The 57516-nt window shown below is 42.3% G+C and carries 58 protein-coding genes and 1 riboswitch (1 of these 59 running past the window's edge); of the genes, 17 read left to right on the top strand and 41 right to left on the bottom strand.

The annotated features are described in order from the left end of the window. The first annotated feature begins 33 nt into the window (after window positions 1-33). Both ACOQON_RS00850 and ACOQON_RS00845 read left to right on the top strand, forming a co-directional pair. Window positions 34-684: a hypothetical protein gene (locus tag ACOQON_RS00850; protein ID WP_420577038.1), complete on the top strand. Its 651-nt coding sequence runs from the start codon at window positions 34-36 to the stop codon at window positions 682-684. A 298-nt stretch (window positions 685-982) separates the two neighbouring features. Next, window positions 983-1459 carry a hypothetical protein gene (locus ACOQON_RS00845; RefSeq protein WP_420577037.1) on the top strand — a complete coding sequence of 159 codons (477 nt, stop codon included), beginning with the start codon at window positions 983-985 and terminating at the stop codon, window positions 1457-1459. Between the two features lie 33 nt (window positions 1460-1492). Here ACOQON_RS00845 and ACOQON_RS00840 read toward each other — a convergent pair whose 3' ends face one another. The 9 genes from ACOQON_RS00840 to ACOQON_RS00800 form a co-directional block, all read right to left on the bottom strand. Beyond that, window positions 1493-1990, bottom strand: a complete 498-nt coding sequence (locus ACOQON_RS00840; protein WP_420577036.1) for a CHAP domain-containing protein — start codon at window positions 1988-1990, stop codon at window positions 1493-1495. A gap of 69 nt (window positions 1991-2059) precedes the next feature. Further along, window positions 2060-3064: a type II toxin-antitoxin system HipA family toxin gene (locus tag ACOQON_RS00835; RefSeq protein WP_420577035.1), complete on the bottom strand. Its 1005-nt coding sequence runs from the start codon at window positions 3062-3064 to the stop codon at window positions 2060-2062. Beyond that, on the bottom strand, window positions 3061-3396 hold the full coding sequence (locus ACOQON_RS00830; protein WP_420577034.1) for a HipA N-terminal domain-containing protein: 336 nt from the start codon (window positions 3394-3396) through the stop codon (window positions 3061-3063). Before ACOQON_RS00830 ends, ACOQON_RS00835 begins: the two co-directional genes overlap by 4 nt. 2 nt (window positions 3397-3398) lie before the next feature. After that, the gene (locus ACOQON_RS00825; protein ID WP_420577033.1) at window positions 3399-3611 is read right to left on the bottom strand and encodes a helix-turn-helix domain-containing protein; all 213 of its coding nucleotides are present in this window, start codon (window positions 3609-3611) and stop codon (window positions 3399-3401) included. Between the two features lie 181 nt (window positions 3612-3792). Then, a complete protein-coding gene (locus ACOQON_RS00820) occupies window positions 3793-5961 on the bottom strand; it encodes a peptidase domain-containing ABC transporter (RefSeq protein WP_420577032.1) in 2169 nt (722 codons plus the stop codon). Window positions 5962-6034: 73 nt separating this feature from the next. Further along, window positions 6035-6523, bottom strand: coding sequence for a hypothetical protein (locus ACOQON_RS00815; protein ID WP_420577031.1), 489 nt, complete (start codon window positions 6521-6523; stop codon window positions 6035-6037). A gap of 5 nt (window positions 6524-6528) precedes the next feature. Beyond that, entirely contained in the window at window positions 6529-7158 is a 630-nt protein-coding gene (locus ACOQON_RS00810; RefSeq protein WP_420577030.1) for a hypothetical protein, read from the bottom strand. Between the two features lie 283 nt (window positions 7159-7441). Continuing rightward, window positions 7442-7642, bottom strand: a complete 201-nt coding sequence (locus tag ACOQON_RS00805; protein ID WP_420577029.1) for a hypothetical protein — start codon at window positions 7640-7642, stop codon at window positions 7442-7444. Between the two features lie 12 nt (window positions 7643-7654). Beyond that, on the bottom strand, window positions 7655-7996 hold the full coding sequence (locus ACOQON_RS00800; protein ID WP_420577028.1) for a hypothetical protein: 342 nt from the start codon (window positions 7994-7996) through the stop codon (window positions 7655-7657). A gap of 232 nt (window positions 7997-8228) precedes the next feature. Here ACOQON_RS00800 and ACOQON_RS00795 point away from each other — a divergent pair, with 232 nt between their 5' ends. Together ACOQON_RS00795 and ACOQON_RS00790 are read left to right on the top strand one after the other, a co-directional pair. Continuing rightward, a complete protein-coding gene (locus tag ACOQON_RS00795) occupies window positions 8229-8882 on the top strand; it encodes a lysoplasmalogenase (protein WP_420577027.1) in 654 nt (217 codons plus the stop codon). A 190-nt stretch (window positions 8883-9072) separates the two neighbouring features. Continuing rightward, a complete protein-coding gene (locus ACOQON_RS00790) occupies window positions 9073-9339 on the top strand; it encodes a GIY-YIG nuclease family protein (protein WP_420577026.1) in 267 nt (88 codons plus the stop codon). 55 nt (window positions 9340-9394) lie between these two features. On the opposite strand, the gene ACOQON_RS00785 is transcribed toward ACOQON_RS00790, so the two are convergent. The 5 genes from ACOQON_RS00785 to ACOQON_RS00765 form a co-directional block, all read right to left on the bottom strand. After that, on the bottom strand, window positions 9395-10285 hold the full coding sequence (locus ACOQON_RS00785; protein WP_420577025.1) for a hypothetical protein: 891 nt from the start codon (window positions 10283-10285) through the stop codon (window positions 9395-9397). A 142-nt stretch (window positions 10286-10427) separates the two neighbouring features. After that, the gene (gene dnaJ / locus ACOQON_RS00780; RefSeq protein ID WP_420577024.1) at window positions 10428-11546 is read right to left on the bottom strand and encodes a molecular chaperone DnaJ; all 1119 of its coding nucleotides are present in this window, start codon (window positions 11544-11546) and stop codon (window positions 10428-10430) included. 1 nt (window position 11547) lies between these two features. Then, entirely contained in the window at window positions 11548-12126 is a 579-nt protein-coding gene (locus ACOQON_RS00775; protein ID WP_420577023.1) for a nucleotide exchange factor GrpE, read from the bottom strand. Between the two features lie 71 nt (window positions 12127-12197). Continuing rightward, the gene (gene obgE, locus ACOQON_RS00770) at window positions 12198-13184 is read right to left on the bottom strand and encodes a GTPase ObgE (protein ID WP_420577022.1); all 987 of its coding nucleotides are present in this window, start codon (window positions 13182-13184) and stop codon (window positions 12198-12200) included. Between the two features lie 6 nt (window positions 13185-13190). Continuing rightward, the gene (locus tag ACOQON_RS00765) at window positions 13191-13766 is read right to left on the bottom strand and encodes an adenylate kinase (RefSeq protein WP_420577021.1); all 576 of its coding nucleotides are present in this window, start codon (window positions 13764-13766) and stop codon (window positions 13191-13193) included. Between the two features lie 92 nt (window positions 13767-13858). Between ACOQON_RS00765 and ACOQON_RS00760 the strand changes: the two genes are divergently transcribed. Then, a complete protein-coding gene (locus tag ACOQON_RS00760) occupies window positions 13859-14308 on the top strand; it encodes a hypothetical protein (protein ID WP_420577020.1) in 450 nt (149 codons plus the stop codon). Here the strand turns inward: ACOQON_RS00760 and sdaAA are convergent. Next, the gene (gene sdaAA, locus ACOQON_RS00755; RefSeq protein ID WP_420578668.1) at window positions 14305-15213 is read right to left on the bottom strand and encodes an L-serine ammonia-lyase, iron-sulfur-dependent, subunit alpha; all 909 of its coding nucleotides are present in this window, start codon (window positions 15211-15213) and stop codon (window positions 14305-14307) included. The genes ACOQON_RS00760 and sdaAA overlap by 4 nt on opposite strands. Before the next feature lie 61 nt (window positions 15214-15274). On the opposite strand from sdaAA, the gene hemE reads away from it, so the two are divergent. Beyond that, the gene (hemE, locus tag ACOQON_RS00750) at window positions 15275-16315 is read left to right on the top strand and encodes a uroporphyrinogen decarboxylase (protein WP_420577019.1); all 1041 of its coding nucleotides are present in this window, start codon (window positions 15275-15277) and stop codon (window positions 16313-16315) included. On the opposite strand, the gene ACOQON_RS00745 is transcribed toward hemE, so the two are convergent. From ACOQON_RS00745 to ACOQON_RS00715, 7 genes are all read right to left on the bottom strand, one after another. Further along, on the bottom strand, window positions 16309-18648 hold the full coding sequence (locus ACOQON_RS00745; protein ID WP_420577018.1) for a response regulator: 2340 nt from the start codon (window positions 18646-18648) through the stop codon (window positions 16309-16311). The genes hemE and ACOQON_RS00745 overlap by 7 nt on opposite strands. A gap of 17 nt (window positions 18649-18665) precedes the next feature. Continuing rightward, window positions 18666-19664 carry a bifunctional heptose 7-phosphate kinase/heptose 1-phosphate adenyltransferase gene (locus ACOQON_RS00740; protein ID WP_420577017.1) on the bottom strand — a complete coding sequence of 333 codons (999 nt, stop codon included), beginning with the start codon at window positions 19662-19664 and terminating at the stop codon, window positions 18666-18668. A 2-nt stretch (window positions 19665-19666) separates the two neighbouring features. Continuing rightward, window positions 19667-20863, bottom strand: a complete 1197-nt coding sequence (locus tag ACOQON_RS00735; protein ID WP_420577016.1) for a pyridoxal phosphate-dependent aminotransferase — start codon at window positions 20861-20863, stop codon at window positions 19667-19669. Window positions 20864-20949: 86 nt separating this feature from the next. Next, complete coding sequence (gene porV, locus ACOQON_RS00730) at window positions 20950-22158, bottom strand: type IX secretion system outer membrane channel protein PorV (RefSeq protein ID WP_420577015.1); 1209 nt, start codon at window positions 22156-22158, stop codon at window positions 20950-20952. A 97-nt stretch (window positions 22159-22255) separates the two neighbouring features. After that, window positions 22256-25594, bottom strand: coding sequence for a type IX secretion system sortase PorU (gene porU / locus ACOQON_RS00725; protein WP_420577014.1), 3339 nt, complete (start codon window positions 25592-25594; stop codon window positions 22256-22258). 34 nt (window positions 25595-25628) lie between these two features. After that, window positions 25629-26285, bottom strand: coding sequence for a CDP-alcohol phosphatidyltransferase family protein (locus ACOQON_RS00720; protein WP_420577013.1), 657 nt, complete (start codon window positions 26283-26285; stop codon window positions 25629-25631). Beyond that, window positions 26282-26920, bottom strand: a complete 639-nt coding sequence (locus ACOQON_RS00715) for an MBL fold metallo-hydrolase (RefSeq protein ID WP_420577012.1) — start codon at window positions 26918-26920, stop codon at window positions 26282-26284. Before ACOQON_RS00715 ends, ACOQON_RS00720 begins: the two co-directional genes overlap by 4 nt. Before the next feature lie 38 nt (window positions 26921-26958). Here ACOQON_RS00715 and ACOQON_RS00710 point away from each other — a divergent pair, with 38 nt between their 5' ends. From ACOQON_RS00710 to ACOQON_RS00700, 3 genes are read left to right on the top strand one after another with little or no spacing between them, the layout of a single operon-like run. Continuing rightward, window positions 26959-28002, top strand: coding sequence for an NAD(P)/FAD-dependent oxidoreductase (locus ACOQON_RS00710; protein ID WP_420577011.1), 1044 nt, complete (start codon window positions 26959-26961; stop codon window positions 28000-28002). Then, a complete protein-coding gene (locus tag ACOQON_RS00705) occupies window positions 27983-31201 on the top strand; it encodes a translocation protein TolB (protein ID WP_420577010.1) in 3219 nt (1072 codons plus the stop codon). The genes ACOQON_RS00710 and ACOQON_RS00705 overlap by 20 nt, the downstream gene beginning before the upstream one ends. Before the next feature lie 22 nt (window positions 31202-31223). After that, complete coding sequence (locus ACOQON_RS00700; protein ID WP_420577009.1) at window positions 31224-32099, top strand: YicC/YloC family endoribonuclease; 876 nt, start codon at window positions 31224-31226, stop codon at window positions 32097-32099. Between the two features lie 44 nt (window positions 32100-32143). On the opposite strand, the gene ACOQON_RS00695 is transcribed toward ACOQON_RS00700, so the two are convergent. Further along, window positions 32144-32662 (bottom strand): DUF2911 domain-containing protein, encoded by a 519-nt coding sequence (locus ACOQON_RS00695; protein WP_420577008.1) that lies wholly within the window; start codon window positions 32660-32662, stop codon window positions 32144-32146. 220 nt (window positions 32663-32882) lie between these two features. On the opposite strand from ACOQON_RS00695, the gene ACOQON_RS00690 reads away from it, so the two are divergent. After that, the gene (locus ACOQON_RS00690; RefSeq protein ID WP_420577007.1) at window positions 32883-33446 is read left to right on the top strand and encodes a hypothetical protein; all 564 of its coding nucleotides are present in this window, start codon (window positions 32883-32885) and stop codon (window positions 33444-33446) included. Next, window positions 33446-33772, top strand: coding sequence for a nucleotide pyrophosphohydrolase (locus tag ACOQON_RS00685; RefSeq protein WP_420577006.1), 327 nt, complete (start codon window positions 33446-33448; stop codon window positions 33770-33772). Before ACOQON_RS00690 ends, ACOQON_RS00685 begins: the two co-directional genes overlap by 1 nt. A gap of 74 nt (window positions 33773-33846) precedes the next feature. Here the strand turns inward: ACOQON_RS00685 and ACOQON_RS00680 are convergent, their stop codons facing one another. The 11 genes from ACOQON_RS00680 to ACOQON_RS00630 form a co-directional block, all read right to left on the bottom strand. Beyond that, window positions 33847-34062, bottom strand: coding sequence for a hypothetical protein (locus ACOQON_RS00680; RefSeq protein ID WP_420577005.1), 216 nt, complete (start codon window positions 34060-34062; stop codon window positions 33847-33849). Window positions 34063-34548: 486 nt separating this feature from the next. Further along, window positions 34549-35250 (bottom strand): 2-phosphosulfolactate phosphatase, encoded by a 702-nt coding sequence (locus ACOQON_RS00675; protein ID WP_420577004.1) that lies wholly within the window; start codon window positions 35248-35250, stop codon window positions 34549-34551. 6 nt (window positions 35251-35256) lie between these two features. After that, window positions 35257-36339 carry a glycine cleavage system aminomethyltransferase GcvT gene (gcvT, locus tag ACOQON_RS00670; RefSeq protein ID WP_420577003.1) on the bottom strand — a complete coding sequence of 361 codons (1083 nt, stop codon included), beginning with the start codon at window positions 36337-36339 and terminating at the stop codon, window positions 35257-35259. A gap of 5 nt (window positions 36340-36344) precedes the next feature. After that, entirely contained in the window at window positions 36345-37121 is a 777-nt protein-coding gene (locus tag ACOQON_RS00665) for an exodeoxyribonuclease III (protein ID WP_420577002.1), read from the bottom strand. A 73-nt stretch (window positions 37122-37194) separates the two neighbouring features. Then, entirely contained in the window at window positions 37195-37527 is a 333-nt protein-coding gene (locus ACOQON_RS00660; RefSeq protein WP_420577001.1) for a tRNA-binding protein, read from the bottom strand. Continuing rightward, on the bottom strand, window positions 37524-38159 hold the full coding sequence (locus ACOQON_RS00655) for a hypothetical protein (protein WP_420577000.1): 636 nt from the start codon (window positions 38157-38159) through the stop codon (window positions 37524-37526). Before ACOQON_RS00655 ends, ACOQON_RS00660 begins: the two co-directional genes overlap by 4 nt. Before the next feature lie 67 nt (window positions 38160-38226). Further along, complete coding sequence (locus tag ACOQON_RS00650) at window positions 38227-39099, bottom strand: sigma-70 family RNA polymerase sigma factor (protein ID WP_420576999.1); 873 nt, start codon at window positions 39097-39099, stop codon at window positions 38227-38229. A gap of 189 nt (window positions 39100-39288) precedes the next feature. Then, on the bottom strand, window positions 39289-39684 hold the full coding sequence (locus ACOQON_RS00645) for a hypothetical protein (protein WP_420576998.1): 396 nt from the start codon (window positions 39682-39684) through the stop codon (window positions 39289-39291). After that, the gene (locus tag ACOQON_RS00640) at window positions 39681-40580 is read right to left on the bottom strand and encodes a M28 family metallopeptidase (RefSeq protein ID WP_420576997.1); all 900 of its coding nucleotides are present in this window, start codon (window positions 40578-40580) and stop codon (window positions 39681-39683) included. Before ACOQON_RS00640 ends, ACOQON_RS00645 begins: the two co-directional genes overlap by 4 nt. Continuing rightward, the gene (locus tag ACOQON_RS00635) at window positions 40573-43275 is read right to left on the bottom strand and encodes an ABC transporter permease (protein WP_420576996.1); all 2703 of its coding nucleotides are present in this window, start codon (window positions 43273-43275) and stop codon (window positions 40573-40575) included. The genes ACOQON_RS00640 and ACOQON_RS00635 overlap by 8 nt, the downstream gene beginning before the upstream one ends. After that, window positions 43208-43537: a PadR family transcriptional regulator gene (locus ACOQON_RS00630; RefSeq protein ID WP_420576995.1), complete on the bottom strand. Its 330-nt coding sequence runs from the start codon at window positions 43535-43537 to the stop codon at window positions 43208-43210. Before ACOQON_RS00630 ends, ACOQON_RS00635 begins: the two co-directional genes overlap by 68 nt. Before the next feature lie 145 nt (window positions 43538-43682). Here ACOQON_RS00630 and ACOQON_RS00625 point away from each other — a divergent pair, with 145 nt between their 5' ends. After that, window positions 43683-44042 carry a hypothetical protein gene (locus tag ACOQON_RS00625; protein WP_420576994.1) on the top strand — a complete coding sequence of 120 codons (360 nt, stop codon included), beginning with the start codon at window positions 43683-43685 and terminating at the stop codon, window positions 44040-44042. On the opposite strand, the gene ACOQON_RS00620 is transcribed toward ACOQON_RS00625, so the two are convergent. Genes ACOQON_RS00620 through ACOQON_RS00610 form a run of 3 tightly spaced genes read right to left on the bottom strand, consistent with a single transcriptional unit; the run spans window position 44023 to window position 47468 of the window. Then, complete coding sequence (locus tag ACOQON_RS00620; RefSeq protein WP_420576993.1) at window positions 44023-45243, bottom strand: TCR/Tet family MFS transporter; 1221 nt, start codon at window positions 45241-45243, stop codon at window positions 44023-44025. The genes ACOQON_RS00625 and ACOQON_RS00620 overlap by 20 nt on opposite strands. A 9-nt stretch (window positions 45244-45252) precedes the next feature. Beyond that, complete coding sequence (locus ACOQON_RS00615) at window positions 45253-46161, bottom strand: hypothetical protein (RefSeq protein WP_420576992.1); 909 nt, start codon at window positions 46159-46161, stop codon at window positions 45253-45255. Continuing rightward, entirely contained in the window at window positions 46158-47468 is a 1311-nt protein-coding gene (locus ACOQON_RS00610; protein WP_420576991.1) for an MATE family efflux transporter, read from the bottom strand. Before ACOQON_RS00610 ends, ACOQON_RS00615 begins: the two co-directional genes overlap by 4 nt. A 275-nt stretch (window positions 47469-47743) precedes the next feature. Between ACOQON_RS00610 and ACOQON_RS00605 the strand changes: the two genes are divergently transcribed. Further along, window positions 47744-48310 (top strand): hypothetical protein, encoded by a 567-nt coding sequence (locus tag ACOQON_RS00605; RefSeq protein WP_420576990.1) that lies wholly within the window; start codon window positions 47744-47746, stop codon window positions 48308-48310. Window positions 48311-48318: 8 nt separating this feature from the next. Further along, window positions 48319-50205 carry a tetratricopeptide repeat-containing sensor histidine kinase gene (locus ACOQON_RS00600; protein WP_420576989.1) on the top strand — a complete coding sequence of 629 codons (1887 nt, stop codon included), beginning with the start codon at window positions 48319-48321 and terminating at the stop codon, window positions 50203-50205. A 1-nt stretch (window position 50206) separates the two neighbouring features. Here the strand turns inward: ACOQON_RS00600 and ACOQON_RS00595 are convergent, their stop codons facing one another. Together ACOQON_RS00595 and ACOQON_RS00590 are read right to left on the bottom strand one after the other, a co-directional pair. Further along, a complete protein-coding gene (locus ACOQON_RS00595; protein ID WP_420576988.1) occupies window positions 50207-50761 on the bottom strand; it encodes an NUDIX domain-containing protein in 555 nt (184 codons plus the stop codon). A 115-nt stretch (window positions 50762-50876) separates the two neighbouring features. Next, a complete protein-coding gene (locus ACOQON_RS00590; protein ID WP_420576987.1) occupies window positions 50877-51812 on the bottom strand; it encodes a hypothetical protein in 936 nt (311 codons plus the stop codon). Window positions 51813-51872: 60 nt separating this feature from the next. Here ACOQON_RS00590 and ACOQON_RS00585 point away from each other — a divergent pair, with 60 nt between their 5' ends. The 3 genes from ACOQON_RS00585 to ACOQON_RS00575 all read left to right on the top strand — a co-directional run bounded on the left by ACOQON_RS00585 (window position 51873) and on the right by ACOQON_RS00575 (window position 56729). Beyond that, entirely contained in the window at window positions 51873-53744 is a 1872-nt protein-coding gene (locus ACOQON_RS00585) for an ABC-F family ATP-binding cassette domain-containing protein (RefSeq protein ID WP_420576986.1), read from the top strand. A gap of 45 nt (window positions 53745-53789) precedes the next feature. Further along, window positions 53790-53899: riboswitch (TPP riboswitch) on the top strand. Window positions 53900-53963: 64 nt separating this feature from the next. Continuing rightward, window positions 53964-56186: a TonB-dependent receptor gene (locus ACOQON_RS00580; RefSeq protein WP_420576985.1), complete on the top strand. Its 2223-nt coding sequence runs from the start codon at window positions 53964-53966 to the stop codon at window positions 56184-56186. Window positions 56187-56450: 264 nt separating this feature from the next. Further along, window positions 56451-56729, top strand: coding sequence for a hypothetical protein (locus ACOQON_RS00575; RefSeq protein ID WP_420576984.1), 279 nt, complete (start codon window positions 56451-56453; stop codon window positions 56727-56729). Here ACOQON_RS00575 and ACOQON_RS00570 read toward each other — a convergent pair. Continuing rightward, a complete protein-coding gene (locus ACOQON_RS00570; RefSeq protein ID WP_420576983.1) occupies window positions 56719-57117 on the bottom strand; it encodes a hypothetical protein in 399 nt (132 codons plus the stop codon). The genes ACOQON_RS00575 and ACOQON_RS00570 overlap by 11 nt on opposite strands. A 3-nt stretch (window positions 57118-57120) precedes the next feature. Continuing rightward, window positions 57121-57516 carry the 3' end of an aldo/keto reductase gene (locus tag ACOQON_RS00565; RefSeq protein ID WP_420576982.1) on the bottom strand. It continues 606 nt past the right edge of the window, so 396 of the gene's 1002 nt are visible here — the last part of the coding sequence; its start codon lies beyond the right edge, outside the window — the gene reads right to left on this strand; the stop codon is at window positions 57121-57123.

The following is a 57516-nucleotide window of genomic DNA, read 5'->3' as shown; positions in this document are numbered from 1 at the left end:
TTAATCATGTTCAATTCTTAAACATTTAAAAAAATGAACCAGGAAACTATTGATGGAAAATTGTTATTCGCGAAAACGGCATTGGAAAATGCCAAAAATGTGACCCCTGTAAACGCCAGCCTGGCGCTGTTTGGCTATGATAGTGCCAAGCTGGATGAGGGCATGGCGCTTTACACTACGGCCAACGACCTGAACGAAAAGCAGAAGAAGGAATATGGGGAACAGTTTCAGGCGACCGACGCACTGCATGTATCCCGTGCCGAACTGAAGGCGCTATACATGCGGCACCTGAAGATCGCCCGCATCGCACTGCGTGGAGATCGGGGTGCAGAAGAAAGCATGCAGATGGGTGGCCGAAGGAAAGAGACGCTTTCCGGATTTTTGAAGCAGGTGAATGCGTTTTACACCAACGCACTCAACACACAATCTGTACAGGATGCATTGGCCCGATTCAACATCACCACCGAAGCACTGACTGAAGGTAAAGCCAAAGCAGAGGAAGTGGCTGCCAACTATCACAAGCAGCTAAAAGAAATGGGCGAAGCGCAGCAAGCCACCGAAGAGCGGGATGAAGCGCTGGATGCACTCGAGGACTGGATGTCGGACTTCATCGCTATCACTCGGATTGCGCTGGAGGGGCAGGAGCAGTACCTGGAAGTAGTGGGTGTAGTGGAGCCTAGCTAAATGAAGTTTTGTATGCACGTTGATCCAATGGATTGGCGTGTATTTTTTCTTTTATCCCCCTCAGACCGGGGAGGCCCTTCTTTCTTCATTGCCAAGAAAGAAGCAAAGAGGCTTTCGTTCTACTACGGGATAAAATCAATCCAGCCGACCCACACCCCAACACGTGATTTTGTCCCTTTCACTGCGATGCAGTGATCTATTGACATTCAAACTGCTAAATTAAATTCATGATGGATTCCAAAATACCTAAGCAGATATATAGCATATTTGAGTTCAAGTATCTTTTTAAAAAATTCATATGAGAGCAACCCGAGTTTTATTAACAATCTCCACACTACTGCTTATTAATTCTAGCGATCTAATAGCTCAGGATGACTTAGAAAACGTAGAGTATTCAATCATTGCCCAAGGTAACAAGTCGCCTCTCAATGATGTAGCAATGGTTTGTTTCAACAAATATTTCAACTTAGAATCTCTATCAGAAGAATTCAGACAAGCTAACAACCTTGATGACAAATCACTTTATAAAAAGAAGATGCTAATTGAAATTTTTCTGGGAGAACGAACTAGAGGAGCTGACTCAATCAAACTGACGAAAATCGCTCAAAATGATAATGAACTTATTGTTGCCTACGAAACCATAGACAGTGATACATCAGACTTTGATAATCGTCCTTACCTAATTATCCAAATCCCAAAGATTAAGAAAAGTATAGTGTTGTTTGAGAATGGTAAGCAGCGAGGAGGCCAGCGCGAACTTTATATTGATAACTAAAAAGTTTTTCCTTTTTGAGGGCCCCAGGGAGACTTACATTTCCTCCTTAGTAGCCACTGGCCGATAGAAGTACATTTTGCCTTTGGTCACTCTGTCCAGGCGGAAATTGTTTACGCCTACTTTCTTTCCAAACTCGGCAGTATTTTGGTGGGCTATTTCATAGTCTCCTTTACCATTCACCTTGTACACGATGGCGGTGTGGTCCGGCATACCCAGCGACGATTCATAGATCTTGTTTCCGTCCTGCCATTTCATCTTCACTTTTTTAAACTGGATCAGGTCACCCGGTAAGATTTCATCTTTTTCAGGGTTCAGCTCTTTTCCGTAGATCGTAGCGGTCTTTATGGAACTTCTATCGAAGTACGCATCGGCATACGCCAAAGCACCGGCCGCCAGGTCCCAGCACTCCCCACGATCCACTTTTTTGCCCATGTTTTTATTCACATAATCAATGACCCTGGCATTGAGCTCAGGCAGCTTGGCAGGGAACATACTGAAGGATAGAAGGAGGGCAATGAGTGAGATTTTCATGGTTCTGGTTGTTTATCGTTTTACTGAATGAAGGTAATTAAAAACGGAGAGAGTTAATACCTGTAGCGCTTAAAGACTCAGTTGATTTCTCTTGTCTTGATAATGCTGCAAATAAACTTTCCTGGTAGGCTCATTCAGGAATGATCGATCAATAAGCTCTTCCACAAATGCCTGTTTTTTTACAAAGGGAGCCAGCAAAGGTTCAATCCGCCTTTTACCAATGCCAATTCGCTTGGCAAACTCAACGAAATCCGCTGAACCCACCATACCATTGACTTTCATATGGTCTGACATGAAGTCATCGATGAATAATCCTTCGCTCAGTGCAAAATCCGTGTCATCCACATGGATACGCGTATTAATCAGGTCGTAAGCAGGACTCAGAATATGATCACCACTGGTCGTTTGTAATAATGAAAAGTTTTTCAAATGTGCATCACCATTCGAGAATAAGTAATTAAACACCACCAGCGAGAAGAATTTTTCCATCTCTATGACTGCTGCCGGCACATATTTTCGAATCAATTGGGCCATTTCTTCATAGCTGTATTCGTATTTGAAATTCGCCCCGAAGTTTTCACTTGTTTTGCCCGCCAGCGAAGCAAAGTCTTCCTTTCCCCATTTGGAATTTTTGTCTTTCACGTCGAATCGCTTAGTGATATAAGCAGGAGATCCATCCTTAAAAAAAATCAACCCATTTTCTGCCGTATTGATGCCATACACCTGCCTCGCGATTTGCATGGTTAAGTGTTCATTGGCCGGGACCTGTCCTACTTTTTTCAAATCCCTCGGTATGGGTTTTAAAATATAGGTTCCTTGCTCCCCCTCTTCTGTCAGGCGTAGTTTGTTCTTTTCCAAAATCAATGAGACTTTTTCCTGCACACCGGAGATGGATATGCGCTTCCGGTTATCCATAAACTTCTCAGCATCTTCTTCACTTAACTCAGGAGGATAGTAGGGCAAAATATGGCTTACTTTTTTACCATTAAAGAGCCTTCTGAGACAGGCTTGACTGTATGCATCAAAGCCTTCAGCTAATGTTCCCGGGCAGTATTTTATCTCCGGCATACTCATTCTCCTTCGCCATTTAGTGGGACCACACTTACTGCGCCGATGCTATCATTTGAGCTGGTGGCTAGTAACAACCCGAAATGGTCTTCTGTATCAATTCGGAGCATTCTGCTTTGCAGCTTTCTATTTACTCCTTCAGAAAGCATATTAAAAAAGAACGGAAACAAATGATCGGCCTGGTATTTCTTCTCACGCTTTGGAAGTGTAAGACTAATGGCGGGCTTGCTACTATCTGCCAGCCAGGCTTGCGAATACTCAAACTCATAATTTGATGGGCCTACCTGAGTAAGTATGCCTGCCGGTTGACCATTCCATAGTACCTGTGCCCGTCTCATGACTACAATTCAGGTTTTTTTACCTCCAGCTTCAGTTCCATGCCCAGCACATCTGCCAGTTTAGCCAGCGTTTCCAGTGTTGGGTTGCTCTTTTTACTTTCCAATGCCTTCAACGTGCGCAGACCTACCCCGGATAGCTCTGCAAGCCGCTCCTGTGTGACTCCAAGTACCTCCCTACGCTTTTTCAATGCGATAACCAGTTCTTCTAAGTGCATTATGATGCTCTTTTGTAGTCAAAAATAAGGGAAAAGAATGAAATTATACAAAAAAGTGCTTCAAAAAGCACTTTTAGTGTCGCATATGAAATGATAGGGGTTGTCGGGAAGCAATAGTGCATTATAAAGCACTATCATACTATAAGGACTATCATGTAACAGAACTCTCCAGAGTAAGAAATTAAGCGACTGGCTTTACTAATTCCTGGTAATACTTACTCAAAAAATTCTCTTTCTCAACCAAATCCAATGGCTCTCCAGAATCGATAATCTTTCCGCCTTCCAACAAGTAAACTTCATCAGACTCCATTGCTGTTTGTACTCGATGGGTTACCATCAGAATGCCCTTATCTTGTTTGAGTGCTTGAAGCAAACTCATAACGAATTTTTCTGTCTCCCGATCCATAGCAGCCGTTCCCTCATCAATCAATAGGATATCAGGGTTTTTATAAAGTGCTCTGGCCAACCCCACCAATTGTTTTTGACCACCGGAAATGTTGGCACCTTCTTCTCCAAGCAGCGTCATGTATCCATTAGGAAGTTTCTCGAAGAATTTATCAAAACCCATTTCCTTGCACCATGGAATTACTTTTTCATAATCGGATTCATTTTCCGATAAACAGATATTGAATAGCAAGTAGTTATTGAAAATCTTAATGTCTTGAGGAACTACCCCTACTTTGGTTCGGTATGAGTCAATATCCACTTCGTTTAATTTCGTCTCATTAACTCTTACTACTCCTTCAACTGGGTCGTAAAACCGCTGCATGATTTGAAGAATGGTGCTCTTACCTGATCCGCTCTCTCCCAATAAAGAGTATAGCTTTCCTTTTTTGATGGTAAGATCAATTTCCTTTAACAGTCCCAATGAACCCGGATAATGAAAGGTCATTCTCTCAAAAGAAATCTTATCGATCGTGTTCAACTTCTCTCCGTTGGTTGATTCCATTTCGAGACCTGTAAACTCTTCCATTCGATTGAAAGCTACTTTAGCCTCTTGCATTTGAATATTGAAGATGGCAATGCGTGCCAGCGACGGACCAATGGAACCGGATAATGACAAGATAGCCATCATCGTTCCAAGGAGCATCGCCTCCTGCAGCACCAGAGCTGAGGAATAAGAAATCACGCTGATCAAAAGGACAATACCCGCTAATTCAGTTAGTACACTGAAGCGGATCTGAATTTTTCCAAGTTTGAAAATTTGATCCTGAAATGCGTCGTATAACAACGTAGTGGTTTTATGAAACAAGCCCATGCTTCCGGTACTCTTTACTTCTGAGATGCCATTAATCACGTCTACATAATTACTTTCATTCATCGCATATGCGCCCATCACGTCCTTTTGCGCATTAATAATCGGCTTATTCAGTCGCCATAAGATCAGTACATAAACCGGAATAAATACTGCCACGATAAGTCCTACCTGCCATGCATAGACAAAAACTCCTACCAGTGAGGTAACGATGACCAGAAATTCAATCAAAAGATTGCCTGCCAGGTTGCTGATGGTCGATTGAATTCTTCGGGTGTCATTCATACGAGCGATCATCTCACCCGTCTTTTTCGAATCAAAAAAAGATTTCGGCAGATTGAGAAGCGACTTAAAAAATGAACTGATCATCCGGTTGTTAAAGTCCTTACTTTGCGTGATCAAAAATGTAGACCGAACGAAACCCAATCCATTCTTGGCCAAAAGGACAAACGCAAATAGCACCAACCCTACAATCAGCTTCGTCATATCCTGTGTTGGCAGGATTACATCTATCAGCTTTTGGGAGAACACCGCAGTGGCGAGCGAAAAAATGGCAATTAGTATTCCCAGAAAAAGAGACGCCAACAAAATATTGGTATCCTCTTTAACCCAATCAATCAGATTTTGATAGCGACTTCTCTTGCTCTTTACTTTTTGAAATTGTTCGTTCGGTTCAAGCTTGAGCAATGATTTGGATTGCCAGACTTCATTCAGTTTCTTCTTAGACCAAAGCTCAACTCCTCTTCCGGGATCACCAATGATTAATTGGTCACCTTCAAATCCATGATACACCACATAGTGTTGCAATCGATTTTCCAGGATCACATGCAAAATGGCTGGACTGTCAAGCTCTTTGAGGTTATCTACTCCATCAGCTTCCAGGCCCGCGGCATCAAAACCTAAGGATTTAGCTCCCTGATAGAGCCCAAGTAATGAAGTTCCGGTTTTTGTGGTCCCACTTAGCTGACGGATTTCGTCAAGGGTTCTTTCTCCACCATGATAATTGATGATAGAAGCAAGGCATGCCACTCCACAATCGGATTGACCATGCTGGTGAACGAATTGAGATTTTAAAGTTTTGAGGTTTGGTTTCATATTAGGGTGTAGACCCTGAAACAAGTTCAGGGTTACTTAAAATAGTAAGGTCATGCTGAACTTGGTTCAGCATCTATTTCAATTTAATAGCCTTTAACAGTACCTCTATCTTCACTTCTCCTTTGAATTTTTTTTTAAGCTTATTCCCCTCATATATGAAAATCTGGGGAACACCTCCACTAAACGTCTTCATGATATTTTCCGGATTGGTTTCTATGAAATACTGTTCAAGCGAATGATTCTTTAAAAACTGATAAGCACTATCTGTCGGCTCTAATGACACCATAGCTAAGTTGACATCAGCAAATTGATCCATATTTTCGCTGAGCTTTTCTACTTCCCACTGACAGTGCTCGCACTCACTATTGAAATACATGAGTAGGGAAACCCCTGTCGGAGCGGCTGCATCTATACCAAGGCTTAAAAACAAAGATGATAGTTCTTCGGCAACCTCCTCCTTTTCCTCCTTCTCTCTTAGGGATGAGACACTGGAATAGCCCATCCATCCCAGTAGACCAAAAACCACGATACCAACGATTACAATAATTCTTTTTTTGTTCATAACACTTATGCAGAAAGGTTAATAGAAAGGAAAGTGATAAATACAATCCAGGTGACCAGGCCTAACCCGTACACCGGCACCACAAACCCAAGGGAAGTATTGTAATCCCGATTAATGACTTTCTTGATGCCTATTGCCAGCACCAACATATAAGCAACCTCAAACAGGTTTAACGCTTTCAACGGGAACACCAGCCAGGACTCCACCAACTCTCCATCAAAGAAATTCATGAGTGACAATGGCTGGAAGTATTGTACATCTACGAGAGTGTAGTCTGTATCTATAAGACCAAACCAGATGATAGTTAGCAGCGATGGAACGATCCAAACAAACTCCGCCACCAATACCACCTGAAATATTTTTTTGAAAGAGGTTTTGTATCCGAACAATATGATGCCGCTAAGTATCCAGAGCGAGATGAACGTGAATTTGAGAAGGTAAATGATGGGCAGAATGGCATAGTTTACCCATGACCATTTATCACGAAACTCCAGGAGTTGCTCAATTCGATTAAAAGAGAGTTGTTGACTAAGATGATCACTTAAAAGTGTATCTGTAACAACAATTTGTTGGAAAACATACACTGAAATAGATGCTAATAGTATTAGCAAAAGGTAGATATACAATTTCTTCATAATTGTCTAAAATGAAGAAGCTGCATCTCGGAACAGCTTCTTCAAAATTCATCTAGATCGTTTCAATTTCAAAAAAGCATCTCTAATGAGAATAAGCATCACAACAATTGTGAGCATGGGAGATACAATAAATGAATAAGATGATAATGATTGTTCATTGCTGGAATTATTAATCGTAATAAGTTCGTTTACTATAAGAAACAAACAAACTCCAACAACAACTGATTCAGCCATCAAAAGCCGCTTTAACCCTTGTTTACTCATAACAATTCCATTTTCTTAATTAACTGGTACATTCTGCTAATGATGCTCCTAAACTAAACCCCGCCGAAAGGCCAGTTGCAAAAATAAGAGCAAAACCAGCAGGTGGAAATGCAATAGCTAGACCTACTCCAACAGCTGAGGCAACAACAGCTGCTCCTTCACCAACGGTGCATCCACCGCCTTCAACATTTTCCATTTTCTCTAAACTTAATTCTTTCATGATTTTTAGAATTTAAAAGTTAAACATGCTACAAACCTGAAGCGGCTTAGTCGCATATTTTGAGACTGGGTAAATTTCTTTCAAAAAACTTCCTCCTACTTTTCGGGCCATTACATTCTTGGAAATTCTTTTGAAGCCTAGTTCCAGACAGACCTCTTCTTCGTAATAATAGGACTGTTTAATTGGATCAAAATAGATGGGAGCATCTAGCTCTCTCAGCTCTGATAGATAACGCATCAAAGTGCTTCTATCCATTCCCATTTTTGTTGCAAACTGTTCAGGAGAACCCGTCGCTCTCCTGCGAATGAGATCATCCATTCGCTTTAGTCGGTCAAAATACTTGATGACTGGCATGATAAGGTGATTTAAGGTGACTAATGACTTGCAATCATATTCCCATGTATTTTCATAAGCAATACCGGTTTATACTTTTTTATAATTACTTATCCACAAATTATCCACATCAAAAGAATATTTCATGCAACTCAAATTAACCAAAACATTATATTTGAATTTTATTATCAATTGATAATGTTTTGACGCTGTGACTACTTCGAGTAATCGGTTTACTGATTATAATTGCACCATGACCAACCTTGTTTTCTGGATCTATATTGCCGTATCTGCAGCGAATGTCATCGCGAAAGCGATCCCCTCGGAAGAACTGGATCAGTTCACCAAGCCGCTGTTGATGCCGCTGCTCATGTTTTATGTCTATCGGTCCAGCATTGGGAAGACGACCTTACGAATTTTGCTGCTTAGCGGAGCGTTGCTGTTTTCCTGGCTGGGAGATGTGGTGCTGATGTATCAGGCAAACGAGACGTATTTCATGGCGGGGATCGGATTGTTTCTCATCGCACAAATCATTTATGTGGTGGTGCTCAGGAAATCAACGTATCAAAAACCTCCGTTGAACCTTTATCGGGTGTTTCCATTCATTCTTTACGGATTGGCTTTGTTCTACTTCCTGCTCCCTGCCGGTGATTTTACCATCCCGATCGTGGTGTACGGCCTGGTGATCATGACCATGGCGATCATGGCACGGTTGCGTGAGGGGAACACTTCACAGGAGAGCTATCAGCTAGCACTATACGGCAGTATCTTGTTCGTGTTGTCAGACTCCATCCTGGCGGTTAATTCGTTTCATACGGCTATTCCGTATGCAGGGGTGTTTATCATGTCTACCTACTGCGCGGCGCAGCTGCTGTTGGTGAAGGGGTTGTTGGGGCATGTGGAGTGAGACCAGGAGTTCCTTTTTTCATGACGTCATGCCGAAGGCATCCATGAGCAATTAGCACAACTTTTTAATTCCATTGACTCTTCCGGAATGACTCAGTAGATTGGGGTCTTTAGGTTTTACATAATAAACACATGTCAAATTACTTCGTCTATATTACCACCAACCCAAGAAAACAGTCTTATATACTGGAATGACAAATGATTTGGAGCGAAGAATAACTGAGCATTATCTGAATCGAGGAACAAGAAAGAGCTTTGCAGGTAAGAATTATTGTTATAAAATCCTCTACTATCAGAAGTTCGATTCCGCTGAAAAAGCGATTGAAGCAGAAAAAGAAATTAAAAATTGGCGAAGGGAATTAAAAGAGAATCTGATAAATGAGTTTAACCCTAAATGGGAATTCTTAAATGCCAGAATAATGCAATGGCCTCCGCCTCCAGAGAATTCTCTTTTCTAAAGTCCATGGACTCCTTCGGAGTGACAGTTAAAAAGTAGTTCTGAAATTAAAAAAATTAGTCAGCGTACTTGAAGCGTACCATGCCGAGAGCGACATCTACGTTGAAGGAGAGTAGGTTTTCAGCGTTTGCATCGTAGCTCATATTGACAAACACATTTTTCTCTACCTCTTCAAATCCATCAGCAAGTTTTACTGCGCAAAGCGGTGAGTCGCGTATTTCAATAATGATCGGGGTTCCATCGCGCGGGAGTAGTATTTCGAGGTTACCCGCACCTACCGACGCATCGATGCTGCATCGTTCCTTCATCTCACTATCAAAGTCAAGCAGCACATTTCCAAAACCGATCTTGGTAATTACATTTTTGGCTCTGGCCAGATCCATTCGTTTCGCTACGATAGATCCGAAATCCGCCTTCACAAAAAAGGTGTCCATCTGGATCGGGTTCATGTTGCCATCATCATAGCCCACCACGATATCTGCACTTCCTGATTTGATCTTCATTCGTTGTACTGAGGATCCGGTCAGGTTTACATCGGCATTGCCAAATCCGTAGATCAGATTCAATCGGTAGATTTCGCTTTTATTCAGATTTACCTTCCAGAAGTCATTGTCTTTGTCACTGCGGGAAACGGCCATGGAGAAGCTGTCACCAAACCCGGACGAATTGTATTCGTCCAGTACCAACTTAGCCTTGCAGGTTCCGTTTTTCACCTTGCTGGCAAACGTAGGATTGATCTTATCCAGATCGGGGTTTCCGTAAATTGTTAGTGGATTGTTGTCTGCATCGGCTTGCTTCAGCAGACAGTTTGTAGCAGTTGCTTTAAGATAAAAGTCAACGGTATCGAACTCGGCTGACTCTTTTATTGTGTAAAATTTCTTTAGCTGTGCAAGCGCACTTTGACTCGTAAGCAGAGCGATCCCTGCCATCAATACCAACCGCAACATGGATTCTTATTACGGATAGGTTATGTAGAGGTTGCGAATCGTGAGTCGATTTAGATAAAAACTTTGGTGTTTAACCAAAGAGAACACTAAGGTTTTCACAAAGAACCCTAAGTTGTTTATGACTTCTATGCAGTTTCTGCGCTTAAAAGAATTCCTTCATTCGCTCGAAGAAGCTTTTATCTGCTTTTCCCGGATCCGGCTGGAAATTGGGTGAATCACGCAATGCTTCAAGGGACTCCTTCTCATCAGCGCTCAGCTTTTTAGGCGTCCAGACATTCACGTGAACCAGCTGGTCTCCCTGACCGTAACCTTCCACGGATTTGATTCCTTTTCCTCTCAGGCGCAAGATCTTTCCGCTCTGAGTTCCAGGGTCGATTTTGATCTTTACTTTCCCGTCTATGGTAGGTACTTCAATGGATGTCCCAAGAGCTGCATCTATAAAATTGATGTACAGATCGTAGATGATATTATTACCGTCTCGTTTCAATATATCATGCTCCTCCTCTTCCACCAGGATCAACAGGTCGCCAGGTATACCACCTGCTACTTCGTTTCCTTTTCCTGACATGGAAAGCTGCATGCCGTCCGTTACCCCTGCCGGTATCTTGATTGGGATCACCTCCTCTTGTCGCTTCAGTCCTGAGCTATCCACTCCTGCTGCCCGACTCTCTACTGTCTGTCCACTGCCACCACAGGCAGGACATGTAGAGGTGCTCATCATCTGTCCCAGCATGGTGTTCATCACCTTGCGTACCTGACCGGTACCGTTACAGCTGGAACATGTTTGAAATTTAGTATCCGGATCTACGATGAGCCGGTTTACCTTGATTTTCTTCTCAACACCGTGAGCGACTTCTTCAAGTGTGAGCTTAAGCTTGATCCGTAGGTTGGTGCCCTTTCTGGTTCTGCGACCCCCACGGCCACCGCCACCAAAGAAGCTATCGAACGGGCTGCCGCCACCACCGAAAATATCTCCGAACTGAGAGAAGATATCTTCCATGTTCATGCCACCGCCACTGAAACCGCCACCGGCTCCACCAACTCCCTGATGACCGAACCGATCGTAGCGCTGACGTTTCTCATCATTGCTAAGAATCTCGTAGGCCTCTGCCGCCTCTTTGAATTTCTCTTCCGCTTCTTTATCGTCGGGGTTTTTGTCCGGGTGGAATTTGATCGCAATCTTCCGATATGCTTTTTTCAACTCATCCTTACTTGCCGAACGGTCTACTCCCAGTATTTCGTAATAATCTCTTTTTGCCATGTTATTGCTTCGCTCCTACAACCACTTTTGCAAATCGTACCACTGATTCTCCCAGGGTATATCCGGGCTCCACTACATCCACAATCTTACCCTCCAATTCCTTTTCAGCAGGAATCTGGGTGATCGCCTCGTGCATCTCATCGTCAAATGCATCGCCCTTTTTCACTTCCATTTTCTTCAACCCTCTGTTCTGAAGGGATTTGTTGAGCTTGTTCTGAATCAGCTCCATTCCTTCTCTCAGCGCCTTGATGTCTTCGCTACCTTCTGAAGCATTCATCGCACGCTCAAAGTCGTCCAATACTGGCAAAAGGTCAGCCATCAGGTCTTTGTTGGCGGTACTTATCAGATCAAGTTTTTCTTTTGATGTTCTTCTTCTGAAGTTTTCAAACTCCGAATAGAGACGCAAGTATTTATCCTTGGCCTCTCCAAGCTGCTCTTCAAGTGTCGGCTCGGTTGATTCTTCAACCTCCTCCTCTTCAGCGTTTACTTCATTCTCCTCCACTTGCTCTTCCTGAGCCTGAGCTTCCTGCTCTTCTGATAGTTCCTGCTCCTTATTCACTTTTTCTTTTGTTTCCTTCATTCTTTCAACTTGCTTAAAGACGTTCTGGGAATGACAATTTCTTTGCCAATGGGGCTTGATGTGCCAATATGTCAGTCATTTAACAGCTGCCAGATTTTATCCTTGAGAGGTTGAATGCCTAGCCCCGTAACACTTGATATAAACAGTGTCTCGACCTCCGGTAGCTCCTCTTTCATTTCGGTCATGAGCTCTTCATCCAGCAGATCTGACTTGGTAATGGCCAGAAGTCGGTCTTTATCCATTAACTCCGGGTTGTGCTTTTTTAATTCACCATTAAGAATTTCATACTCCTTACGGATATCTGCCGCATCTGCCGGTATCATGAATAGCAGAATGGAATTACGTTCAATGTGCCGAAGGAATCTATTTCCAAGTCCCTTTCCTTCGGCAGCCCCTTCGATAATTCCCGGAATGTCTGCCATCACGAATGACTTATAATCACGATAAGGAACCACTCCCAGGTTCGGAACCAGTGTAGTGAATGGATAATCTGCGATCTCGGGCTTAGCCTCAGAAACTACAGAAAGTAAGGTGGATTTTCCGGCATTCGGGAAGCCAACCAGTCCTACATCTGCAAGGATTTTTAACTCGAGGATGATCGTAGCTTCTTTTCCTTCGATCCCCGGTTGGGCATAGCGCGGTGTTTGGTTCGTGGCGGACTTATAATGAACGTTTCCCTGACCCCCTCTTCCACCCGGAAGCAGCACTTTCTCCTCGCCATCTTCCATGATCTCCACCAGCTTTTCATCCGTTTCAGCGTCTTTGGCTATCGTCCCGATCGGCACTTCCAGAATGATGTCTTCCCCATCCTTGCCAAACTTACGATTGCCCTCACCATGACCTCCATTTTCTGCGGTGATGTGTTTTCGATACTTCAGGTGCAACAAGGTCCACAACTGACTGTTGCCACGTAAAATGATATGACCTCCATGGCCGCCATCTCCTCCATCCGGCCCGCCTTTCGGGACATGCTTTTCCCTACGGAAATGCACAGACCCAGCTCCGCCATCACCTGATTTGGCGTAGAATTTTACGTAATCAATGAAGTTGGATTCCATAGGTCTCTAGACCTCCAGTGCTGAGACGGTTTTGTCTATCTCCGAGAAAATATCATCGATATCACCGATACCATTCACGGTAGATAGCCTTCCTTGTTTTTCATAGAAAGGAAGCACGTGAACGGTCTTATTGAAATACTCTCCGATTCTTCTGTCCAGCTTATCGGAAGCATCATCCGCACGGCCTTCGAGCTCTTTTCGTTTCGCAATACGATTTCGCACTTCTTCTTCTGTTACCTTCAGTTCAATTACTGCATGGATAGCAGTGCCCATTGATTCCATTAAGGTATCCAGCGCTTTCGCCTGATCGACAGTTCTTGGAAAACCATCAAACAAAAAACCACTCGCCTGAGGATTTTTTTCTACTTCTTCCTTGAGCATCGCAATGGTAATGTCATCGGAAACCAGGTCACCATTGTTGATGATCTCTTTAACTATTTGCCCAAGCTCAGTATCGTTTTTCGTATGCCATCTAAACAGATCGCCTGTAGATATGTGACACAGACCGTACTTCTTAATTAGTCGCTCACTTTGAGTTCCTTTTCCAGCTCCCGGAGGACCAAATATTATCAGATTTAGCATACCTTCAGTTTGTAAAAAGCGACAAAGATAAGGGCTAAAAATGTTTCGAGCCGTCTGTTTTTAAACTAGTCTCTTTAAGTTAGCCAACTATTATGGCCACAGCCCTGAAATATTTTACCGTTTACTTCCTCAGTGGACTCAAATTTGTGTTTGGCCCCACGTTCGGTGTAGCAAATGACCTACCTGTTCCGGCCATCATTGTACTAACTGCACTGGGCATGATGACGACCATTTACCTGTTTACTTTTTTCGGGAATGAGATTCATCGGTTCTTTCAACGGTTTAGAAAAACCAAGCGAGTATTCACAAAGAAGAGTAGACGATTTGTGAAAATATGGCGAACATTTGGACTGAAAGGTATTTGTCTTCTTACACCACTAGTGCTCACTCCTCCCGGAGGTGGATTATTGGTGAACCTACTTGGATCCAGGAAAAGACTTATACTTAAATGGATGTGGATCAGTGCTATTCTATGGAGCACTGTTATTACCTTGATTGTGAAGTATGCCTTCTGGCTGATAGAGGATTTTGTGGCTTTTTAATCCTCTTCGGGCTCATCTTCCATCACTTCGATATCCTGAATCAGCACACGCTTTGAGATTGCGCGACCTGTAGGAGTAGCAGCCAATCCACCTTGCGCGGTTTCTTTGTATCGTGCCTCCATACTCTGTCCTACCTCACCCATAGCGTCCACGCATTCATCTACAGGTATCACCGGGCTCACATCTGCGAGTGCTATTTGTGCTGATGAGTTGGCGATTGCTGCTGCGCTTGCGTTCCTTACTACACATGGTATTTCTACCAGCCCGGCCACCGGATCGCACACCAATCCCAGCATACACTGAATGGTAATGGCGACCGCATTGAAAATCTGATCATTACTTCCACCCAGACAATAGGTGATTCCGGCTGAAGCCATCGCAGCTGCGGCACCTGTCTCGGCCTGGCATCCACCCACAGCTCCTGCTATGGAAGCTCGCTTTTCCAAAATCAAAGCTACCCCGGCACCAATTAAAAGGGCCTCATAAATTTTTTGATCCGGAATGTCATGGATTTCCTGAAGTGTCACCAAAGTGCCCGGAAGTATTCCACTCGCACCCGCGGTAGGTGCTGCCACCACCCGACCCATGCATGAGTTAACCTCCTTCGCAGCAAGAGCGCGAGCAACCAATTTTTGAAACTCCGGGGAAAGGACAGACTTAGGAAAGTTCATCACTTTTTTTGCCCCGTTATTGATCATACCGGAATAGGAGTTCATCTCCTCACTCAACCCGGACTGCACAGCCTCCTTCATCACCTGATAGGCCTGATCAATTCCGGTCCAGATATCTTCTTCTTTCTTGCCCTTTTGATTAATCTCAAAATCAAGAACAGGCTTGAATAAAGGAATATCGTTTGCCTGGCATTCCTTTTTCCACTCTTCAAAACTGTTAAACAATACGCCCATACTCAAAGATACTATTTGTTTAGCCCAATAACTGAGGCTTTGTCGCCAGAGTTTCTTGTTCATGCCTATTTTTGCGGCCATGCTAAAAAATGACCTTATACTCAGAGCTGCCAAAGGTGAGAAAACCGAGCGAACTCCTGTTTGGCTGATGCGTCAGGCAGGGCGAATTCTACCGGAATACCGAGCAGTACGTAACAGCTTGTCCGGCTTCAAAGAGCTGGTGGAAACTCCTGACTTAGCTGCTGAAGTGACGATACAACCGGTAGATATACTTGGAGTAGATGCAGCGATTATTTTCTCCGATATTTTGGTCATTCCTGAGGCCATGGGACTTACCTATGAGATGGTGGAGAAAAAAGGGCCTCACTTTCCCAAGACAGTCCAGTCAGAATCTGATCTAGAAGCATTGAAGGTGGCAGATCCTGCCGATTTGGGATATGTGTATGAAGCACTCAAAATCACGAAAAAAGAACTGGATGGCAGGGTACCATTGATAGGCTTTGCAGGTGCTCCATGGACCATTTTTTCTTACATGATAGAAGGGGGTGGCAGTAAGACCTTCTCCAAAGCCAGAAGGCTTCTTTACTCAGAACCCAAAATGGCTCATAGGCTGCTTGATATGATTACAGAGTCTACAATCGGCTATTTGAATCAGCAGGTGCAGGCAGGTGCTGATATGGTGCAGGTGTTTGACTCCTGGGCGGGAGTGCTGCCGGCGGAACATTATTCTGAATTCTCCCTTAAGTACATCTCCAGGATTTGTGATGCGATCACTGAGGTGCCAGTCACTGTTTTTGCAAAAGGCGCATGGTGGGCGCTCCCTGAAATGAAAGACATCAACTGCCGAACTGTAGGGTTGGATTGGAATATGGATCCAAGGCAAGCTCGTGAAATCTTACCCAACAAGACTCTTCAGGGAAATCTCGACCCATGTGCACTTTATGGGCGCAATGAGTTGATCAAGAATGAAACGAAGAAAATGCTTGAAGCTTTCGGTGATCACCCACACATTGCAAACCTGGGGCATGGTGTTTATCCTGATACAGATCCGCAAAAAGTGAAGTATTTTATTGAATCAGTGAAGGAGCTATCGACTCACTGATACTTGATGTAGAGCGCAATTTTTCTTCTTAACTCGTTCGGATCAAAAGGCTTGGTGATGTAGTCATTCATTCCGGCTGCTATTACATCCTGGCGAACTTTTAAAAGGGCAGACGCTGTAAGGGCTATGATCGGGGTTTTCTCATCAAACGTTCTGATTTTCCTGGTGGCTTTATAGCCATCCATGATCGGCATTTGAAGATCCATTAGTACCAGGTCGTATTTATTCTCTCTCATTTTATCCACTCCCTCCTGACCATTATGAGCTACTTCCACAATAAGCTCCCACTTCTTCAGGAATTTCTCGGCCACCATGATATTCATCTGGTTGTCCTCTACCAGCAAAATTTTCTTTCCAGTAATAATGTTTGTATCCTCTTCTTCCTGCACTGCCTCATCCACTGCTTCATGCATCACCTTTTTAAAACCCAGATCAAACCAGAAAATAGTACCTGAATCAGGTTCGCTCTTTACGTATATCTCCGATCCTACCATATTCAGAATTTTTCTGATAATTGCCAGACCCAGACCAGTTCCACCGTATTCCCGGGTCGTAGAAGAGCCTGCCTGAGTAAACCTTTCAAAGATCACCTTTTGCTTGTCATATGGAATTCCAATCCCTGAATCAATCACTTCAATTCTTAACGTTTGCTTGCGCTCATCATCGCTTAGGACCGTGGTTTTGAGCTTAACATATCCCTTGGCTGTAAATTTCAGTGCATTGTTGATGAGATTGTTGAGCACTTGATAAATTCGGGTTTGATCTGCAAGAACCATTGAATGCATATTTTCATCCAGCTCAAGCACCAAACTCAGCCCTTTTTCTTTTGCCAATGCACTATGAGCCTTGATGATCTTGTTCGCCATATTCTCAAGGTTTACCTCCGTAAATTCGAACTCTATAGAGCCAGATTCCAGTTTATTATAATCCAGAATGTCGTTAATCAGCGCTGTAAGATGTTCGGCTGAAAACTGGAGAGATTCTAAGCTTTCCTTTTGATCCTTTCGTGGTTCTTCATTCATCAGAAAATGAGATATCCCTACTACCGCATTGAGTGGTGTTCTAATCTCATGTGAGATGGTACTCAAAAAATCTGTTTTGGCTTTAGACGCATCTTCCGCAGCGTCCTTCGCTTTCTTCAATGAATGAGCAAATCGAAAAGAAAGAATTAGCGATTGAAAAAAGAAGAATAAAATAAATCCTATAAAGGTGAGGAAAGTGTTTTCTTGTACTGGAGTGAGATAAACCGAAATCAGATAAACCGCCACCATGAACACAATGCCTGTACTGGCAAAAGCATATTGGGCCCCCGTCCTATTTCGCTTATATGCAATCCAATAAACATAAATCAGGTAAAAAATTGCAACGATGACCAGGATGAAAAACGGTTCCACCAACTTAGTGAACACTATGGTAGGCGCAAAAAGTGAAAGCAGTGAGAATATTGCTGATATCACTGAAAAACCAAGCAATATGGTTTTCTTGCTATCCTCGGGGTACAAGGAATAACTATATATGGTGAAAATACCACAGGGAATAAACAGGGCCAGGTACTCTGCCCGAATAATCAACTCCCAGGACATATTGGGATACAATGCATGGATCGCATATTCACCGCTACCAATCATTCGGTAGCTAAATGTGAGGCAGAATAGAGCAAAGAAAAGTACGGAACGCTCATGCTGTCCAAACATGAAGAGGCCCAGGAAGAAAAGTCCACCCATGATCAAACTTCCACTTAACAAAAAATCATAGCTAAAATCGAAATCTCTTTTTGCATTGAGCACTTTCCGATCACCAATCATGATTGGCTCTCTGACACCCCCTTTGGTATGTCTGAAATTGGAAACCTGTAATACAAATTCCAACGTGTTTTGATATCGGGCCAGGGATAGAACTTTAGGCATCCAGTCAGGTGTAGAATCTTCTTTTCGCTTACCAACCTTACCATTTTTTCCAAATTCAAACCCATCATAATAAAGGAGGTATGCATTATAAGACTCACCTAAAGAAATCGCCAGCTCGGGCGTTTTGGGTGGTAAAATGACTCGCACCCTGTAAGTGGCATAACCTGAACTGGTGAGTTTTTGTCCTCCACGAGTTGTTCCTCCGTTCCAAAGTTTTGGAAACCTATAGTAGTCCGGCTCAAAATAATCAATGGAGTCTGGTTTGATAAGCTCATTCCAATAGAACTCCCACTCGCCATTAAGTGGAACAGCATTGTTTTTAAGATCAGTTTTGGATAAATCTATCACGCCATCAATGACCTCCTGGCTACTGGAGTTGAATGGCATCCACAAAAGGATGATGAGTACTATTCCGAATCTTTTCATGGCTGTCACCAGCCAAATTAAAGATATTTTTTGAGTATCGAATTTTCTTTGGCTTCCTGAAATAGTTTTTCCTTATCTATTGGAACCACACCGGGCATTTCACACACCATTCCTCCTCCAATATTTGCCAGCTCTGCAATAAATTCCAGCGGCAATCCCAACGTTAAACAAAGACCCGCAATGCTAATCACTGTATCTCCTGCTCCCAGTACCTCCACAATCTGCCTGGGATGAGAGCGAAGCTTACCAGACTCTTTACCTGAATCATAGAAGATGCCGTTCTTGGAAAGGGTAATGAAATAGTTATCAGCGGCTACACTTTCTTTCAGCTGTGTTGCTGCATTTGCGAGTTGTTCCTCATCAAGTGCATCAAATTCAATATCCAAGCCATCCTGAAGATCAGCAACATTTACTTTGAAAAGCGAAACTCCCTGGTACTTAGTGAAATTTCTGCGTTTCGGATCTACTGCTATCGGAATATTCTTGTCTTTTGCCAACTTGATTGTTTGCTCAATGACCTCCGGATTAATCGTTCCTTTATCATAATCCTCAAAAATCACCAAGTCACATTCGTCTAGCAGGTTTCTAATATGATGAAGCAAGGACTTTTGATCCAGATCAATTAACGGATGTACATCTTCGTTATCGACACGGATGAGGTGCTGTAACCCCGATGTAATTCGAAGCTTGGTAGTAGTTACTCTATTCTGACTTCTAATGATGCCTTTATTCGGCATATTTTCATAATCCAGCAGTTGCTCAAACGCCTCGCCATCAGGGTCATCCCCTACCACAGAACATAGAATGGGTGTTGCTCCGAGTGCTCTCAAGTTCATTGCCACATTAGCCGCTCCTCCCAGTCTACTTTCCTTTTTCTCCAATGTAAGTACCGGAACAGGAGCTTCCTTGGATATTTTACTGGCCTTACCTCTCATATAGTAGTCAACCACTACGTCTCCTACAACAAGTACTGTTTTGTCTTTAAATGCCTCAAATACGTCTTCAATAGAATTCATTACTAAGACAATTTAGCAAGAGAAACGGTCATTTTTGCAATGGCCTTTTTCAATTCCTCCTCTGATGCTGCGTATGATAATCTCAAACATTCCGGATCTCCAAATGCCTCACCAGTTACTAATGAAACATGTGCATCCTCAAGCAAGAACATACACAAGTCATTTACCGTCTCAATTTTCTTGTCACCATGCGACTTTCCAAGATAGTGTCTAACATTAGGGAAGAAGTAAAAAGCACCCTGTGGCATGTTCACTTCAAACCCCGGAATTTCTTTGAGGAGATTATAGACCAGCGATCTTCTTTCTTCGTAAGCCTTGGCCATTAGATGCGTAGGTTCCATTGGACCTGTTAGTGCTGTCAACGCAGCACGCTGAGCAATCGAGCAGTTTCCTGAGGTGTATTGCCCCTGCATCTTGTTGGCGGCTTTCGCTATCCACAATGGTGCACCGATATATCCAACACGCCAGCCCGTCATGGCAAATCCTTTGGAAAACCCATTCACCGTTACGGTTCGTTCCAGCATCCCGTCAAGGGTTCCTATGCTCTCATGTTTGCTCCCAAAATTGATCAGCTCATAAATTTCATCTGAAACAATGGTGATATCTTCTCTATCTCTCAGTACATCCGCAATCCCCTCAAGCTCTTCTCTTGTGAATACAGAACCCGTTGGATTGCACGGTGATGAAAAAATGATCGCTTTCGTTTTATCTGTAAGGGCTTCTTTGATCTGATCGGCGGTCGCCTTAAAATCATTTTCAATCGTCCCTCTAACAAACACGGGCTTCCCTTCTGCCAACAGAATCATAGCCGAATAACTCACCCAGTATGGCGTCAGCACGATCACTTCATCACCCGGATTCAGGATGGCCATAAATACGTTGGCTATTGATTGCTTTGCTCCATTTGAAACAACTATTTGGTCAGGGCCATAGTCCAATCCATTATCTCGCTTGAACTTTTCTGAAATTGCCTTTCTAAGATCAAGGTATCCATTCACCGGGGGATAAGCGAAGTAGTTTTCTGAGTTGATGGCTGCTATCGCACCTTCCTGAATATGCTTAGGTGTCTTGAAATCCGGCTCTCCGAGACTAAGACTGATAACTTCAATTCCTTTTTCCTTCATCTCGCGTGCCTTGGCCGCCATGGCTAGTGTCGCTGATTCAGGAATACTTTTGATTCGTTTGGAAAGTGCGTTCATACAAATAATTTTTGGCAAAAATAGAAAGGAAGAGCCAACTCCTCACAGTCAACTCTTCCCTTTCAAATGTCTTTATTTTTGAGCTATTAGCCTTCCCCGTCCTGGCTTTTATCCAGATTGAAAAGCAATGAAATTCGAAGTGTATCAGCCAATGGATGATTTTGTCCCTTCGGGATCAAATAAGAGAAATCGAACCCAAAAATTTGATACCTAAAACCTGCACCTACTGTAAAATACTTTCGGTCACCCTTATTTTTATGTTCAGAGAAGTACCCTGCTCTAGCGGCAAAAATATCTCTGTACCAATATTCTGCACCCACTGAATAGGTGAGTTCCTGGAGCTCTTCTTTAAATCCTCTGGGTGCGTCACCAAAGGAGCCAAAAGTTCCGGATAATAGTGGTCGATCCGGGTCTTTTCCCTTTGCTATGATCTTATTTCCGTCACTGTCTGTTTCAATGTTTCCACTTCCATCCGTTTGATAAATAGGGGGTGTAGGAACCATCAACTTATTAATATCAAATGCCAGGGTAATTGTATTGTATGGGTCTAGGTTTGTTTTAAATGCTGAACCAAGCCTAAAGTTGGCCGGTATGAAGTTTTCATTGCTTTCCGCACTGTAAGTAATTTTCTGGCCAATATTAGAAAGATGAGCACCGATTGAAAGCTCAGAGTTTTTACCGGATAGGAGGAAAGGTTTGGTGTAATACCACCCCAGATCCACCGCCACAGAGGTTCCGGCTTTAGCATCAGGAGCTCCGGTTATATTACCAGCAAGATTAGACCAAATAAAACGAAGGGTAACGCCGACACCCATGTTTTCAGAAAGCTTTCTGGAATAAGTTCCATCAAATGCAAGCTCACTTGGATTCTCCACCCCATTCGGATTTGCGAACTCATCGTAAAGCGCAATCTCCCCAAGATCAAAATATCTAAAAGAGGCAGCAAACGTCTGGGTCTGATCAATTTTTTTATAAAACGATAGGTAGTTCAAAGACATGTCATCAACGATATTTCCCAACCATGGTGAGTAAGAGAAAGAAAATCCCATGTCCGTTTCAATGAAAGCCAGTTTGGCATTGTTCCAGTGCACACTATTTGCATCAGGGGAGGTGGCCACACCGACATCTCCCATGGCTGATGCCCGGCTGTCCGGTGCAAAGCCTAAGAACGGAACGGCTACTGTAATGGGGTTTCTGAGACTGTCCTGTCCAGAAATAAAGGAAGACTGACCTAAAGTCGGAACAGCTGCAAAAACCAGAAGGATTGCGAATATCTTCTTCTCAAGATGATTCATTCGAATGAATTTATAAAAGGATGCCAAACTTAACATTATCAGGTGAATACCAATTAATATTTTGAATAAAACTGCTGATTTTCAAATAACTAAAGTGCTAATAATCTACAATAACGAGCTTTTGTGTGATTTCTTTCATTGCACCATCCAATCTACTCTGGATAATTAACCGGGCATAGTAAATACCCTGTATTAACCGCTCACCGGTATCCGTTTGTGCATTCCAAGGGATCTCCACATTTCGCTGGCTGTTTTCATACAATAGTTCTTCCTTGCTCACCACATCCCCACCAGACCCATAAATCATTAGTGTCACATATAAATCTTCGTCCTCCCGATCATGGTCAAAAGCAAAAGTAGTGGAACTCTGCACCGGATTAGGATAGGTAACAGGGTTGTATACAAATAAGACAGGTTCATCTGTCACTGTGAAATCAATGGATGCCTCAGATGCATTATTATGCGTGTCCCAAACTTTGAGAATTGCACTGTAGTGTCCTGTTTCCAAATTCTGTAGTGGATAAACCACCGTACCCCGCTGATAATTATCTGCCTCTGCTGTATAGAAATCATTGAGGTTAAAGGTCTCTCCTTCAATCGTTAGCGTAATCCCCTGCACAACACCGGATCTCGTTGTGGTGATTCCACTTTCATCTTCAATATTCGCGATCAGTAAAGGTGAATCCCCAACGACATCACCATTCCTGAAAGATTCATCATTCATAAAAGCAGAAATGATTGGAGCTTCCTTGTCCTCCGCTGGACTCTGATTCGTACCGCCAATGACAAATTCTCGAGAAGATCCGCCCGCATCAATGTTATTGTCCTTATCCCATGCATAAAGGCTCATTTTTCCTCTTTTGTACTGATAGGAAATATTCTTGGGCACGATAAACGTGAAGGTAAATGCTCCTTCTGCTACTGTCGCTTCTCCTCTGAAAAGAGTGTTACTTCTCAACTTATAAGTATATGGGGTACTTTCCTGTCCACGAGTCTTAAAATTTTGCTCCTCATCGTAAATAGCAGCAATGAGGCGTCCATTAAAATCCATTCGAATCGATCCGCCTTCTTCTATCTGACCAGTAAATGTTATCTCCTCCAGAGCACTTAGCGTATCCAATTCACTTCCAATTTTATTAATTACGATATCCAGCTTTGGAAAAGCAGGCATCATCATTGGGTCTCCCAAAAGTGTGAAATTTCGATTGACGGGTCCTTCTAACCCCTCATTCTTTGTGAGGCGTATAACATCTCCAAGCCTCAGGTTTTGGTTGGATTCCTTTCGGAAAATGTTTTCATGAAAAGCCTGATTCAGACTAAAGTTAGTACTGGCAAACACCGGCCGACTAGTGGTGAGCAATGCAATGCCACCTCCTTGTTCTGACAATAGCAATTCTTCCGCTCCCGAAACCCTAATCGGATCATCATATCGACCAAACTCACACGTGGCGGTTACAAAAATTGGGAGCTTGTTTCTATTAGTCAGTTGATCAATATCCGAACGGGTTAGAATCTCCTCTTCCATCCAGAGCCTTTCGTTTCCATGCCCAATGAAATTGACAGAGAAGGTTCCATTCTTGATTCTTGTTTTCAATGCCGCACTGGCTTGAGGAGATTTTTCTGAGGAGCCGGATGCTTCCTGAACGAATGCATCAAGCAACACTTTATTGATATTGTATTGTGCATAGGTAGTGTCAACTAGCTCGGACAACTCCTCCACATGTCTTGCATGAATGTTCCCATCACCATCATCCCCTACATAGGTCACTTCACTTCGCCATTTGCCTAGCGTATTTGGGCTGGTGCTATAGTAGATGATTTTATCCACCATTGCTTTTGCCTCCTCTTTGGACTTGGCCGGAAGGCGTCCCACGCCAATCTCCATGGTGTGATCTCCAGCCAATGACTCAACCCATTCACCCTCATCATTTTCAAGAAAGCCAAAATAATCATCTGAAGAGTAGCTGAAAATGGGATGAAAACTCTCTCTCGACTCATACGTTGGAACGAAGTTGGTATTGTCAATGATCCGATCTTTAAAATCATAAGAACAATCTCCGAGAAGCAGTAAATATTTAAGCTGTCCTCCCTTATCGTAAACATATTTTGCATAATCACGAATTGCCGAGACGTCCTGTCTTCCTGATGAGAATTCATTGTAAACCTCCGTTGTGGTCGCTACCTGAATATTTAATCCATCATGGATTTGATGAAATTGTGCTAATTGATTTGCCTCAGCCTCGAAACCCGGATGTGTGACTATGATACCATCAAAGCTGGAGTTTCCTTTTAAATTTTGATTCGAGACTGAACCAAAGACAAATGGAGTTGGGAAATCATTTCCAACAAAAACCACAAACTCTTCCACCCCAGAGCTTTGACTCTTGAATAGAGCCTTATTTCCACTGATTGAAAATTCCTGCTCACGAATATTGGTCGGGTCAGTAACATCCCAGATAGTAGACTCAGCCGCATTACCAACCTCATACTGCAATACTTCCCCTACATTTTCACTCCATCGAAAATGAGTTTCTGAATTGTATAACCTCAGATTTCGCTGGAAAGTCATCTTATAATAATCAATGTACCCACGCTCACCTGAGGCGTTCCCGTTGAACTCAATCTCTAAATCAAAGGTTGAATTGCTCGGTAATGTGAATTCACCGACCTCCTGCCTGGCCTTTACACTATAGGTTGTTCCCGGGCCGTCCGGAACTGAAGCAATTGAAATGGAGCCAATTGAGTTAGTGCCTGAAAAAATGTCAAAGGAAGCAGACTCTGATGATTGACTGACACCACTCAATGTCAAATCAATGGAAGAGGAAAGCCCATTTATCTGATGTGAAAAAGACTGTGATTCGCCACTAGTTAATGTTTCTCCATACCATCCTCTTCCTGAGGAAATCAGATTAACCTCGTCTTCCTCAAACACAATATGATCGTGAAAATTTGTGATAGTGCTCGTAGCAGAACCCGCAAGGTTTTGTTTAGCAGTGACTCTCTTTCCTTCTGCTCCTCCTATTCGTAGAAAGTAATAGGCCGTATCCGAATAAATGTTTTTCTCGTATTCAAACCCTGCTTCTGTCCAGGATTCCTTATTCGGACTCACACCGTAAAAAAGGATAAAATCATTTTGACCAAAGGAGCCATCAGATTCACCAGAAACAAATATTGCATTCTCAATCAAATCTTCAGGTCTGGATTCACTATTGGACTGAGGTAAAATGCCTTTTACTCCGTTTCCATAGATTTTAATCTTCCGAGGATCAATAGAGGACGAAACACCGAGGACATCCAATGTATTACGGTCAATTTTATAGATGCCCGTTTCCGTGATACCTAGTTTATACCAGGTTCCACTTGATAAAACGGAAGACTGTGCCCATGTGAACTGAACCAGCACCAGCCCCAAAATGTAGCATCCGATTCTCTTCATTCTTATGTTAAACGCATACTTCAAGGCAAAAATTCTATCTGGTAAACCGAGCAACAAAAGAAACGACAGACACCAGTATGTAAAAAGGGATTAAATAGGGCAAAGATGTCCATTGAAATACAATCAGAAGAGTCAATACTCCCAGAATCAACACCCACCTGTCTTCATTTCCTTTCCATCTTGCTGATGAGAATTTCAATGCAATGAGACGGACAGGTGATACCAACATGATTGCTGAAAAAATACAAATGCTGATCAATGTGTATTCGTAAATCTCAAATGGTAGAAAAATGAGGGAAGTCAACATGATTGCATTGGCAGGTGTAGGCAACCCTTTAAAACTATCGGACTGAGATTCATCGATATTGAAAATAGCAAGTCGAATGGCCGAAAAAACAGCAATGACAATAGCTATCCAAAAATAATCTGAACTACCCTGAAGCCAGGATAACATAAAGAAGGAAGGCAAAAGGCCAAACGAAACCAGATCAGAAAGGGAGTCTAGCTGCTTCCCAATTTCAGATTGTACTTTGAGCATTCTTGCAGCAAACCCATCAAAAAAATCGAATAGCCCTGCTGCTATCACGAAATAGAATGCGCTAATCTCCTGGCCAGTCAGGGTGTAATAAATCCCTACACATCCAATTGCCAGATTGACACAAGTCAGAAAGTTGGGGATGTGCTTCTTCATCCTTTTACAAACGGGTTATGTACTTTTTCATGTCCAATAGTGGTAGCAGGACCATGCCCTGGCAAAACCTGAACATCTTCTGGTAACGTATACACTTTCTCCTGAATGTTTCTAAGCAAGTCATCGTGGTTCCCCCCGGGTAGATCCGTTCGCCCGATGCTTTCTCTAAAAAGCACATCTCCTCCAATCATCAATTTTTCTTCCTCAATATAAAACATCAGGTGACCGGGTGAGTGACCGGGAACCTCGATCATTTTCATCTGCACTTCGTCAAGCGTCAAAGTATCTTCTCCTTTTAAAAATTCATCTACCTCCGTATGCCGATAGCCTGACATGCCCCACTGGGGTGCGTAAGCGGGTATGGAGCCAAATACTTCTTTTTCGTTTTCAGGGATTTTTAATGGAACCTTGTAGATCGCTTTTAGCTCATCATTGCCTAGCACATGATCGATATGACAGTGCGTATTTATTATTGCAACTACCTTCAGATCGTTCATATGAATGTATTCTTTCAGTTCTTCCACCTCGTAATCTTCATAGCATCCCGGATCAAAAATCAAGCAATTTCCTTTTTCCGAAGAAACCACATATGTATTCTCGTAGAACGGGTTGAAAACGAATGATTTTATCTTCATCTGATATAGTTTTATGTCTTTGAGTTTACAAAAGTAAAGTGCCAAAAATTAAGGTGGACTATATCGTAGTGGGGCAAGGTCTTGCGGGCTCGTGGCTCGCTTTTGAGATGCTGAAGCGGGAATTGTCTGTTCTGGTGATAGACAAGGACATAGACAAAACCTCATCCAAAAAAGCCGCTGGAATTTATAACCCGATTACGGGACGAAAAATGGTAAAAACCTGGCGTGCTGATCAGCTGTTCCCAACGCTAGAAGAGCAGTACAAACAGCTGGAGCATGAACTAGAGGACACATTTTTACATCAGATTCCTATTTATCGTCCTTTTAAATCCATTGAGGACCAAAATGATTGGGATGGAAAAGTGGCTAATGAAGGACACCAGAACTTCCTGAAAGAGTTTAGAAAAAAAAGCATTGGATACCCTGATGTAAATGACCGGCTTGGAGGAATCATACTGGATTATTCCGGATATGTTGACTTGCCGAAGATGTTGATGGTCATGAAGAATTATTTGCAGCATAAGGGAATTTACAGGAGTGAAGTGTTTGATTATAATAAACTAAGAATGGAAGAGGGTAGTGTTCAATACGAAAATATAACCGCAGGTAAAGTCATTTTCTGTGAAGGCTCTCTTCCCGAAAATCCTTATTGGCAGTTGCCTTTCAGACCGGTCAGAGGTGAGGTAATGGACATTAAAGTTGATTTGGAATCTGATTATATTATCAATCAGGGGGTGTTTATGATACCAAAAGATGGTTTTTTTACAGTAGGTTCGACATACGATCACGATAACCTCACCTATGAACCCCAGGAATCAGGAATCAAATCGCTTGAGGAAAGGTTAAAAAAGTTGTATATAGGCAAATATCAAATAATTGATAAAAGAGCGGGTGTTAGGCCGGCTACACATGACAGAAAACCGTATATTGGTTTGCATAAAACACATAAAACTTTAGCGATTTTTAATGGTTTTGGCACGAAAGGTGTTTCTTTAGCACCGTATTTTGCAGAACATTTCGTGGATGTTTTGCAAGGAAAAAGTGAGATAGACGAAGAAGTACATGTTCAAAGGGTTTCTTAAATACATCATTCCATACTTTTTTATTGTGGGTATGGCATTTAGCCAGCACTACACGACCCCTTTTGGACAAAATAGAATTCAGTATAAGAACTTTGATTGGTACTATTACAGCACAAATAATTTTGATGTTTACTACTATCCCGGAGGTCAGGAATACGCGTTGGAGGCGATTGATTTCCTAGAGGATAAATTCGTTGAACTGACCGATAAACTTGGTTATGCTCCTTATAGCAAAACAAAAATCTTCATCTATAATTCCATTCATGATTTACAACAAAGTAATGTTGGAATCGATGGAGCAGTTTACACCATTGGCGGACGAACTGAGTTTGTAAAGCTCCAGTTAGAAGTGGCTTACCCGGGGCAGGCGAATCAATTCAAAGAAGACCTCATTTACAAACTGGCCAGTACGCTGATCAATGATATGATGTATGGAGGTAGCTTGGCCGAGATTTTTCAAAACAGCTACCTGTTGACTTTGCCTGATTGGTTTATAGATGGCGCAGCGAGGTATATCGCCTATGGATGGTCAAGAGAAATGGATGACTATCTACGCGATTATATGAGTAGAAAGAAAATCAAAAAGCTAAAACGCATTGATGGAGAGTCTGCTCGAATCGTCGGGCAGAGTATCTGGAATTTCATTGCTGTGAAATATGGAGAAGGAAATATTTCTAACATCCTCAACCTGACTCGAATCATCCGCAAAGAAGAAAACAGCATCGCTAATACACTTGGTGTTTCCTTCAAAACATTTCTTGATGATTGGCAAAATTATTACCTCCTCCAACGATTAGAAGTAGAAGAGAACTATACCAATGTAGGGGAAGATCGACTACTTGAAGATATTAGAAACTCAAAGGATCTGATTACCAGTTCAATCAGCTTCAACAAGGATGCGGATAAAGTGGCCTATGCGATGCTGAAAAACGGAAAATATCAAGTGTATGTAACTGACTTAAAGACTGGCAATTCAAAAAAGATTGTCACGGGTGGGTATCGAATTAATGGACAAGATGTAGACAAACACCTTCCCCTGTTAGACTGGCAGGACAATAGTACAGTGGGAGTAGTTCTATTCAAGAGAGGGTTTCTCTATCTCAACACCTTCAATGTAGATACAGGTGACAAAGGGCAAAAACCGCTCAATCGATTCAGACAGGTTGAGAGCTTTACATTCAATGACAATGGACGACTTGCTGTAATATCCGGTGATATAGATGGTCAAAATGACATCTTTCTTATTGCAATGAATAGAAATGCACTACGTAGAATTACCAGAGATATTTATGATGACCTAGACCCGGTTTTTGTTCCTGGAACAGCCGCCGTTGTTTTCAGTTCAAATCGTGCAAGTGACTCTGTAAATGTTAGTGATGTTCCTCTTGAAACGCTGGATAATAATTTTAATCTCTTCGTTTACGACCTGGACACAACCACAACCAACTTCTTCAGGTTAACCAATTCGTATGCTGAAGATCGCAAGCCATACGCAAAAAATATTAATGAGATTTATTACCTCAGTGATCAACAAGGTATATCAAACCTTTACAGATATAACCTCTATGACTCGATCAACACACAAATCACCAATTTTGACAAAAGCATACTTAGCTACGACTTACACTTCAATCCGGATCGTCTTACCTATTCCATGCTTGGTGAAGGCGAAAAGCGTGTTTATTATGACACAATAACCAATTTAAATACCAGCAAATTCACGACCGAAACACCTCGTAAGCGGAGAGAAAATGCCGTACGAGTAGTCACTCGTGTCTTAAGAAATGCTGAAACAGAGAACAAGGGAGAGACAGATGTTACACCTAAAGATGAATTCGATACGGATGACTTTGATTTTGAAGGAGAGGAATCTTCTGACAGTACAATAGTCGAAGATGATCCAAACTGGATAGACACAGACAATTATGTTTTTGAAGACGAAAGTGAATCTTCCTTCCAGCCAGAATCCTTCTTTAGCAAGTATCAGAGTTTCGAGCAGGAAAATGAACGCCTAGGCCCTATACCGTACAATCCAAGATTTCAGTTTAATAATGTGATTACATCTTTCTTATGGGATCCATACCGAAACTTCATGATGTTCATGGAAACGGAGATCAATGATGTACTGGAAAATTATAAAATCAAGGGAGGGGCCTTATTAAAAACAGACTTCAAGCAGGGCGATTTGTTTGCAGAATTGCATTATCTGAAATACTGGATGGATTTTAAAGTCCGGCTTGACCGTAAGACTTACATCCTGGAAAATCAGAACAACACCTTCCGGCATAAATACAAATTGAATCGTTTTAAGTTAACAGCCGCTTTACCTGTCACTCACACATTCCGAGCTGAGGTATCTCCCTTCTTTACAGAAACCTCATTTACCAACCTCAATTATTTAAGTGTAACTGGCCAATCCAACGAACTAGCTCAAAACAGTCGGGAAAGGTATGCCGGAGGAAGCATATCATTTATTTTTGACAACACGGTTGAAAGGTCTTTTAATCTGTTTCAGGGAACTCGTGCCTTGCTGGAATACACCACTTATTTTCATACCGAAAATTCCAATATGAACTTCAGTAACCTGAGGTTTGACTTCAGGCATTACCAAAAAATTCATCGTGAAATCACCTGGGCCAATCGCATCCTATATGGTAAACAAATGGGACCAGCACGCAAAGATTATATGCTGGGAGGTATGGACAATTGGTTGTTTGCAAATGCTGAAATACAAGGTGAGCAGGATCCTTTGGCCATTACCGATGGACAAGACAATAGTGACATTCTTTTCAATGAGTTCGTAACCAACTTAAGGGGGCTAGACTACAATGAGGCATATGGCTCTGATGTATTGGTTTTTAATAGTGAGCTGAGAATTCCACTTTTTCAATACTTGACCAATGGCCCGATCAAGTCTAATTTCCTGAGAAACTTTCAGATCATCGGATTTGGAGATATCGGATCGGTCTGGACAGGCTCACCTCCATTTAAAGATGGCAGGCCTATTACCCGAAAGTTTGAAGGTAATCCGTTCTCTGCCGAGATTGTCAAATTCCAAAACCCATGGCTTGGTGGATTTGGATTTGGGCTCAGAACTGTCCTGTTTGGCTACTACATCAAGTTCGATGCAGCCCGTCCTTACATTGATGGTGAAGTGAAAGACTATCGGTTTTATTTCACTCTTGGCCTAGACTTTTAGTCCAAAGGTTAACTTTGCACATATGCAACAATCCATGACCGGGTATGGGCGAGATGAACGCACCAGCCAAAATCTATTGATCAAAACAGAGATCAAAGCACTGAACAGCAAATTTCTGGATTTCTCCCCGCGTATTCCGAAGGAACTATCAGCTCTGGAAGCCGCTATTAGAGGCGTAATTACAGATAGACTGAAGCGTGGAAAAGTGATGCTCAATATTGAGCTGGAGATGGCTGCAGATGCCGACCTATCTGTGCAAGTCGATGAGGCCAGATTCAAGGCCTATTTCAAAAAATTTGATCAGCTTTCCAAAGCAGTAAATGAAGAAAGCTCAGACCTGGTTAAACTGGCATTGCAGGCTCCAGATGTAATTAAACAGCAAGAACTCGATCCTGAAGCTCTACCAAAAAATGATATTATTTCTAGCTTAAATGCTGCCATCGATCAGTGCATCGATTTTAGAAAAAAGGAGGGGGATGCCTTAACGGAAAAACTACTAGAATACATTACCAATATCCGAAATGGACTGAAAAGTGTCGAAGAAAATGATGAGAGCCGATCTGAAAACATTCGATCCAGAATTCAAAAGAATTTGGATGAAATCAGAGACCGAGTGCAAGTAGACGAAAATCGATTCGAACAGGAATTGATTTTTTACATGGAGCGACTTGATATTTCAGAGGAAAAGGTACGGCTAAAACAACACCTGGATTACTTTGATGAAGTGATAAATAAAGAAGAGTGTGCAGGGAAAAAATTAGGCTTTATCTCCCAGGAGATTGGTCGTGAAATCAATACGATAGGTTCAAAAGCCAATCACGCTGAAATTCAGCGAACGGTCGTAATGATGAAAGACGAGCTTGAAAAAATTAAGGAGCAGAATCTAAATATCGTGTAAAAATTAAAGCCCGACTTGTCGGGCTTTTTACTTGTTTTAAAATCTTAGCGGATTGAAAAAGTTACCTGCGTCTGATCCCACGCCAGGCTCACATCTCCATTATCTGCTATATCGATGGTGAAGGTTTCAACTACCCCATCCATAGCTACTGGCTCCACTTTCACTCGAAGTACATCATCTGATTCCTTGTACTCATAAGCGCCCCATCCGTCCCATTTTTTGTTGAATATAATTGTCCATTCATCTTTTCCAGGAATGGTAAATAGTCCATATTTTCCTGCCGCCAGCTTTTTTCCTTCTACTTCTACATCATCCGATACTTCAATCCAGGTAGACTCATTAGCCCCTGTTCGCCATACCTTTCCATATTCTTCAAGGCTACCGAAAATTTCCCTTCCACGTTTAGACGGCCTGCTATAATCTACCGTAATCTTGGTGCCATCTATCTCTTGGGATACCTGAGCTGGAGGACTTGGCCTTTTGCTTTTATCTTTCTGCGCGGAAGCTGAAAATACAAGCATCAAACTCAATGTAAAAAGTGATGCAATCTTTAAGGTTTTCATTTTTTATGTTTTAATGGTTTATCTATTAGAATCTGAAAACGATCTAATTTGTTTTTCTATGCACGCAATTCGTCCGTTTTTGTTCGATCTGAACACCTATTTATTTTCGTAGACATCAATAATGTCAGGATCCATACATCGAAGAATTTGTTACTTCGGTGGAACACACCCACGATAAAAGAGGGAATTCATTAACTTTCTATAAAAACCAACCCGTGTTATGAAAAATCTATCCCTCATTGTAGTCATTGGCTTGTTATGGGCATGTGGCTCTGAAGTGAAAAAAGAAAACCGGCCACTGGTGAAAGCAGTGGACTACAAAGTGAAACACATTGATCAAAATCATCGCGTCAGCATTGTAGAAGATGATTTTGTGCAGGCAGATTCCACTTACAAAGTGCGAGGCTACTTCAATGAGGGACGTCTTATGAAATTGGTAGGCATTATCAAAACGCCTCACTTCGAAAGGGATGACTACTTCTACTTTGAGGGAGGGAAACCAATATTTTCCGGACATATGATGAATTTCATGGATGACCGGTTGGCTGAAGAATTTAAGTATTACTACCAGGATGGCACAGTGGTAGAAAGTCTCTTTTGGAAAGATAATTACGAGCCGGGCAAACGCTTCCCACATGAAACGTTCAAGGAATTTGACCCAAACATGGACAGCCTGATGAAAGAGGAAAGAGACCGAATGGCTTTCTACCTTTCAAAGCTTGAAGAAGAAGGCTTTGAGCTCAAACACCTAAATGAACACCTGGAAGCTAACAGCAACAATTGATGACGATAGAAGAAGCACAAAAGGTTGTAGATGAGTGGATAAAAACAAAAGGCGTGCGCTACTTCAATGAGCTCACCAACATGGCGATGCTCACCGAGGAAGTGGGAGAGCTTGCACGCATCATGGCCCGGACGTATGGAGAACAGTCCTTCAAAGAGTCTGACAAAAACAGAGACCTGGGAGATGAGATGGCCGATGTACTTTGGGTACTAATCTGTCTGGCGAACCAAACGGGTGTGGACCTTGCAGAAGCACTTAAGAAAAATCTTGAAAAGAAGAATGCTCGTGATGGCACAAGGCATCAGGAGAATGAGAAGTTGAAATGACCGTTCTTTCAATTCGGACTTGATCTAAAGCTTAGTGGAAGATGCCGTGTCAGGCACGGCATAACAGCAGTATCTTATTCATCACCATCATAGTACTTCTTAATCTCCACTTTATCCTCCTCTGGAATGGATTGATCCCCAAGTAGCTGCCAGGCTCGCTGGCGAGAGTTGATATTGTATTTCAGCAGTACATTATTTTCCTTCTCTTTTTTACGAATGCGGCGAGCCATGATGAAAATGGCAATCTGGATGATTGCTACAATGGCGAGAAGGGGAAATAACCAGTTCATGATGTTTTTTATAAAAAATCCGCAAAAATAAAAATTTGCTTTTCTTTTCGAGACTCATTATGTGAAAAATTGTTACAAAAATATTTTTAATTTTTTTTTCACTTTTTTTTACCCCCATTTCAACGCGTTTTCATCAAAGTTGCAATTACAAATTTTACAGATAAGTCACTGAAATACAAGCTATTATTAAGTAATTCAAAATTCCAAATTGATTTAAGTAACCCGTAATAACTGCTTGGAAATGCGCTTTTTATCAGAGAACTTTACCATAGAATTACTTGATGGGGCTATTGCTTGATACACTTCCAATGTAATTGAGACTAACAAGAGCCCCTGAAAAGAGAAAAACTCGTCTCCCATTCCAAGGGAAAAACGAGTTCTCGGTAATCTTCAGTTAAGCCAGTGGTTTCTAGTGCCACTGGTTTTTGTTTTGTAAATGTATTACAAACTAGAATTCTCAACTAGAGATATCTAGATTTTTTAAGATCAAGCTACCAACTCCCCATCTATGAACTTCGGCACCACCTGGTACTTGCTTTCTTCCATGCAAAACTCCAGGTCCTTTTCGATACCAAAACCCTTGAGTCTCTCGGCGTGACTGGATTGCAAGGCCAGTCCCAGTAAGTTTTCATGATTGGCAACAAACAGCTGATGTGCCAATAAGGCAGCATCCCCGATCGGCTCCATTTCCTCTGCACATTCATCGATCAGTGCCCCGGCAAAGAGGGTATCCTCTAAATTTGGCGTGCCTTTCCATCCGGCACAGTGTACTACTACACCTATTGGTAACTGCAAAATGTATTCAGCAAGTGCCTCAAGATTCAGGAATGACCCAATCAAAATAGCATCTGCTCCCTCTGATTTCAGTATGGCATTGGAGCCATTGGTTGTGGAGATGGCTACTTTTTTTCCTTTCACACGATCTTCCAGGTATTCAAAAGGCGAGTTCCCCATATCAAAGCTTTCTACTTTCTGTCCACCACGTTCTCCTGCCATGAGGTATCCTTCTTTTCCCAGTGCTTTGCACTCCTCCACCTCCTTTACCGGTTTGATTGCTTCTACGCCATTCGCCAGCCCCGTCACGATGCAGGAGGTGGCTCGAAAAATATCGACCACCACGACAATCTTTCCGGACAGGTCATGCTGGTGGATGAGGTCCGGGGTTAAGCAAACTTCGATGGTTTTCATGTCTGGTTATTTAAGAAACGGAGGCTTCACCACCTTCGCTTTCAAGCTTTTGTTTCGAACCTGCACGTAGATTTCGGTATCAGGTGCGCTATGCTCTTTGGTTACATAGCCCATCCCTATTCCTACATTTAGTGAAGGAGACATGGTCCCTGATGTTACCTTACCAATGATATTACCTTCAGCATCTACCAGCTCATAGTCATGTCTTGGAATACCTCGATCAATCATTTCAAACCCTACTAGTTTTCGAGTCACGCCAGCTTCTTTCTGCGCTTTCAGATTTTCACTATTTACGAAATCCTTAGTGAATTTTGTCACCCAGCCCAACCCGGCTTCTAGTGGAGATGTTTCATCTGTAATGTCATTGCCGTACAGGCAAAATCCTTTTTCAAGTCGTAAAGTATCTCGAGCCCCCAAACCAATTGGTTTAATACCAAATTCTTCACCTGCCTCAAAAACCTTATTCCAAACTTCCTCAGCATCTGCTTTATTGATGTACAACTCAAATCCACCGGAACCGGTGTAGCCAGTCGCTGAAATAATCATTTCCTTACCGGCCAGTTTATCTTGTATAAACCGATAGAATTTTACTTCTGATAAATCAACCTCGGTAAGTTTTTGCAAGGTTTCTACTGCTTTAGGCCCCTGAACGGCAAGCAGTACTATATCGTCGGAGATGTTTTCCATGTCCACGCCCCACTTATCCTGACTCTTGATCCAGTTCCAGTCCTTCTCAATATTGGAAGCGTTTACTACCAGCATGTATTCCTCTTCACCCATACGATAGATCAAAAGGTCATCCACGATTCCGCCTTTATCATTCGGCAGACAAGAATACTGAGCCTGTCCATCCTCGATTTTCGAAGCATCATTACTCGTTACCCACTGGATCAAATCCAGAGCATGTGGTCCTCGAAGCATGAACTCTCCCATGTGTGAGACATCAAATACTCCCACCGACTCACGTACTGTGAGGTGCTCTTCCTTATCCGAAGAATATCGAACAGGCATGTTGTATCCTGCAAAGGGAACCATCTTGCCTCCCAGCTTTTCGTGCAGGTCATTTAAAGGAATTTTTTTTGTTTCCATGCTTCTTAGCTATTAAGTTTTAAACCGACCGGACAGTGATCCGACCCCATGTATTCGTTGTAAATATGTGCCTCTGCCACCTGATCTTTCAGTTTCTCGCTCACCAAAAAGTAATCGATCCGCCAGCCGACATTTCGTTCACGAGCCCGATACTTATAGTTCCACCAGGAATACTTTACTTCTTCGGGATGTTTTAAACGAAACGTATCAATATACCCCTCGTTGAGTAGTGCTTCCAATCCATCGATTTCTGTCTGGGTGTACCCTGAAGCCTTATTATAATTTTCTTTAGCTCTTGCAATATCAATCTCTGTGTGGGCCACATTTAAGTCCCCACAAATAATCACGGGCTTCTTCTCTTCCAGGCTGATGATGTATTCTCTAAATGCATCATCCCAGTTTGACCGATAATCTAGACGCTTCATGCCTTCCCCGGAATTGGGTGTGTAAACGGTCACCACAAAGAAATTTTCAAACTCCGCCGCAATCACTCTTCCCTCCTTATCATGTTCTTCAATACCCATGTCATAGAAAACTTCAAGAGGCTTCTCTTTGGATAAGATAGCGGTTCCTGAATACCCTTTTCGCTCTTTCGAAGAGTTTACTGCCACCTCATATTGTGGCAACAGCTGAAGTGCTGTCTTCACATCCTCTGGTTGTCCTTTGGTCTCCTGCAGGCAAAGAACATCCGGATCCATCTCCTTCACATCTTTGATAAAATCTTTCTTTACGATGGCTCTTACGCCGTTAACATTCCAGGAAACGAGATGAGTTTGGGACATGAAATTTAGGATTGTAGAATTATTGATTTAAGATTTAGCTTTTCCGGGCGCAAAGAAACACCACACCCATTCATTATCCAACCTTACACCCATTCATCACCTCTCGCTGCGGACGAAGAAGGACGACATCTTCCTGTTCATTGTAGATTCCCATCACCAGGCACTCACTTATGAAGGGACCGATTTGCTTAGGAGGAAAGTTTACTACAGCAATTACTTGCTCCCCTTTTAGACGCTTTTTATTATAAAGTGTGGTTATTTGGGCCGAGCTTTTTTTAATTCCGATTTCAGGGCCGAAATCAATGGTAAGGATGTAGGCCGGTTTCTTAGCTTCCGGAAATGATTCGGCTTTCAGAATGGTTCCTACTCGCATTTCAATTTTCGCAAAATCGTCCCAGTGAATCATAATTGTTTGTAAAGCTTTTTAAGGTTTTTATTCAGTCTTTTTATGTGATGCTCATTCGTGACATCTTCCCTCCTCGATTCCAACGTTTCAATAAGCGGATTTAGGTGATTTTTGTTCAACACCTCTATAATCCGCTCAGCATATTGTCCCAATTGATTGGACGGTGCTTTCATTAGTTGCTCCTGAATGAGCAGAAACATATCTTCCTGAAATTGCCTATCCTTATACAAGTCGACCATAATTCGAAAGCCATAGTCCCGTGTTACCACGGTTCCGGCATCCATTGCATCAATCACTTTCGGAAGTCCGCTGAACAATTTTGGTTGAACCAAATGTGCAATATGAGCCAAACCAATCATACTCCCCCATATGACCCGGTTGATCGGATCGTTCAGCTTACTGATCAGAAAGTGGACGTAAGGTGCTAATACCTGAGGACTCATTTCACCCACATAGGCTAACGCAAGCATGGCATCCATCTGGGCTCTTTTTTTGGGTTTGCTCTCAATGAATTCGATCAGGTCCTCTATTCCTCTTTGGCCCTCGGATTCCACAATCTGCCTTGCTACCAATCTGTTTGGTTCCTGATCTTTTCGATCCAGTGCATATGCAAGTTTTTCCTGAATGGGCATGATTCGATTTTGAGCAAAAAAAATCCCCGCCGGTTGGCAGGGATTAAATTAATGCTTTTCCCAGTTATTAGCTTGCACAGAATTCTTTCAATCTTCTGTTTTTGCCAGGCTCTCTTAATTTCTGAAGTGCCTTCTCACGGATTTGTCTGACTCTTTCACGAGTCAAGCCCATCGCATCACCAATCTCTTCCAAAGTGAAAGGGTTATCACATCCGATACCAAAGCTCATCATCACCACTTCTCTTTCTCTGGCAGTAAGTGTAGACAATGCTCTCATGGTCTCTACTTTCAATGAATCATTGAATACAAGATTTCCATCGGTAGGACCCGTAGTTACATTTTCAAGTACATCAAGCAATGATCCACTTTCATCTTCACCGAAAGGAGCATCCATGGACATCTGTTTCACTTCAGCACCCAACGTGTTTCGTACTTCACTAGGCTTCATCTCCAGGATGTCAGCCAGTTCTTCTTCGGTCGGCTCACGCTCAAACTGCTGCTCCAATTCCGCATAAGCTCTTCTGATCTGGTTAATTGCACCAGACTTATTCATCGGAAGACGAACAATTCGAGACTGCTCAGCCAATGCTTGCATAATGGATTGACGAATCCACCATACGGCATAGGAGATAAACTTAAATCCTTTGGTTTCATCGAACTTCTTGGCGGCTTTGATCAATCCGAGGTTTCCTTCGTTGATCAAGTCATTGAGTGGTAAGCTTCGGTTCTGGTACTGCTTGGCTACAGACACAACGAATCGAAGGTTTGCTTTCACGAGTTTTTCCAATGCCAAATCATCACCTTCCTTGATACGCTTGGCGAGCGTAACCTCCTCATCAGGAGTAATCATTGGAACGTTACTTACCTCAGTAAAATATTTTTCCAGGGTGTGGCTCTCTCTCCTGTTAGTAATTGACTGGGTAATCTTTAACTGTCGCATATTATCTTATTAAAAACTAATTTGTTATGGGTATAAAAAAGCAATCTGCAAAGATAGCCTTCCAGAGACTGATTTTGCAATAAATAACTTCTTAATATACGACAAAAGAACCAGAAATTGTACGTGTAAGTTTCAGATTCAAAGTTTATTGGTAAGAATTCTCGCTTTTTTCGACCAAAATGTTTTCTATCAGGTAGTCGCTTCGCGATAGAATCTAACTTTTCTTATAATGTATACACCAAAAATTATAGCACCCATACTAAGTAATCTCTGACCGATGGTAAATTGATTTTGAATGTGCTCTTCAGTAACGGAAGCGAGCATAAACATGATTTCAACAGCCAATCTGCTAATGCCCCAAAAAATCAACAACCACCCCCAGAAGCGGAAAATTCTTCGGGAAAATCTATTTCGTCTAGTAAGGCTGAATACAATCAAAACAAGTATGATCATTCCCAGCAGAAAAGGAATACTACTGCCAATGATCAAATAACTGATGCCTTTCACAAGAAAAGCTAATACACTTACTACCAGAGCAACTGAAAGGAGTGGTATCTGTTCAAGATTTTCTTTAATCTGACTCATTTCAGTATTTCTTTCATGACTTCCAATACAAATAATGTAGATCCTGCCAGGTAGTCAAAATTGACCGTTTCAAATGTATCTTCAGGCGTGTCCTTATATGGAGAGGAATCCCTTTTTCCATATGCTTCATTGACACCTATCGCAGGAAAGCCTACCTGCCTAAAAGAATGGTGATCGGTTGAGTTGATGGAAGTCATATAAAGTGGGATACCCTGCTCATCCGCTTTCTTCTGATAGACTTCTTCCAAATAAGGGGTAGGTAATTCCAACTCCATTTCTTTATTCCCATCTCCATCCCAACCCACCATATCAAAAGTGTGAACGGAGTGAATATTCCATTCCCTTTTTAAAAGGAGCTTAGCAAATGCCCGACTACCAACCAATTCTTCCTCTTCTTGATCGAAAAACACCAGGATCACATTTTTAGAGCGACTATTTAAAGATTTCAAATGTTTCACCACACTGAAAATCAAGGCTGATCCGGACGCATTATCAATTGCTCCGGGACAGTCTACTTCAGAATCGTAATGTGCGCCAAGCACCACATACTCATCGGTCTCAGTTGTAGCTGGCAGAATGGTGTACACATTTGCCCCTTTGAAGGGATCAAAAAGCAAATCAATCAGTGGGTTCAGGTTGGGCATCCGGTACGAATGCACCTCCGGCTTCAATCCAATGCTTCGGATTTCTTCCACCAAAAATTCACGTGATTGCTCGCGTTCATCCTCACTCCCCCTTGCTAAAATATAGCCGCCAGAAGGAGTTTGATATTTACCTGAAAGAACGCCTATCAATTGTTTTTGCTCAGCCATAAGCTCATCATGAGTTTGGGCCTTGATAGGCAACCAGGTGGACGAGCACAGGACAAGCACCCAAAGAGCTGAATTCCTACTCATACCGAATGGCTTTCACCGGATTTGATTTCGCAATCTTAAGTATACGCGCAAGTGCCGTGGTAAATGAAATAATCAACACCAGCGCAAATGCTATAAAGAAAAGGTCAGCACTGAAATTTATCCGATAGGCAAAATCTGACAACCAATCGCTAAAGAGGTACCAAGATACTGGTGCTGCAATAAGCAATGAAATCAGCAACAGAACCAGGTAGTCCCTGAGCACAAGTGTAATAATATTCCCAATGGAAGCTCCGACAACTTTCCGAATGCCTATCTCTTTGGTTTTTCGTTCCATGGTGAAATTAATCAGCCCAAATAGTCCGAAAGCTGAAATCAGAATAGAGATGATTGAGGCAATCAAAATAATAGTCGCTCTACTTTCTTCCGATTTATAAAAGCGATTCCACTGATCATCTAAAAAATTGATCTCTGCAGGAGTTCCCGGATCAAATGTTGCATTCACCTGCTCGATATGTTCCAGTGTTTGCTTGGGATTTTGAGCGTAGCGGATTGTGAAATAATCGATCGATCGAACGTGATTATTCCAGCTTGTAATCACTACCGGACCAATTGGCTGGTACAATGATTCATAATGAAAGTCTTCAATGATGCCGATGACCTTCATTCGAACCGAATCACGGTTACTCATCACCCATATGCTTTCCCCAACCGGGTTTTCCAGTTCTAGCATATCTGCTGTGCTGCTATTGATGATAATGCTTAGACTATCTGTTTTGTCTGCTCCGGTGAAATTTTGTCCTTCCTTCAATTTCATTTGGTAGGTATCCAGCCATCTGTGATCTACACCATAGTGACTGGCTTCAATTGGTTGATTAGTCAGCGTCATGGATAGGTTCGCCTTTGGAATGTTTTTCCATTCGCCAGGAACGCGACTGGAGGTAGAAGCATTCACGACATTTGCATGGGTTTTAATGCCCTGAATAATCTCTTTAAAACTACTCCTTGCACTTCCTGAATTGATATCCAACACAATCAATTGCTCATTATTGAACCCAAGATCCTTATTTTGAATGTAGTCTAGCTGCCGATAGATCACCATTGACCCAATAATCAAAAAGATGGAGAGCGCATACTGAACTCCAACAAGTACTTTTCTAAGTTTATCCCCTTTGCCTGAAAACGCATTCTTCAAAACAAGAAGCGACCGTTTGAGTCGGGAGTAATACAGAGCGGGAACCATGGCGGAGAGTACCCACACGATGGAAACAACAAGAATGTGATAAGGGATCAGATCAATAGAATACAGCAACGAAAGCTCAAAACTCTTATTCGCTATCTGAAGGAATATCGGAAATAAAACCAATATCAGTATGGTTGAGACCACATACCCAATGAGAACCGTCAGAAAAGTTTCATAGAACAACTGAATGATCAGGTTGCGATTATTAGCTCCATTGATCTTTCGCATGCTCGCCTCCAATGTACGCTTCAATGCTTGCACAGAGGATAAGTTCACGTAATTAAGTGTAGCAATAAACACAACGAGTATACCCAACAACAGAATAACAGAAACAAACTCACGATCACTGTAAGGAATAGACAGCCTCGGATTCATGCCCCCTGTTTCAATGCCAGTAGACCCAAGGTGCATATCTGTTACGTTCTGAAAGTAGAAGTCTACCAGCTCCCGTTCTTCCTCTGAAACATACTTCTCTACAAACTCTTCTTTGAATTCAAGAATCGATGAAGGATCAGCACCTTCCTTAAAGAGCACCCATGTTTGGGCAAACCGTCCCGACCAGGATTGAATGTAGTTTTTCCATCCTTCACTCAAATGATCGTAGCTGGAAAGCACATATATATTGTTAAATCGATAGGATGAATTACGAGGCATATCTTTCATCACAGCAATAACCTCAACATTGTCAAAATTGGTCTCTTCAATTACTTTTCCTACCGCATCTTTCGTATCAAACAGGCGCATTGCCAGTTCCTCTGTAATCACCATGCCGACCGGATTTTTGGAGTTGGTGGGATCGCCACTCACGATCTCAAAATCGAGTATTTTAAATAATTCTGGAGTCGCCATTGCCCAATCTCTATCTGCAAACCTGCGATCTCCTGAAGCCATTACCTGAGAGCCCGTATAGGTCAAATGGGCGGTTTCCTCTATGATTGGAAATTCTTGCTTCAAAGCCTCACCTAATGGGCCGGGTACAGATAAGTAATGATGAACACCATCCTCCTCCTCCACTTTATTGACAACCCTGAAAGCCCGCTCCTTTTTGGAGTGATGAGCATCAAAATTTTGCTCATCGTACACATACATCAAGATGAAAAAGAGCACAGTAAAGCCTAAAGCCAAACCAAATATATTGACCAGATAATGTCCATACTCTCGCCTTAGCCTGCGAAAGTAGATTTTTGTATAGTTCTTAAATAAGTTCATAGTCCAATTATTAAATAGTTGAGTTTTTTTGAAATTGATCAATCGAAAGGAGCGGAAGACATTCCAGACAAAAAACAGGTTTGCAGATCTTTTAGATGTCTTGGATCGACGATAGAAAAACTCAAAGATATCTCCTTCGATCTCATCAAGATATTCCTCCCGACAATACCATCTCAAAAATTTAAGTGCCCATTTTGGTGGTTGTGCTTCTGCCATACTAAACGCCTGAGAATTGTATTTGAGGGATTCGTTGATAAATACTAGTTCGGAGATCGTGGGAGGCATCTAATACTTTTTTACCCAGGGCAGTCACAATGTAAAACTTCTTGCGTCTTCCTCCACGCTCTTCTGTGATTCCTCCAAAACGTGAATCAACAAAACCCTTTTTTTCAAGCCGCTTCAGTGCCACATGAATTGCACTGATGTTGATTTTCTTCTTAGTCTCTTCACTGAGAAAATCATGTATTGACACACCATACGCCTGATCATGCTGCGCCGCTACGGTCAGCAATACCAGCTCTTCAAATTCTCCCAATTGATACTCCATTTGATTAAAATATTTGCTTAACAAACGTGAATATAATAGATAAGTTTCACTTTTGTTAAGTAAATAACAAAATGCTACAAGATGTTTATAATCATTCAACAAGGAAATTGAGAGATGAGTAGCTACCTTTAGAAAAAGATTAGCTATGCAAAAACCTGCGAAAACCGTCTGGCTCTTTGGAATCTACCTGCTCATCGAAGGGCTTTTTCTTATGCTGGCTCCATCTTCTTTGTTATCCTCCATCGGGATTCCTGATCCGGAAAGTGTCTGGCGGATTGTGATTGGGTTTGTGGTAGCTGTGCTTGGATATTACTATATCCGAAATGCGAAAGAGAATCTTGTCCCATTTTTTGGGTTCACTGTTCAAGTCCGTATCATCCAGTTTGTGTTCTTTATCTGGCTGTATGTTTTCGAGCGAGGTACACTTGCTTTAGTTGTATTCTCGTTCATAGAGTTTGTGGCCGGCATGTGGACGTGGAATTCGCTCAAGCGCTCTCGTGCTTGATTTTCATTAGAGATGTTCTCGCAATGAAAATGCTGAGAATAGCGATAGCTGTACCTACCATAAATGGTGCACCAGGGAAATAGATGTCATTCTCCTGATTCGTATAATATCGAAAAATGCCCGTCATCAGTAATGGTCCTACAATGGATGTCAGTGTCATGATGCTGGTGATGCCACCCTGCAATTCACCTTGTGCATTTTTTGGCACTTCACTGGTCATGATAGATTGAAGCGATGGCCCTGCCAGTCCTCCAAAAGCGTACGGGATGATGACTATATATGCCATCCACCCATAAGGAATAATCCCCATCATCAGTAGTCCAAAGGCATTAAAAATGAATCCCGTATATACCGCATTCACCTCTCCTATTTTTTTGACAATTGGTCCAACAAGACCTCCCTGAACAATCGCCACCATGATCCCTACGAATCCTAGAGACAGGCCAATATCCAGAGGCGTCCATCCGAATTTTTCACTGGTAAAGTAGGCCCAATTCGTATGAGTGGCATGAGCCGCTACATAAATAAAGAAAAGGCTAATCACCAATCCTACGATTTTCTTGTAGCTGAAAATTTGTTTAAGAGTGCCAAACGGGTTCGCTCGCTTCCAGGTAAAAGCTCTACGGTCTTCTTGATGAAGCGATTCGGGAATGGCGATCATCCCGTAGAACATATTCAAAAAGGCCAGACCGGCTGCAATCATAAAAGGAATGCGTGTCCCGATCTCTCCCAAAAACCCTCCCAATGTTGGCCCAATGACAAACCCCAAACCGAATGCAGCTCCGATCATTCCGAAGTTCTTGGCTTTATTCTCCGGTGTGCTAATATCTGCGATGTATGCATTAGCCACGGTGATACTACTGCCACACACCCCGGAAATCATTCGTGCGATATAGAGCCAGATCAGGTTGGGAGCAAACACGATAATTAAGTAATCCAGTCCCAATCCGAAAAGTGCCATGAGTAACAGTGGTCTCCTTCCAAACTGATCACTGAGTCCCCCCAGGATGGGAGCAAAAAAGAATTGCATGATTGCATAGGTTGCAATCAATGTCCCACCAACAAATGAACTCTCGCTGGTATTCAACCCAGAAACCTCCATGAGAAGCTGAGGCAAAACAGGGATAATCAAACCAATCCCAATTATGTCAATCAGGACAGTAGCAAAGATGAAAATAAGAGCAGCTTGTTTTTTCCTCACTAGGGCAGGCTATTTATTGGCAGCCAAATATCGAAAAATATTCAGTGCCAGCTGGGCATTTTCAGGTGCATCTTCAGGATTATTCATTCCAACCCGATGATCATTATCACCAAGCTGAGCAGTGATCATTGCTGCCTCACCCAGAAATACGATTTTGCCTTTGCCGTATTCCATGCAAGCTCCTTGTATCCAGCCAGCTGAATTTTCGTTTTTCGTTTTTTCAGAAAACTGCCAGGCTACTTCCGGCATCAGTATGAAGTGCGAGTCATCGTAGACCATGAAGGGTTCGGCACTTTCCGGAACCTTGAACACCGATCCGGAAAAACTTGCGATGTAAGATATCTTTTTACCATAATCACTGTCTATTGTCACCGGCGAGTCTAAAGCCATATTATTCTTCCGCTCGAAAACGCTGGGCGGCCAGTGCTGCCCTTGCCGTATGGCAAACCCATTATTCCATTTGACTCCAAATTTTTTGGCCAGATCCTGAGCTGCTCCACCATAGGGCATATGATCCGCAATTAATAACAAGCTGCCCCCTTCTTTAACGAATTTCTCGACCGCTTTAATTTCTTGTTTAGTAAATGCCGATGGACACGGATTTTGCCAGTTTCCTACGTTGGAATCATGCAAGGCATTCGCAATTATCAGCACATCAAATTCCGCCAACCCTTTCTCGGCAAATCCCTTGTCATTAGCAAACACTTTTGCTCCATCAGCTTCCATCATTCGGGTCAAAGCATATAACCCCGTTTCTTTTTTGTGTAAATTATTATGAGCCTCATCAATCAAGACCTTAGGAGCAATTTCTGTGAACATTGGCTCTGGAACTGGCACCCTAAACATCGTATCAATTTTGGGTTGACCCAATAGCATTAATGTGCAAAGACTAAACAGACCTGATAGCGAATTTCTCATACAAATTTGATCTTTTTAGACAGTCGGTTAAACCGCCATATATGCAAAACTCCTGAAATGGTAAGCCCGATGGACAATCCATACCATACTCCCTGAACTCCATATCCTCCGTGAAAAGCAAGCCAATAACCAACCGGAATCGCAATCAACCAATACGCAACAAATGTGACGATGGTTGGAACTTGCACATCTGTCAATCCCCGAAGCACGCCAAGACCTACAGCTTGTAAACCATCTGAGATCTGGAATGCAGCAGCAATGACTAACAATGATGCAGCTGTTACCTGTACCGTTGCATCCTCTATATAAAGGGCAGGAAGTACATTTCTCAACAAGATAAACGTAAGCCCACAACCAGCCATAAAAACGGTGACCAATCCAAATGATGAGAATCCGGCAATCCTTAGGTTACGCCGATCCTTTAGCCTTATTTGATTTCCTATTCTTATAGTGGACGCTGCAGCTAGTCCTGTAGCCGCCATATAGCTAATAGCGGCTAAATTCAATGCGATGTTGTGAGCAGCTAAAGCCTCTGCCCCAATCCACCCCACCATGATGGCTGCCGTCGCAAACGCACCTATCTCAAATACGTATTGTAAACCAGATGGAAGTCCTATTCTCAATAAATCTTTAATCCCGCTCCAATCATACTTCCATTCAAAACCCGATATTTTTCCTTTTACCCACCATATCATTACAGTAAACATGATAATCCGGGCCATCAAGGTTGCAAGCCCTGCCCCATTTAATCCTAGTGCAGGCGCACCGAGCTTGCCATAAATGAGCATGTAGTTGAAAAATACATTTAGCAAGTTCGCCAAAACAGAAACTGCCATTGGACTAAACGTATCCGAAAGTCCTTCCGCATACTGACGAAAAGTTTGAAAGATCATCAATGGAATCAATGATCCACACATGATGATTAAGTAAGATCCTGCAGCCTCAGCCACCGGGACCTCCTGACCAAAATATTGAAGAAAATGGCTGGCGAAGTATCCAAGCGTGAACAGTAAAATCCCCAGACCAAGATTCATGAAAAATCCATTCTGAAGAAATTTTAATAGCCTTGGCCTATCCTTGGTATCTGTGGCCGCCACTTTTGGAGTAATCGCGTAGCTCACACCAATTCCAAAAAGCATTAGCACATGATAAATGGTGCCCGCGAAAGTGGCTGCTGCCAATGGAATGACTCCAATCCTCCCCACCATCACACTATCAGCCACACTTACCATGATGTGGCCTAACTGACCAATGATCACAGGGGTAGCAAGTACAATATTCTTCCTCAGGTGTTCTTTAATTGTCATGCCTCATTTTCATTGCAGCCGCAAGGTAGTACCTTCAACAATTAACAAATAGCACTCTTAAACATCGTTTACTTTTTGTCTATCGAAGATTGAAAAATCTCTTCGTTAAACTTCTTGTTCATTAAATATTTCACTAGTAGAGGGTAACGAACCTATTCGATCTGATAATTGGCAAGTTGGTCGAAAAGTGGAAAAGTATGATGCCCAAAATATTATCAATTGATAAACATTGTTATTAGTTTGGTATCTTTAAGACTATAATTAACCACCACAGTATGAGGATATTACGGGTAAGACAGCTTGCACTAATAGCTATTCTTCTATTTGTTGCATGTCAGGATGAAGTCATTGAAGAAAACAGCATCGATGAAGATATGATTGCTGCCACAGCACTTGCGAATGACTATTTGGAGACCGTCAAAGGAAGGTTTGAAGATTCAGATAAAGCCATTACTGTATTGAAACACAAGGATGGAAAACTACTATTCGACACTAATACAGATGACTTCAAAGGCTATCAGGAAGTTGTTGAAACCTCAATTACTGCCATTGTTAATCCCGGAGATTATATTTTCTGGTTTGCAGGCGGGGGCCTTTCAGAAGTAGATAGCATTGAGTTTGATGAAGCATCTGAAGCTTACCTGGGTGATCTGCCCGAAGATTTTGTTCCGCATAAAATGTGGGTAATTCGAGTCCCTCTCCTAACTGATCAGAACCAAACTTCATTGAAATATGATATTGTCTATGTGGCAAGAGAGAATGGCATTCGTGTAAGACTTGATCCTAAAATTACCGTTGGAGGGCAGTCGGATTCCGGTGAAGAAGCTGTCGGTGAAGGTTAATCACTACCATGAAAAAATTCAAACATTTTCTTCCTCTGATTCTCTGTTTGATTTTTTCTTTTTTGAGTTCCGCCCAAAACCAGCAAAAAGCAGATAGCATCAAAAAAGAAATTGACAAGGGAATCCTAACCCCAAGTCAGGAAATGGAGGCATACTATCGATTGCCTACACATACGATTGCTCCTGACAAAAAACTCGAATACTCTGAATATTTATTGGAGCTGGCAGAAGAAGCTAATAGTGATGAATACAGAATAAAGGCATACATGCAAATGGGTATTGCTCATCGGTTTATGGGCAATCTGGAACGCGGACTTGAAAATCTCTTTAAGGCAGCAGATAAAGCGGCTGCAAAACAGCAGTTCAAAAATATCCTCGCAGAGATTTATGCAGAAATCTCTACTTGCTATACCCAAAATGGTGACTCAGAAAATGCACTATTCTATGGTTCAAAAACAATAGAAATGCTGAGGGAGTTGGGTAAAAAACAACCTCTTGCCCTGAGCTTGTTGAATTTCGGATATGATTATTATTTAATTGGCAATTATGATTCAGCAATGGCCTATTACAATGAATCAGAACCTATCCTCAGACAATTAAAATTTGAGCTGGGAGTTGCCTACATCATTGGCAATCGTGCACTCGTTTATTGGAAGCAAGGAGATCGGGAAAAGGCTAAAGAAGACCTTTTCAGAGCCATAGAAATGCTGAAACCTCTCGGCGACAAGTATGGTATGGCTGATTATTATAATCAACTTGGTAATATCTTCAAAGAAGAAAATGCTGAGGAAGAAGCAATCAAGTATACCCTAATCGGTCTGGAAATGGCCAGAAGTATCGGACTGAAAGAGCAGGTGAGAGATGCCTCATATCTACTCTTCAAGCTGTACAAGAAAAGAGGAAAGTTAGAAGAAGCAATCAAGTATCAAACCCAGTATCACGCATATAAAGACAGTATTCAAAATTTGGAAACCACACAAAGGCTGGGAGATATGAGAACGGAGTATGAGGTAGGGAGAAAGCAGGCAGAAGTGGATCTTTTGCTGGAGCAAAAAAGAAATAATCAAATAATCATCATAACTGGTGGAATACTTCTGATAGCCTTTATAAGTCTTGTCATTATCGTTTACTCATCTTTTAAATCCAAGAACCGACTAAGCAAGCAACTTGAAAAGCAAAATGATGATCTGGAAGTGTTGAATCAAACCAAAGACAAATTCTTTTCTATCATCTCGCATGACCTTAGGGGGCCGGTTAATACGCTTGGAGGTTTAGTGACTGTCTGCCAGATGTACCTTAAAGATGGTAACGCTGAGGGAGTAAGAGGAATGGTCGATCAAATGAGCGAATCAGTGGACCGCCTCACAAAACTCTTGGATACCCTGTTGAATTGGGCGTTGCAGCAAAGTGGCCACTTCCCATACGTTCCGGAGCGTCTCGACTTAAAAGTTCTTGTAAATGATGTTATGGAGATGTTTAAAGACACTGCAGCATCAAAAGAGATTGAACTTAAACTCGATTTTGAACAGCCATGCTATCTGAATGCGGATCGCAATACCACCTCTACCATCCTTAGAAACCTGGTAAACAACGCCATCAAGTTTACAAACAAAGGCGGCTTTGTAAAGGTCCGGGCTGAGGCTGATGAAAACAGAAATTATTGCATCATTCAGGTGATCGATAATGGAGTAGGTATATCGGAGGATAAGCAAAAAGGGCTCTTTGATCTGGACGAGACCATTTCAACAAAGGGTACATTAGGCGAGACAGGTTTGGGGTTAGGTCTCCAATTGGTTTATGAGTTCGTACAACTAAATGGAGGTGAAATACAAGTAAAAAGCCAACCGGCTGAAGGCACAACATTTACAATCAAGTTACCACTTTCACCGTATTGAATTAGGTGATCTTCCGCATCCTGGCTAAGCGATAGATAGCTGCAACGCTCAAACTGTCCGTAATTTCGCCTCTATCACACATCGCTAATGCTTCTCTAAATGGAAGTCTCCACACTTTTAGGTCTTCTGTTTCCTCAAATTCAGTTTCTCCCAGAGTAAGTTCCTCAGCCAGGTAAGCAATTCCCACTTCATCCGTCACCGAATTAGATGTGTGGATTTTACAAATTTCTGTCCACTTCGATGCAGTCAGTCCTGTCTCCTCCTTGAGCTCTCTTTTCGCAGATTCTAGTTTAGGAATAGTCAATGGTCCTCCTCCCATTGGAATCTCCCACGAGTACTCATTCAGGGTGTATCGATGCTGTCCAACCAACCAAGTGTTCTGCTCTTTATCCAATGGAATAATTCCCAAGGCCCAGTTTTTGTAGTGTACCTTACCATAAAGACTTTTGCCTCCTCCAGGATTGGTGACATCATGCTCTGTTAATGTAATCCAGGGGTTTTCGTAGATGGTTTTTGAGGAATGGGTGATCCAGGGGTTTTTACTTTCATTCATCATTCAAATGTAAACACCCCTGTTGTCCCCTCAAGGGGACATTTGCAAAATAAATGTGAGAAGTAATCCCTCTTTGAAGGGGGTGAGCAAAAGAAAAGTGCGGCCGGAGGGGGATGTTTTATTCCACTCCTAAACCCAGCTCCTTCCTGATCTCCCTATCCTTGTTACTGTTCTTCCCCCAGTAAGCCGATTTGATTGAATTGATCCGCTTCGCCTTAGTTGTCAGGATTTCAGGATTACCAAAACCACTCAGGTAGGTTTCCTCCCAGCCGAGAATTGTAAACGGAAACTCAGGTTCGTAGTAAATCGTCAAGGTACGGTCATTGTATTCGATTTTGTAGATCACATGATCTTCTGTTGAAAACTCAGACTCATGCACGGGCAACTTCGTTATTTCAGCCACTTTAGGTTTTGCCTCCTGATGTCTCAATCGCAAGTAAAAAGTGGAAGGAAGAACCTTTATTTTACCTGTTGGCAAATTCTCCGGATTGAACCGAATGCGAGTCCAGAGCTCGTCCTCCAACATAACATTGGGCACAGCAACTTCTACATCCCCCTCAGATTCGAAGTAAGAAAACCCACGCAGACGAAAATCCTTTTCTTGCAAATTCAGCTGCATCCAGGTATGTCCGCACCACTCTTGTGATGAAGTAGTCACCTTGAAAGGATCCGGATACTGATCATAAGAAATCGGGGTAAACGTGCTCATCATCATGGAGTATGGATAAATGCCCGTTAGGAATTTCTTAGTCATGTTCAGCTTCATGACGCTCACATTATCGGCACTTTCATCACGCCAGTCATCCAGCTTCACCTGCTTACTTTTTGAAAACGGCTCTGTTACAAAAATCATAACCGCCTCTCCCGAATGGATTTTGCCATACCTTGCCTGTTCCAGCTTATAGCTGGTAATCTCCGCCTCCCCCGCATACCAATAATCATTGAAATTTTGCGGTTTTTCGGCTAGCGTATGATTATTTGGTTTGTCCTGAGAACTGGATGGGGCACAGGCCACTAAAGAAATGAGGAGTGTGGAAATGACTATATACTTCATAGGTATATAAAACTAATTGATGATGATTTGTTCCAGTACTGCAATGGCTACTTTTGTCGCATGAATTATCTGTCGGTGGAGGAGCTCTCCAAGAGCTACGATGAAAAGCGGCTATTTGAAGGTATTACCTTCGGTCTCGATCAAGGTCAAAAAACTGCACTAGTGGGTGTTAATGGTGTGGGAAAATCCACCTTGATGAAAGTCATTGCCGGAAAAGAAGTGCCCGACAAAGGAAAAGTCTCCTTTCGCAAAGGGCTTACCATCTCTATGCTGGAGCAGCATCCAAAATTTAACGAAGACGACTCAATACTACAGGCCGTTTTTTCGGACGACAAAGAAGAACTCAACGTCATTCGGGATTATGAATTGGCACTATGGAAAACTGAGAATGATCCTTCCAATGCACCAGATCTCACCCCAATCCTGGAAAAAATGGATGCTTTAAATGCGTGGGAATATGAGCATCAGATTAAAGGGTTATTAGGGAAATTAGGCATTCATAATCTTGAGCAGAAAATCAAGGAGCTATCGGGAGGCCAGAAAAAACGTGTGGCAATAGCTCAGGCTTTAGTCGTTAATCCTGACTTTCTTATTCTGGATGAGCCGACCAACCATCTAGATCTGGCGTTGATCGAATGGCTGGAAAACTACCTCGCCACAGCCAACCTAACCATATTGATGGTCACTCATGATCGCTACTTCTTGGATCGGGTCACTAACGAAATCTTGGAAATTGATCAGGGAAATATCTACCGATATAAAGGCAACTACAGCCAGTTTCTGGAGAAGAAAGCCGAACGCATGGAGATGGAGGCTTCAAGCATCGATAAAGCAAAAAACCTGTTCAAAACAGAGTTGGAATGGATGCGGCGACAGCCAAAAGCGCGTGGTACCAAAGCAAAATACCGCGTGGATGCATTCCAGGATATCAAATCCAAGGCGCACAGTGGCACTCAAGAGCAAAAGATGGAAGTCAATCTAAAAGGAGAGCGTCAAGGGAAAAAAATTCTGGAGCTGGAGCATATTTCTAAATCCTTTGACAATCAAAAGCTGATAGAAGATTTTAGCTATGTTTTCAAGCGAAGGGAAAAAGTAGGCATTATCGGACCAAATGGAGTGGGCAAATCCACCTTCCTCAATATCCTCTCTCAGCAAATTAAACCGGATTCCGGACACATGGAAGTGGGACAGACCACCAAGTTCGGGTACTATACCCAAGACGAGACCATCTTTGATCCAAATAAGAAAGTGCTGGATATCGTGAAGGAGGTAGCAGAATACATTCAATTGGAAGACGGTTCGCAGGTTTCGGCATCTCAGTTGTTAAATCAGTTTCTATTCCCTCCCAAGATGCAGCACAACTTTGTTGGCAAGCTAAGCGGCGGTGAGAAACGCCGGCTCCAGTTGATGCGGGTTTTAATGGCCAATCCAAACTTTCTCATCCTGGATGAGCCCACCAATGACCTGGATATCACCACACTCAATGTGCTGGAGGATTACCTGCAAAAATTCACCGGCTGCCTGATGGTCGTCTCCCATGACCGGTATTTCATGGATCGACTGGTGGATCATTTGTTTGTTTTTGAAGGTCAGGGGAAAATTCGTGATTTTCCTGGCAATTACACCGACTACCGGGAGAAAGAAGGAGTTCCGGTAGCAGACTTAACACCTACGAAGAAGGAGCAACCGAAAGCTGAACCGGTAAAAGAAAAAGGAAAAAGTGCACGTAAACTCAGCTACAATGAGCAACGAGAGCTGGACCAGTTGGACAAAGACATCCCTAAACTAGAGGCGAAAAAGGCTGAATTGCAAGAATCCCTTAATTCCGAAACCGAATACGAAAAACTACAAGAAATCAGCAATCAAATCAAAGCCATCGAGGAAGAGCTGGAAGAGAAAGAGATGCGCTGGCTGGAGTTGAGTGAAGTATAAGGATTTTGGATTTTAAATTCAGGATTTAGGAATTGCGTCCTACCTTTGCGCCCGAAAGGGGTGCCGATCCCGTTCAAGTGAACGAGACAAGGCTGAGATCATACCCATGACCTGATCCGGGTAATGCCGGCGTAGGGAGCGGCTTAAAAGCCAGTATGATAACCAATGGTGGGGAGTCCCCGCTTCCCGTATGGTTAAATGTTTTAATTTTTTATCAACATGAGAGCTTTATGGTTGTCAGTAGCTATGCTTCTGACAGGTTTTGCGTATTCGCAGGACAGTTTAAAAACACAGGAGTTGGACGATGTGATTGTATACGCCACACGTGCCAATGAAAACACGCCAACCACCTATTCCGAAATTTCAAAAAAGGAAATCGAGGATGTAAATCTGGGACAGGATTTACCCATTCTATTGAACCTTTCACCGTCTCTGGTCACCACCTCAGACGCAGGTGCAGGTGTGGGATATACCGGGCTTAGAATTCGCGGTAGTGATGCTACCCGTATTAATGTCACCATAAATGGTATACCGGTCAATGACTCGGAATCACATGGCGTTTTTTGGGTGAATATGCCGGACTTTGCTTCCTCTGTGGACAACATTCAGATTCAAAGAGGAGTCGGAACCTCAACCAACGGAGCAGCAGCATTCGGGGCGACAGTCAACCTTCAGACTAATGTCCCATCACGAGATGCATACGCCGAAGTAAACAACAGCTTTGGATCATTCAATACACGCAAGCATACGCTGATGTATAACACCGGATTGCTAAATGATAAATGGTCCTTTGAGTCCAGACTATCAAAAATTGCCTCCGATGGATACATTGATCGGGCTGAATCTGATCTGCAATCCTACTTCCTCTCCGGAGGATATTACGGTGATAAGACCATTCTCAAAGCATTGGTTTTTGGAGGCAAAGAGGTAACTTATCAAAGCTGGTGGGGAACGCCACAGGCCGTGTTAGAAAATGATGAGGCAGGCATTGAAGAAGTGATTGCCAACAATGGATATACACCCGAGCAGGCACAAAATATTCGAACAGCCGGGCGAACATTCAATTACTACCTCTACGAAAACGAGGTGGATAATTATCAGCAGGATCATTATCAATTACATCTATCACATCAATTGAGTGATGCACTGACAGCAAATATAGCTGGACATTATACCTACGGTAGGGGCTATTTTGAGCAATACAGAAATGATGATGATTTTGCTGATTATGGATTAGATAATGTGGTGTTGGGAGACACTACGATTACTTCTACTGATCTCATCAGGAGGCGATGGCTGGATAATGATTTCTATGGTACCACTTTTTCATTCAACTACCTGAAAGATGACCTGGACATTACTTTAGGGGGTGCATGGAATAAATATGATGGAGATCATTTTGGTGAAATCATCTGGGCTGAATATGCCAGCAACAGTGAGATAAGGGAACGGTACTATAATAATTACGGCTTGAAAACAGATTTCAATGTTTATTTAAAAGCAAACTATCAGCTGAATGACCTTAACCTGTTTGCAGACATACAGGTGAGAAAGATCGATTATGAAACGGTCGGCATTGACAGTGATTTACGAGTAATCGATACCGGTGATGATTATACCTTTTTCAACCCAAAAGTTGGAGCTACTTATCAGCTTAATGAGCAATCCAATGTGTATGCTTCATTTGCCATTGGAAATCGAGAGCCTGTGAGAAATGATTTTGTTGACGCTCCTGGAGGAATCACACCAAAGCACGAAACTTTGAGAAACCTGGAGGTAGGCTATCGCAGTTATGGCCAGGATTTTAGTTTGCAAGCCAATTATTACCTGATGGATTATGAAAACCAGCTGGTATTAACTGGTGAGTTGAATGATGTTGGTTCCAGCATTCGCCAAAATGTACCTGATAGCTATCGAATGGGGGTAGAGTTAGTTGGCGCTTACCAATTCACTGATCAGCTACGATGGGATGCGAACCTCACCTTAAGTAGAAACAAGATTTCCAACTTCACAGAGGTGCTTTACAATTACGGAACCAACTTCGATGAATTTAATATCGAAGAAACCCAGTATGAGGACACTGATATTTCATTCTCTCCAAATATCATAGGTGGCAGTCAATTGACCTATTCTCCATTTGATGGGTTTGATGCATCATTAAGAAGTAAATATGTAGGTCAGCAATACCTGGACAATACCGGCAATGAAGACCGAAGCATTGATGCTTACTTTGTCAATGATCTTAGATTGAGCTACAATTTCAGTGTTTCATCCATTGAGAATGTAAACATCAGCTTGCTGGTCAATAACATTCTGGATGAGAAGTATTCCTCAAACGGATACACTTTTGGCTATGCAGGTGGCGATTATGTCGTGAGAGAAAACTATTATTATCCTCAGGCAGGAAGGAACTTCCTTTTAGCCCTGAATCTTCAATTTTAAGAGAATAAAAAGAAAACACCTTAAATCCCCTCCTTTGGAGGGGTTGGGTCGGTCCGTCGCAGCGGTGGGTTTTACAAACATGTTTTCTTTATTCAATTTTTTCAAAATGACAGCTTTATAATTTACCCACCTCTTCCTCCTCCGAAGAGGAGACTATATGAGTCATTTTGAAAAAAAATTGATGTTTGCCCAAATCAACAAATATCATACGGTGTGATGCCTTTTATCATAGGTATCGCACCGTTTGAATTTAACTTTGAGGACATGAAAAAGCTTTCTGTTCTCAAGATCGTTTCAATTCTCCATCTGTTTCTAACCACCATCTGGTCAATTCTCTACTTTAATGAAATGAATGATGGTAAAGGCTGGGGGATACTATTTAGTGTTGGATTGCTGGCTATAGGAGTGATTGGGCTTCTGGTAAGCTGGGTAGTAGGATTTATCTGTAACCGAATAAGCAAAGAACAACCTAAACGCATTCAGAATACCATTGAAGCCGCACTCGTGGTGGGATTCATTGTGTTTGTTGCAATCACTTTCTAATCAACTCTACGATCTCATCCGTTTTACTTCCCAACTGATTGATTTTTCGGGTTCTTCCACTTTTCAACTTTATTGAAACATACCCTAACCCGAGTCTACTTCCTTTCTTAATGGACTTGATTTGATCTTTAGGAATAACAGATTGTGTTGTGTTAATAAATAAGTAATAAAAAGCAATTATGAAATGTCCAATTCCTATAAAAAGCCCTGTCCAAAGAAGAAAGTCATCCCCTTCTTCTATGTACCTGAATACAGAAATAATACCGTATAATGTCCAGGCCACAGAGGAAACCAATAACCATCTGCTTTGCTTTTTCGATTGATCAATGATTGTGATCGTATTCTCATCAACAATCACCTCTCCTTTTTCCAGCTTGATTGCATCCATTTCTCAAACATCGTGATCAATTACCACTTTTTCTAGCTGGGAATTAATTTCATTGACCTCTTCGTTTGACAATTCAAAGCTCAATGACTTGGCATTTTCTTCGGCCTGTTTTGCATTTCGTGCACCGACCAAAGCTGCTGTAATTCCATCTCTTTGCACTGTCCAATTGATGACCAGCTGTGCTAGTGTAACACCATGATCTTCGGCGATTGGTTTGATTAGTTGAAGAAACTGATTGGTCCTTGATCGGTTCGGTTCTTTGAAAAATTTGGTTCGGGGACGGTGGTCTCCTTCACCAAACTCATAGTCCGCAGTAATTTTTCCTGTTAGCAACCCTCGCTGCAATGGACTGTAAGCCAGAATGCCAATGTTGTTTTCAATCGAGAACGGAAGGATGTC

Source organism: Ekhidna sp. (assembly GCF_965221965.1).
GTDB lineage: Bacteria > Bacteroidota > Bacteroidia > Cytophagales > Cyclobacteriaceae > Ekhidna.
The sequence above is the reverse complement of the archived record's forward strand: the minus strand, read 5'-3'. Positions and strand labels throughout refer to the sequence as shown.

Bases quoted from the DNA above. Each gene is read 5' to 3' on its own strand.
- ACOQON_RS00610 (WP_420576991.1), bottom strand. From the start codon at position 47,468: ATGACAATTAAAGAACACCTGAGGAAGAATATTGTACTTGCTACCCCT.
- ACOQON_RS00630 (WP_420576995.1), bottom strand. From the start codon at position 43,537: ATGGAGTATCAATTGGGAGAATTTGAAGAGCTGGTATTGCTGACCGTA.
- ACOQON_RS00760 (WP_420577020.1), top strand. From the start codon at position 13,859: ATGGCCACAGCCCTGAAATATTTTACCGTTTACTTCCTCAGTGGACTC.
- ACOQON_RS00580 (WP_420576985.1), top strand. From the start codon at position 53,964: ATGAGAGCTTTATGGTTGTCAGTAGCTATGCTTCTGACAGGTTTTGCG.
- ACOQON_RS00665 (WP_420577002.1), bottom strand. From the start codon at position 37,121: ATGTCCCAAACTCATCTCGTTTCCTGGAATGTTAACGGCGTAAGAGCC.
- sdaAA (WP_420578668.1), bottom strand. From the start codon at position 15,213: ATGGGCGTATTGTTTAACAGTTTTGAAGAGTGGAAAAAGGAATGCCAG.
- ACOQON_RS00675 (WP_420577004.1), bottom strand. From the start codon at position 35,250: ATGAAAACCATCGAAGTTTGCTTAACCCCGGACCTCATCCACCAGCAT.
- ACOQON_RS00810 (WP_420577030.1), bottom strand. From the start codon at position 7,158: ATGAAGAAATTGTATATCTACCTTTTGCTAATACTATTAGCATCTATT.
- ACOQON_RS00605 (WP_420576990.1), top strand. From the start codon at position 47,744: ATGAGGATATTACGGGTAAGACAGCTTGCACTAATAGCTATTCTTCTA.
- ACOQON_RS00575 (WP_420576984.1), top strand. From the start codon at position 56,451: ATGAAAAAGCTTTCTGTTCTCAAGATCGTTTCAATTCTCCATCTGTTT.
- ACOQON_RS00735 (WP_420577016.1), bottom strand. From the start codon at position 20,863: ATGAACGCACTTTCCAAACGAATCAAAAGTATTCCTGAATCAGCGACA.
- ACOQON_RS00845 (WP_420577037.1), top strand. From the start codon at position 983: ATGAGAGCAACCCGAGTTTTATTAACAATCTCCACACTACTGCTTATT.
- ACOQON_RS00765 (WP_420577021.1), bottom strand. From the start codon at position 13,766: ATGCTAAATCTGATAATATTTGGTCCTCCGGGAGCTGGAAAAGGAACT.
- ACOQON_RS00645 (WP_420576998.1), bottom strand. From the start codon at position 39,684: ATGAGTCAGATTAAAGAAAATCTTGAACAGATACCACTCCTTTCAGTT.
- porU (WP_420577014.1), bottom strand. From the start codon at position 25,594: ATGAAGAGAATCGGATGCTACATTTTGGGGCTGGTGCTGGTTCAGTTC.
- gcvT (WP_420577003.1), bottom strand. From the start codon at position 36,339: ATGGAAACAAAAAAAATTCCTTTAAATGACCTGCACGAAAAGCTGGGA.
- ACOQON_RS00635 (WP_420576996.1), bottom strand. From the start codon at position 43,275: ATGCCTCCCACGATCTCCGAACTAGTATTTATCAACGAATCCCTCAAA.
- ACOQON_RS00595 (WP_420576988.1), bottom strand. From the start codon at position 50,761: ATGATGAATGAAAGTAAAAACCCCTGGATCACCCATTCCTCAAAAACC.
- ACOQON_RS00785 (WP_420577025.1), bottom strand. From the start codon at position 10,285: ATGTTGCGGTTGGTATTGATGGCAGGGATCGCTCTGCTTACGAGTCAA.
- ACOQON_RS00815 (WP_420577031.1), bottom strand. From the start codon at position 6,523: ATGAACAAAAAAAGAATTATTGTAATCGTTGGTATCGTGGTTTTTGGT.
- ACOQON_RS00590 (WP_420576987.1), bottom strand. From the start codon at position 51,812: ATGAAGTATATAGTCATTTCCACACTCCTCATTTCTTTAGTGGCCTGT.
- ACOQON_RS00775 (WP_420577023.1), bottom strand. From the start codon at position 12,126: ATGAAGGAAACAAAAGAAAAAGTGAATAAGGAGCAGGAACTATCAGAA.
- hemE (WP_420577019.1), top strand. From the start codon at position 15,275: ATGCCTATTTTTGCGGCCATGCTAAAAAATGACCTTATACTCAGAGCT.
- dnaJ (WP_420577024.1), bottom strand. From the start codon at position 11,546: ATGGCAAAAAGAGATTATTACGAAATACTGGGAGTAGACCGTTCGGCA.
- ACOQON_RS00835 (WP_420577035.1), bottom strand. From the start codon at position 3,064: ATGAGTATGCCGGAGATAAAATACTGCCCGGGAACATTAGCTGAAGGC.
- ACOQON_RS00805 (WP_420577029.1), bottom strand. From the start codon at position 7,642: ATGAAAGAATTAAGTTTAGAGAAAATGGAAAATGTTGAAGGCGGTGGA.
- ACOQON_RS00830 (WP_420577034.1), bottom strand. From the start codon at position 3,396: ATGAGACGGGCACAGGTACTATGGAATGGTCAACCGGCAGGCATACTT.
- obgE (WP_420577022.1), bottom strand. From the start codon at position 13,184: ATGGAATCCAACTTCATTGATTACGTAAAATTCTACGCCAAATCAGGT.
- ACOQON_RS00745 (WP_420577018.1), bottom strand. From the start codon at position 18,648: ATGAAAAGATTCGGAATAGTACTCATCATCCTTTTGTGGATGCCATTC.
- ACOQON_RS00840 (WP_420577036.1), bottom strand. From the start codon at position 1,990: ATGAAAATCTCACTCATTGCCCTCCTTCTATCCTTCAGTATGTTCCCT.
- ACOQON_RS00650 (WP_420576999.1), bottom strand. From the start codon at position 39,099: ATGCGACAGTTAAAGATTACCCAGTCAATTACTAACAGGAGAGAGAGC.
- ACOQON_RS00570 (WP_420576983.1), bottom strand. From the start codon at position 57,117: ATGGATGCAATCAAGCTGGAAAAAGGAGAGGTGATTGTTGATGAGAAT.
- ACOQON_RS00660 (WP_420577001.1), bottom strand. From the start codon at position 37,527: ATGATTCACTGGGACGATTTTGCGAAAATTGAAATGCGAGTAGGAACC.
- ACOQON_RS00680 (WP_420577005.1), bottom strand. From the start codon at position 34,062: ATGAACTGGTTATTTCCCCTTCTCGCCATTGTAGCAATCATCCAGATT.
- ACOQON_RS00790 (WP_420577026.1), top strand. From the start codon at position 9,073: ATGACAAATGATTTGGAGCGAAGAATAACTGAGCATTATCTGAATCGA.
- porV (WP_420577015.1), bottom strand. From the start codon at position 22,158: ATGAATCATCTTGAGAAGAAGATATTCGCAATCCTTCTGGTTTTTGCA.
- ACOQON_RS00655 (WP_420577000.1), bottom strand. From the start codon at position 38,159: ATGCCCATTCAGGAAAAACTTGCATATGCACTGGATCGAAAAGATCAG.
- ACOQON_RS00715 (WP_420577012.1), bottom strand. From the start codon at position 26,920: ATGAAGATAAAATCATTCGTTTTCAACCCGTTCTACGAGAATACATAT.
- ACOQON_RS00795 (WP_420577027.1), top strand. From the start codon at position 8,229: ATGACCAACCTTGTTTTCTGGATCTATATTGCCGTATCTGCAGCGAAT.
- ACOQON_RS00625 (WP_420576994.1), top strand. From the start codon at position 43,683: ATGCAAAAACCTGCGAAAACCGTCTGGCTCTTTGGAATCTACCTGCTC.
- ACOQON_RS00705 (WP_420577010.1), top strand. From the start codon at position 27,983: ATGTTCAAAGGGTTTCTTAAATACATCATTCCATACTTTTTTATTGTG.
- ACOQON_RS00690 (WP_420577007.1), top strand. From the start codon at position 32,883: ATGAAAAATCTATCCCTCATTGTAGTCATTGGCTTGTTATGGGCATGT.
- ACOQON_RS00695 (WP_420577008.1), bottom strand. From the start codon at position 32,662: ATGAAAACCTTAAAGATTGCATCACTTTTTACATTGAGTTTGATGCTT.
- ACOQON_RS00825 (WP_420577033.1), bottom strand. From the start codon at position 3,611: ATGCACTTAGAAGAACTGGTTATCGCATTGAAAAAGCGTAGGGAGGTA.
- ACOQON_RS00685 (WP_420577006.1), top strand. From the start codon at position 33,446: ATGACGATAGAAGAAGCACAAAAGGTTGTAGATGAGTGGATAAAAACA.
- ACOQON_RS00740 (WP_420577017.1), bottom strand. From the start codon at position 19,664: ATGAATTCTATTGAAGACGTATTTGAGGCATTTAAAGACAAAACAGTA.
- ACOQON_RS00615 (WP_420576992.1), bottom strand. From the start codon at position 46,161: ATGAGAAATTCGCTATCAGGTCTGTTTAGTCTTTGCACATTAATGCTA.
- ACOQON_RS00800 (WP_420577028.1), bottom strand. From the start codon at position 7,996: ATGCCAGTCATCAAGTATTTTGACCGACTAAAGCGAATGGATGATCTC.
- ACOQON_RS00640 (WP_420576997.1), bottom strand. From the start codon at position 40,580: ATGAGTAGGAATTCAGCTCTTTGGGTGCTTGTCCTGTGCTCGTCCACC.
- ACOQON_RS00720 (WP_420577013.1), bottom strand. From the start codon at position 26,285: ATGAAGAAGCACATCCCCAACTTTCTGACTTGTGTCAATCTGGCAATT.
- ACOQON_RS00600 (WP_420576989.1), top strand. From the start codon at position 48,319: ATGAAAAAATTCAAACATTTTCTTCCTCTGATTCTCTGTTTGATTTTT.
- ACOQON_RS00850 (WP_420577038.1), top strand. From the start codon at position 34: ATGAACCAGGAAACTATTGATGGAAAATTGTTATTCGCGAAAACGGCA.
- ACOQON_RS00585 (WP_420576986.1), top strand. From the start codon at position 51,873: ATGAATTATCTGTCGGTGGAGGAGCTCTCCAAGAGCTACGATGAAAAG.
- ACOQON_RS00700 (WP_420577009.1), top strand. From the start codon at position 31,224: ATGCAACAATCCATGACCGGGTATGGGCGAGATGAACGCACCAGCCAA.
- ACOQON_RS00820 (WP_420577032.1), bottom strand. From the start codon at position 5,961: ATGAAACCAAACCTCAAAACTTTAAAATCTCAATTCGTTCACCAGCAT.